The sequence below is a fragment of the Listeria farberi genome (assembly GCF_014229245.1).
GTDB classification, from domain to species: Bacteria; Bacillota; Bacilli; order Lactobacillales; family Listeriaceae; genus Listeria; species Listeria farberi.
The window spans coordinates 1-57,671 of the sequence record NZ_JAARZJ010000002.1; the positions used below are offsets into that span (position 1 = coordinate 1).

60 protein-coding genes and 1 riboswitch (1 of these 61 running past the window's edge) are annotated in these 57,671 nt (G+C 36.9%); of the genes, 18 read left to right on the forward strand and 42 right to left on the reverse strand.

What is annotated here, in order from left to right:
• Nucleotides 1-106: 106 nt before the first annotated feature.
• On the forward strand, nucleotides 107-520 hold the full coding sequence (locus tag HCB45_RS01785; RefSeq protein ID WP_185618478.1) for a VOC family protein: 414 nt from the start codon (nucleotides 107-109) through the stop codon (nucleotides 518-520).
• A 27-nt stretch (nucleotides 521-547) separates the two neighbouring features.
• Here the strand turns inward: HCB45_RS01785 and HCB45_RS01790 are convergent, their stop codons facing one another.
• The 16 genes from HCB45_RS01790 to HCB45_RS01865 form a co-directional block, all read right to left on the reverse strand.
• Nucleotides 548-1,054, reverse strand: coding sequence for a GNAT family N-acetyltransferase (locus HCB45_RS01790; protein WP_185318259.1), 507 nt, complete (start codon nucleotides 1,052-1,054; stop codon nucleotides 548-550).
• A 17-nt stretch (nucleotides 1,055-1,071) separates the two neighbouring features.
• Complete coding sequence (locus tag HCB45_RS01795; RefSeq protein ID WP_185318258.1) at nucleotides 1,072-1,524, reverse strand: MarR family winged helix-turn-helix transcriptional regulator; 453 nt, start codon at nucleotides 1,522-1,524, stop codon at nucleotides 1,072-1,074.
• A 233-nt stretch (nucleotides 1,525-1,757) separates the two neighbouring features.
• Nucleotides 1,758-2,687 (reverse strand): nitronate monooxygenase, encoded by a 930-nt coding sequence (locus HCB45_RS01800; protein WP_185618480.1) that lies wholly within the window; start codon nucleotides 2,685-2,687, stop codon nucleotides 1,758-1,760.
• 84 nt (nucleotides 2,688-2,771) lie between these two features.
• On the reverse strand, nucleotides 2,772-3,644 hold the full coding sequence (locus tag HCB45_RS01805) for an ROK family protein (RefSeq protein WP_185318256.1): 873 nt from the start codon (nucleotides 3,642-3,644) through the stop codon (nucleotides 2,772-2,774).
• Nucleotides 3,645-3,780: 136 nt separating this feature from the next.
• A complete protein-coding gene (locus HCB45_RS01810) occupies nucleotides 3,781-4,323 on the reverse strand; it encodes an HD domain-containing protein (RefSeq protein ID WP_185618482.1) in 543 nt (180 codons plus the stop codon).
• A 67-nt stretch (nucleotides 4,324-4,390) separates the two neighbouring features.
• A complete protein-coding gene (locus tag HCB45_RS01815) occupies nucleotides 4,391-5,092 on the reverse strand; it encodes a carbonic anhydrase (protein WP_185618484.1) in 702 nt (233 codons plus the stop codon).
• A gap of 219 nt (nucleotides 5,093-5,311) precedes the next feature.
• Nucleotides 5,312-5,662, reverse strand: coding sequence for an epimerase (locus HCB45_RS01820; RefSeq protein WP_221771056.1), 351 nt, complete (start codon nucleotides 5,660-5,662; stop codon nucleotides 5,312-5,314).
• Between the two features lie 240 nt (nucleotides 5,663-5,902).
• The gene (locus HCB45_RS01825) at nucleotides 5,903-6,976 is read right to left on the reverse strand and encodes an ABC transporter substrate-binding protein (RefSeq protein WP_185618487.1); all 1,074 of its coding nucleotides are present in this window, start codon (nucleotides 6,974-6,976) and stop codon (nucleotides 5,903-5,905) included.
• The gene (locus HCB45_RS01830) at nucleotides 6,973-7,779 is read right to left on the reverse strand and encodes an ABC transporter permease (protein ID WP_185618489.1); all 807 of its coding nucleotides are present in this window, start codon (nucleotides 7,777-7,779) and stop codon (nucleotides 6,973-6,975) included. Before HCB45_RS01830 ends, HCB45_RS01825 begins: the two co-directional genes overlap by 4 nt.
• Entirely contained in the window at nucleotides 7,776-8,585 is an 810-nt protein-coding gene (locus tag HCB45_RS01835; RefSeq protein WP_003721372.1) for an ABC transporter permease, read from the reverse strand. The genes HCB45_RS01830 and HCB45_RS01835 overlap by 4 nt, the downstream gene beginning before the upstream one ends.
• Nucleotides 8,585-9,679 (reverse strand): ABC transporter ATP-binding protein, encoded by a 1,095-nt coding sequence (locus HCB45_RS01840; RefSeq protein WP_185318253.1) that lies wholly within the window; start codon nucleotides 9,677-9,679, stop codon nucleotides 8,585-8,587. Before HCB45_RS01840 ends, HCB45_RS01835 begins: the two co-directional genes overlap by 1 nt.
• 15 nt (nucleotides 9,680-9,694) lie before the next feature.
• On the reverse strand, nucleotides 9,695-10,237 hold the full coding sequence (gene relB / locus HCB45_RS01845; protein ID WP_185607611.1) for a type II toxin-antitoxin system RelB family anti-toxin: 543 nt from the start codon (nucleotides 10,235-10,237) through the stop codon (nucleotides 9,695-9,697).
• Between the two features lie 241 nt (nucleotides 10,238-10,478).
• Nucleotides 10,479-10,859 carry a hypothetical protein gene (locus tag HCB45_RS01850; RefSeq protein WP_185318251.1) on the reverse strand — a complete coding sequence of 127 codons (381 nt, stop codon included), beginning with the start codon at nucleotides 10,857-10,859 and terminating at the stop codon, nucleotides 10,479-10,481.
• A gap of 181 nt (nucleotides 10,860-11,040) precedes the next feature.
• Nucleotides 11,041-13,089, reverse strand: a complete 2,049-nt coding sequence (locus tag HCB45_RS01855; RefSeq protein WP_185618491.1) for a Na+/H+ antiporter — start codon at nucleotides 13,087-13,089, stop codon at nucleotides 11,041-11,043.
• A gap of 126 nt (nucleotides 13,090-13,215) precedes the next feature.
• Nucleotides 13,216-13,854: a GTP pyrophosphokinase gene (locus HCB45_RS01860; RefSeq protein ID WP_185318249.1), complete on the reverse strand. Its 639-nt coding sequence runs from the start codon at nucleotides 13,852-13,854 to the stop codon at nucleotides 13,216-13,218.
• A gap of 150 nt (nucleotides 13,855-14,004) precedes the next feature.
• Nucleotides 14,005-14,355 (reverse strand): iron-sulfur cluster biosynthesis family protein, encoded by a 351-nt coding sequence (locus HCB45_RS01865; RefSeq protein ID WP_185318248.1) that lies wholly within the window; start codon nucleotides 14,353-14,355, stop codon nucleotides 14,005-14,007.
• A gap of 151 nt (nucleotides 14,356-14,506) precedes the next feature.
• On the opposite strand from HCB45_RS01865, the gene ytvA reads away from it, so the two are divergent.
• Nucleotides 14,507-15,268: a YtvA family blue-light photoreceptor gene (gene ytvA, locus HCB45_RS01870; protein WP_185318247.1), complete on the forward strand. Its 762-nt coding sequence runs from the start codon at nucleotides 14,507-14,509 to the stop codon at nucleotides 15,266-15,268.
• Between the two features lie 68 nt (nucleotides 15,269-15,336).
• Nucleotides 15,337-15,534: riboswitch (Lysine riboswitch) on the forward strand.
• Nucleotides 15,535-15,623: 89 nt separating this feature from the next.
• Entirely contained in the window at nucleotides 15,624-17,084 is a 1,461-nt protein-coding gene (locus HCB45_RS01875; RefSeq protein ID WP_185318246.1) for an amino acid permease, read from the forward strand.
• A 51-nt stretch (nucleotides 17,085-17,135) separates the two neighbouring features.
• On the opposite strand, the gene HCB45_RS01880 is transcribed toward HCB45_RS01875, so the two are convergent.
• A complete protein-coding gene (locus tag HCB45_RS01880; RefSeq protein WP_185318245.1) occupies nucleotides 17,136-17,597 on the reverse strand; it encodes a MarR family winged helix-turn-helix transcriptional regulator in 462 nt (153 codons plus the stop codon).
• A gap of 254 nt (nucleotides 17,598-17,851) precedes the next feature.
• On the opposite strand from HCB45_RS01880, the gene HCB45_RS01885 reads away from it, so the two are divergent.
• The 4 genes from HCB45_RS01885 to HCB45_RS01900 all read left to right on the forward strand — a co-directional run bounded on the left by HCB45_RS01885 (nucleotide 17,852) and on the right by HCB45_RS01900 (nucleotide 20,951).
• The gene (locus HCB45_RS01885) at nucleotides 17,852-18,382 is read left to right on the forward strand and encodes a YceI family protein (RefSeq protein WP_185311190.1); all 531 of its coding nucleotides are present in this window, start codon (nucleotides 17,852-17,854) and stop codon (nucleotides 18,380-18,382) included.
• Nucleotides 18,383-18,489: 107 nt separating this feature from the next.
• Complete coding sequence (gene rarD / locus HCB45_RS01890; protein ID WP_185318244.1) at nucleotides 18,490-19,410, forward strand: EamA family transporter RarD; 921 nt, start codon at nucleotides 18,490-18,492, stop codon at nucleotides 19,408-19,410.
• Between the two features lie 83 nt (nucleotides 19,411-19,493).
• The gene (locus tag HCB45_RS01895; RefSeq protein WP_185618493.1) at nucleotides 19,494-20,135 is read left to right on the forward strand and encodes an NAD(P)-dependent oxidoreductase; all 642 of its coding nucleotides are present in this window, start codon (nucleotides 19,494-19,496) and stop codon (nucleotides 20,133-20,135) included.
• Between the two features lie 114 nt (nucleotides 20,136-20,249).
• Nucleotides 20,250-20,951 carry a DUF554 domain-containing protein gene (locus HCB45_RS01900; RefSeq protein WP_185607608.1) on the forward strand — a complete coding sequence of 234 codons (702 nt, stop codon included), beginning with the start codon at nucleotides 20,250-20,252 and terminating at the stop codon, nucleotides 20,949-20,951.
• Here HCB45_RS01900 and HCB45_RS01905 read toward each other — a convergent pair.
• Nucleotides 20,948-21,838 (reverse strand): carbon-nitrogen hydrolase family protein, encoded by an 891-nt coding sequence (locus tag HCB45_RS01905; protein ID WP_185618495.1) that lies wholly within the window; start codon nucleotides 21,836-21,838, stop codon nucleotides 20,948-20,950. The two genes, HCB45_RS01900 and HCB45_RS01905, sit on opposite strands and share 4 nt — an antisense overlap.
• Nucleotides 21,839-21,937: 99 nt before the next feature.
• Nucleotides 21,938-22,594: a DUF5105 domain-containing protein gene (locus HCB45_RS01910; RefSeq protein WP_185318240.1), complete on the reverse strand. Its 657-nt coding sequence runs from the start codon at nucleotides 22,592-22,594 to the stop codon at nucleotides 21,938-21,940.
• A 123-nt stretch (nucleotides 22,595-22,717) separates the two neighbouring features.
• On the opposite strand from HCB45_RS01910, the gene ybaK reads away from it, so the two are divergent.
• Entirely contained in the window at nucleotides 22,718-23,194 is a 477-nt protein-coding gene (gene ybaK / locus HCB45_RS01915; RefSeq protein ID WP_185318239.1) for a Cys-tRNA(Pro) deacylase, read from the forward strand.
• A 36-nt stretch (nucleotides 23,195-23,230) separates the two neighbouring features.
• Nucleotides 23,231-24,079 (forward strand): PhzF family protein, encoded by an 849-nt coding sequence (locus tag HCB45_RS01920; RefSeq protein ID WP_185318238.1) that lies wholly within the window; start codon nucleotides 23,231-23,233, stop codon nucleotides 24,077-24,079.
• A gap of 34 nt (nucleotides 24,080-24,113) precedes the next feature.
• Here HCB45_RS01920 and HCB45_RS01925 read toward each other — a convergent pair whose 3' ends face one another.
• From HCB45_RS01925 to HCB45_RS01935, 3 genes are all read right to left on the reverse strand, one after another.
• The gene (locus HCB45_RS01925; protein ID WP_185618497.1) at nucleotides 24,114-28,541 is read right to left on the reverse strand and encodes a 2-hydroxyacyl-CoA dehydratase; all 4,428 of its coding nucleotides are present in this window, start codon (nucleotides 28,539-28,541) and stop codon (nucleotides 24,114-24,116) included.
• A gap of 262 nt (nucleotides 28,542-28,803) precedes the next feature.
• The gene (locus HCB45_RS01930) at nucleotides 28,804-30,180 is read right to left on the reverse strand and encodes an amino acid permease (protein ID WP_185318236.1); all 1,377 of its coding nucleotides are present in this window, start codon (nucleotides 30,178-30,180) and stop codon (nucleotides 28,804-28,806) included.
• A gap of 194 nt (nucleotides 30,181-30,374) precedes the next feature.
• The gene (locus tag HCB45_RS01935) at nucleotides 30,375-31,010 is read right to left on the reverse strand and encodes an FMN-dependent NADH-azoreductase (protein WP_185318235.1); all 636 of its coding nucleotides are present in this window, start codon (nucleotides 31,008-31,010) and stop codon (nucleotides 30,375-30,377) included.
• Nucleotides 31,011-31,203: 193 nt separating this feature from the next.
• Between HCB45_RS01935 and HCB45_RS01940 the strand changes: the two genes are divergently transcribed.
• The 5 genes from HCB45_RS01940 (at nucleotide 31,204) to HCB45_RS01960 (ending at nucleotide 37,099) form a co-directional block, all read left to right on the forward strand.
• Nucleotides 31,204-34,020, forward strand: coding sequence for a sigma-54-dependent transcriptional regulator (locus HCB45_RS01940; RefSeq protein ID WP_185318234.1), 2,817 nt, complete (start codon nucleotides 31,204-31,206; stop codon nucleotides 34,018-34,020).
• A 288-nt stretch (nucleotides 34,021-34,308) separates the two neighbouring features.
• Nucleotides 34,309-34,743, forward strand: a complete 435-nt coding sequence (locus tag HCB45_RS01945; protein WP_185618499.1) for a mannose/fructose/sorbose PTS transporter subunit IIA — start codon at nucleotides 34,309-34,311, stop codon at nucleotides 34,741-34,743.
• Nucleotides 34,743-35,228: a mannose/fructose/sorbose PTS transporter subunit IIB gene (locus tag HCB45_RS01950; RefSeq protein ID WP_185318232.1), complete on the forward strand. Its 486-nt coding sequence runs from the start codon at nucleotides 34,743-34,745 to the stop codon at nucleotides 35,226-35,228. The genes HCB45_RS01945 and HCB45_RS01950 overlap by 1 nt, the downstream gene beginning before the upstream one ends.
• 161 nt (nucleotides 35,229-35,389) lie before the next feature.
• The gene (locus HCB45_RS01955) at nucleotides 35,390-36,202 is read left to right on the forward strand and encodes a PTS mannose/fructose/sorbose transporter subunit IIC (protein ID WP_070753454.1); all 813 of its coding nucleotides are present in this window, start codon (nucleotides 35,390-35,392) and stop codon (nucleotides 36,200-36,202) included.
• Nucleotides 36,203-36,220: 18 nt separating this feature from the next.
• A complete protein-coding gene (locus tag HCB45_RS01960) occupies nucleotides 36,221-37,099 on the forward strand; it encodes a PTS mannose transporter subunit IID (protein ID WP_003761108.1) in 879 nt (292 codons plus the stop codon).
• Between the two features lie 175 nt (nucleotides 37,100-37,274).
• Here HCB45_RS01960 and HCB45_RS01965 read toward each other — a convergent pair whose 3' ends face one another.
• Together HCB45_RS01965 and HCB45_RS01970 are read right to left on the reverse strand one after the other, a co-directional pair.
• Nucleotides 37,275-37,622, reverse strand: a complete 348-nt coding sequence (locus tag HCB45_RS01965) for a hypothetical protein (RefSeq protein ID WP_185318231.1) — start codon at nucleotides 37,620-37,622, stop codon at nucleotides 37,275-37,277.
• The gene (locus HCB45_RS01970; protein WP_185618501.1) at nucleotides 37,619-37,891 is read right to left on the reverse strand and encodes a hypothetical protein; all 273 of its coding nucleotides are present in this window, start codon (nucleotides 37,889-37,891) and stop codon (nucleotides 37,619-37,621) included. The genes HCB45_RS01965 and HCB45_RS01970 overlap by 4 nt, the downstream gene beginning before the upstream one ends.
• A gap of 114 nt (nucleotides 37,892-38,005) precedes the next feature.
• Between HCB45_RS01970 and HCB45_RS01975 the strand changes: the two genes are divergently transcribed.
• Nucleotides 38,006-38,473, forward strand: coding sequence for an Lmo0779 family protein (locus tag HCB45_RS01975; RefSeq protein ID WP_185618503.1), 468 nt, complete (start codon nucleotides 38,006-38,008; stop codon nucleotides 38,471-38,473).
• 51 nt (nucleotides 38,474-38,524) lie between these two features.
• Here HCB45_RS01975 and HCB45_RS01980 read toward each other — a convergent pair whose 3' ends face one another.
• A complete protein-coding gene (locus HCB45_RS01980) occupies nucleotides 38,525-38,908 on the reverse strand; it encodes a hypothetical protein (protein ID WP_185318229.1) in 384 nt (127 codons plus the stop codon).
• Between the two features lie 156 nt (nucleotides 38,909-39,064).
• Here HCB45_RS01980 and HCB45_RS01985 point away from each other — a divergent pair, with 156 nt between their 5' ends.
• Nucleotides 39,065-39,931: an ROK family protein gene (locus tag HCB45_RS01985; RefSeq protein ID WP_185618504.1), complete on the forward strand. Its 867-nt coding sequence runs from the start codon at nucleotides 39,065-39,067 to the stop codon at nucleotides 39,929-39,931.
• Nucleotides 39,932-39,968: 37 nt separating this feature from the next.
• Here HCB45_RS01985 and HCB45_RS01990 read toward each other — a convergent pair whose 3' ends face one another.
• Both HCB45_RS01990 and HCB45_RS01995 read right to left on the reverse strand, forming a co-directional pair.
• A complete protein-coding gene (locus HCB45_RS01990; protein WP_185323125.1) occupies nucleotides 39,969-40,301 on the reverse strand; it encodes a hypothetical protein in 333 nt (110 codons plus the stop codon).
• A 24-nt stretch (nucleotides 40,302-40,325) separates the two neighbouring features.
• Nucleotides 40,326-41,255, reverse strand: a complete 930-nt coding sequence (locus HCB45_RS01995) for a diacylglycerol/lipid kinase family protein (RefSeq protein WP_185618506.1) — start codon at nucleotides 41,253-41,255, stop codon at nucleotides 40,326-40,328.
• Between the two features lie 177 nt (nucleotides 41,256-41,432).
• Here HCB45_RS01995 and HCB45_RS02000 point away from each other — a divergent pair, with 177 nt between their 5' ends.
• Nucleotides 41,433-42,422 (forward strand): NADPH:quinone oxidoreductase family protein, encoded by a 990-nt coding sequence (locus HCB45_RS02000; RefSeq protein WP_185618508.1) that lies wholly within the window; start codon nucleotides 41,433-41,435, stop codon nucleotides 42,420-42,422.
• Between the two features lie 33 nt (nucleotides 42,423-42,455).
• Here the strand turns inward: HCB45_RS02000 and HCB45_RS02005 are convergent, their stop codons facing one another.
• Together HCB45_RS02005 and HCB45_RS02010 are read right to left on the reverse strand one after the other, a co-directional pair.
• A complete protein-coding gene (locus tag HCB45_RS02005; protein WP_185618510.1) occupies nucleotides 42,456-43,106 on the reverse strand; it encodes a GntR family transcriptional regulator in 651 nt (216 codons plus the stop codon).
• A gap of 35 nt (nucleotides 43,107-43,141) precedes the next feature.
• On the reverse strand, nucleotides 43,142-43,894 hold the full coding sequence (locus tag HCB45_RS02010; protein ID WP_185318223.1) for a hypothetical protein: 753 nt from the start codon (nucleotides 43,892-43,894) through the stop codon (nucleotides 43,142-43,144).
• A gap of 159 nt (nucleotides 43,895-44,053) precedes the next feature.
• On the opposite strand from HCB45_RS02010, the gene HCB45_RS02015 reads away from it, so the two are divergent.
• Nucleotides 44,054-45,172: a GntR family transcriptional regulator gene (locus HCB45_RS02015; protein ID WP_185318222.1), complete on the forward strand. Its 1,119-nt coding sequence runs from the start codon at nucleotides 44,054-44,056 to the stop codon at nucleotides 45,170-45,172.
• A 12-nt stretch (nucleotides 45,173-45,184) separates the two neighbouring features.
• On the opposite strand, the gene HCB45_RS02020 is transcribed toward HCB45_RS02015, so the two are convergent.
• The 13 genes from HCB45_RS02020 to HCB45_RS02080 form a co-directional block, all read right to left on the reverse strand.
• Nucleotides 45,185-46,213 (reverse strand): glycoside hydrolase family 76 protein, encoded by a 1,029-nt coding sequence (locus tag HCB45_RS02020; RefSeq protein ID WP_185618513.1) that lies wholly within the window; start codon nucleotides 46,211-46,213, stop codon nucleotides 45,185-45,187.
• 3 nt (nucleotides 46,214-46,216) lie between these two features.
• Entirely contained in the window at nucleotides 46,217-47,470 is a 1,254-nt protein-coding gene (locus tag HCB45_RS02025; RefSeq protein ID WP_185618515.1) for an ABC transporter substrate-binding protein, read from the reverse strand.
• 20 nt (nucleotides 47,471-47,490) lie between these two features.
• Nucleotides 47,491-48,366, reverse strand: coding sequence for a carbohydrate ABC transporter permease (locus tag HCB45_RS02030; protein ID WP_185618516.1), 876 nt, complete (start codon nucleotides 48,364-48,366; stop codon nucleotides 47,491-47,493).
• Nucleotides 48,367-48,377: 11 nt separating this feature from the next.
• Nucleotides 48,378-49,268, reverse strand: a complete 891-nt coding sequence (locus HCB45_RS02035) for a carbohydrate ABC transporter permease (RefSeq protein ID WP_185318218.1) — start codon at nucleotides 49,266-49,268, stop codon at nucleotides 48,378-48,380.
• 16 nt (nucleotides 49,269-49,284) lie between these two features.
• Nucleotides 49,285-50,583 carry a glycoside hydrolase family 125 protein gene (locus HCB45_RS02040; protein ID WP_185618518.1) on the reverse strand — a complete coding sequence of 433 codons (1,299 nt, stop codon included), beginning with the start codon at nucleotides 50,581-50,583 and terminating at the stop codon, nucleotides 49,285-49,287.
• Between the two features lie 153 nt (nucleotides 50,584-50,736).
• On the reverse strand, nucleotides 50,737-51,726 hold the full coding sequence (gene lplA2 / locus HCB45_RS02045; protein ID WP_185618520.1) for a lipoate protein ligase LplA2: 990 nt from the start codon (nucleotides 51,724-51,726) through the stop codon (nucleotides 50,737-50,739).
• A 5-nt stretch (nucleotides 51,727-51,731) separates the two neighbouring features.
• A complete protein-coding gene (locus tag HCB45_RS02050) occupies nucleotides 51,732-52,604 on the reverse strand; it encodes a metallophosphoesterase (protein ID WP_185618522.1) in 873 nt (290 codons plus the stop codon).
• Nucleotides 52,605-52,669: 65 nt separating this feature from the next.
• Complete coding sequence (gene hflX, locus HCB45_RS02055) at nucleotides 52,670-53,926, reverse strand: GTPase HflX (protein WP_185618524.1); 1,257 nt, start codon at nucleotides 53,924-53,926, stop codon at nucleotides 52,670-52,672.
• A gap of 329 nt (nucleotides 53,927-54,255) precedes the next feature.
• The gene (locus HCB45_RS02060; protein ID WP_185618526.1) at nucleotides 54,256-54,876 is read right to left on the reverse strand and encodes a flavin reductase family protein; all 621 of its coding nucleotides are present in this window, start codon (nucleotides 54,874-54,876) and stop codon (nucleotides 54,256-54,258) included.
• Nucleotides 54,877-54,885: 9 nt separating this feature from the next.
• Nucleotides 54,886-55,494, reverse strand: coding sequence for an alpha/beta hydrolase (locus tag HCB45_RS02065; RefSeq protein ID WP_185618528.1), 609 nt, complete (start codon nucleotides 55,492-55,494; stop codon nucleotides 54,886-54,888).
• 6 nt (nucleotides 55,495-55,500) lie between these two features.
• The gene (locus HCB45_RS02070) at nucleotides 55,501-56,460 is read right to left on the reverse strand and encodes a ring-cleaving dioxygenase (protein WP_185618530.1); all 960 of its coding nucleotides are present in this window, start codon (nucleotides 56,458-56,460) and stop codon (nucleotides 55,501-55,503) included.
• Nucleotides 56,457-57,347 carry a VOC family protein gene (locus HCB45_RS02075; RefSeq protein ID WP_185618531.1) on the reverse strand — a complete coding sequence of 297 codons (891 nt, stop codon included), beginning with the start codon at nucleotides 57,345-57,347 and terminating at the stop codon, nucleotides 56,457-56,459. The genes HCB45_RS02070 and HCB45_RS02075 overlap by 4 nt, the downstream gene beginning before the upstream one ends.
• Nucleotides 57,348-57,473: 126 nt before the next feature.
• A protein-coding gene (locus HCB45_RS02080; RefSeq protein WP_185318209.1) for an ABC transporter permease crosses the window boundary here: on the reverse strand, nucleotides 57,474-57,671 show its 3' end. The gene runs 783 nt beyond the window's last position; 198 of the gene's 981 nt are visible here — the last part of the coding sequence; its start codon lies off the right edge, out of view — the gene reads right to left on this strand; it ends in the stop codon at nucleotides 57,474-57,476.

Consider the following 57,671-nt stretch of genomic DNA (forward strand, 5'->3'; position numbering starts at 1 on the left):
ATACTATATTACATTTATTTACAAGTAATTTTGTCTTATTAAAAAACATGACTTACTAGCAGATTAAGCTTATACTTAAACTATTAAACCCAAAGGAGATGATTTCATGCCTTTTGCAGTCCCGTACTTAGTTTTTAATGGCGAAGGTCAAGATGCACTAACGTTTTACGCCGAGGTATTTCAAGCTGAAATTACGAGCGTCCAACGTTTTAAAGAGATGAATAATTTTGATGGTGATGCGGTTTTTGGTGAAAGGTTAATGCACAGTCGCTTAATCAAAAATGGGGAAGAGTTTATTTACATTACGGATGCGCCTTATGATGTTTTTACAACCGGGAACCGTGTGACGATCCTTATTAATTTTACATCTGAGGAAGATATTAAATATGCCTATCAAGCTTTGCGTACAGATGGAAAAGTAGAGATGGAGTTGCAAGTGGCATTCTGGGGTTCGACTTATGCGCAAGTGACGGATAGGTTTGGGGTGTTTTGGCAGCTTAATTTTGACCAAAAAAATTGAGCCCAGTATAAGCTCAACTTTTTTGGTCTATAAATTTTTTATCATAATAATATCTGTTTGACAATCATCGCCCATATAAAAATCATGTTCTCCATTTGGAGTAAAGCCCATCTTTTCATAAAATTGAATAGCATTTTTATTCTTCTCCCAAACACCTAACCATATTTTTTCTGCATTAACTTCTCTCGCTATCTCTACCGCTTTGCTAAATAAATCATTACCTAGTCCCTTTTTTTGAAATGATTTTAATACATAAATACGCTCTATTTCGATTGTATTCCCCACTATTTCTTCTGTTTGAGCATCTCCTATATTTAGTTTTAAATATCCAGCAATGGCTTCTTGATGATAAATAAAATAAAAATAGGAATAGGGATTTTCTAATTCATTTCTTAATTTTTTTGCTGTAAAGTTTGTTTTTAAATATGCATCCATATTTTCCGGTTTATTTTGTGCTCTAAAGGTTTCATCAAATGTCTTATAACTTATTTCTAAGAGCGGTTGTAAATCACTTTTTATACATAATCTTATCATTACTTTTTCCTCCACAATTAATAACTTCTTTTATTGCCTTTTTTCACATATAGCCAGTCATCCGCAATATTTTCTTTGACCTTCTTGAGCGCCCCGGAGAGCATATTAATCTCAGCTTCAGTAAATCCTTTTAAAGCTACTTCATTAGAATATTCATTTTCGCGGATAATTAAAGGATATACTTGTTGGCCTTTGTCTGTTGGGAATAATAGTTTATTTTTTTTATTATTCTTATCCTGTTTCTTTATAATCAAACCATTTTTCTCTAAATTCTTAATAGCTCTCGAAGCAGTAGTACGATCGATTTTTAAAATATCTACTAATTTTTCTTGAATAATTCCTTGGTTTTCGCAAATTCTAACTAGATAAATAAATTGCCCCTTTGCTAGATTTAATTCTTTAAATTCGATATTACTTATTGAATCAAGTGCCCGAGCAATAACACCTATATCTCTTAATATATCTTTCATTACCAATCTCCTTTTATTGCATTTGCAATAATATATCTTTTCATAAGTATAGCACAGAGGACGTACTGAGGAAATAGAAATGGAATTTTTCTACTAACAAAAAAACCGTATCAGCACTTGGTTGCACTGAAACGGCTTTTTTTATGATTTACTAAAAATCCTATATTAATAAAATTTTACGACTTCATTGAAACTATTTTAGTGAACGCTTCAAAAGAAAGCAGTTTAAAACATTAATTTAATTCTAACCCAGCAATCACATTCTTAGCATCTATCATCATCTCTTCAATAACATCTTTACAAGGTTTAATTTCTGTAATTAATCCAGCGATTTGTCCAGCCATGACAGAGCCATTGTCTGTGTCGCCTTCTTGTACTGCTTTTCGTAAAGAGCCTAAAGTTAACTCTTCTAACGTATCACGATCGGCGTTTTCTTCTTCTAAACGGATGTATTCTTTGATCATTTTGTTTTTAATCGAGCGAACGGGAGCGCCGGCTTTTCGACCAGTAACCATCGTGTCGCGGTCAGAAGCTTTGATTACGGCTGCTTTGAAATCCGGGTGTACGGGGCATTCATCGGTTGCTAGGAAGCGTGTGCCGATTTGGACACCTTTTGCACCTAGAGCTAGAGCCGCAGCGATTCCACGACCGTCGGCAATTCCGCCTGCGCCAATGACTGGAATAGTTACAGCATCCACGATTTGAGGTAATAGCGCCATTGTTGTTGTTTCGCCAACGTGTCCTCCAGCTTCCGTTCCTTCTGCGATAACTGCGTCCGCGCCCATTTTTTCCATGCGTTTAGCAATCATTACGGATGGGACAACAGGAATCACGATAATTCCAGCTTTTTTCCAGATTGGCATAAATGTTTTTGGCGTTCCCGCTCCGGTTGTAACGATTCCCACTTTTTCTTCAATAATTACTTCGGTTAATTCCGCAATATTCGTCATCATTAGCATTAAGTTAACGCCAAATGGTTTATCTGTCAGTGCTTTTGTTTTTTGGATTTCTTCGCGTAGCATGTCGGCAGTCATTCCGCCAGAAGCGATAATTCCTAAACCGCCAGCATTAGACACAGCGGCTACAAGTGGAGCTTTGGCAATTTGGGCCATCGCACCTTGGATAATCGGATATTTAATATTTAATAAGTTCGTAATCGACATCTTTTTCCTCCTGCGTTCTTGTTTGTTTTATCACAATTTAGTATATCAAAAAACAGCCCTATAAACTAGAGCTGTTTTTCACCATTAATTAGACTCTTCTGCATCCACAGCGAGCAAGACACAGCCAGTAATTCCAGCGTCATCTTCTAACTTTGGAGGAACGATATATGCATCTAAATCTGGTAGCTGAACATAATTATTAACGAGCGCTTTTAATTTTTGACGGACAAGTGGGAAAAGTTGGCGTTGTTTCATGACTCCACCACCTAATACGATTCTTTCTGGGGATAGGATAAGTGTGTAATTCATTAGAGCTTGCGCGATGTAATGCGCCTCTAAATTCCAAACTTCTTCATTATCTGCAAGTTCTGCCGCTTTTTGACCCCAGCGTTTTTCAATTGCTCCACCAGCTGCAAGCCCCTCTAAACAGTCACTATGACTCGGACAACTTCCAGTGAAACGGTCGCGCTTATGACGGCGCACCATGATATGTCCCATTTCTGGATGAGAAAAACCTTCTAAGATTTTACCCGAAACAACTGCTCCACCACCGATTCCTGTTCCGATAGTTAAATAAATACAACTATCTAAACCAGCGGCCGCGCCTAAACTCACTTCTCCTAAAGCGGCTGCATTAACATCCGTCGTAAAACCAATAGGCACATTAAATTCTTTTTTCATTGCACCAACGATATCATAATTGCGCCATGCTAGTTTTGGTGTTTGCGTGATATAACCGTATGTAGCACTTGATTTTTGAATATCAATCGGTCCAAATGAACCAATTCCAATTGCTTTTAATTCATCTTGATATTGTTTGAAAAATTGAATGACTGCTTTCATTGTTTCTGCTGGCTCCGTTGTCGGGTAGCTCTCACGTTTAATAATTTTCCCTGACTTTTCTCCGATTGCTACAACAAATTTAGTTCCGCCTGCTTCAATTGCTCCATAAACCATTCAAAAAACTTCCCTTCTCGTAAGTTTTATAACGCTTTCATTTTACAATAGTTTTCTGGAAAAAGAAACTTATTTTCTAAAAACTTATCATTTTAATTCTAAATACCTAATTTAACAGATATTTAAACACAAAATTTTACTTCTTAAAAATCCACTTCACAAGTCGCGCATATTCATCAAAAAATGGAGGAATTTCAGATGGATTTAATCCGTATTCCATATTATTTTTGATGCCTTGGTTGTACCATTTTTGGAGTTCATAGCCACGTTTAAAATAACCCCAGACAGACTTTCCTTCCGAGCTTAAGGCATATTTGACAGAGGTTAAATTGTCTAGCTTATCCGCCACGATTAACGCTTTTTCTTCTAAATTTCCGGTGCGCACTTGTTCGATTGTGTGTGCTTTTCGCTCTTCCCAAGATAACGTTTTATTTTCTGTATGAGACGCGACTAAATCGGCTACTTCATCGCCAAATGTTGCGCGAATATCGGCATCAGTCATTTCCGTATCCTCAACGGCATCGTGCAGTAATCCCGCGACAACGACTTCTTCGCGAAAACCAGCGCGGCGCAATATTCTCGCTACGTTCAGAGGGTGCGAAAAATAAGGTTCGCCTGTAATTTTGCGAACTTGGCCACTATGCGCTTCGATCATCATCTGTCTCGCTTTTTCATACATAAAAAGAAGCCTCCACTCAGAATCTATGTCTATACTATACAAGATTCGAGCGAGGCTTTCTAGTTTTTTAATTGTAAAAAGTAATTTCACGACCATTTAAATCTTGTACTGGTCGACTTGTATTACCAATTGCTTTTTCAAATTCAGTGAAATCTTCTTGGCCAAGTGTCTTCGCATTTTTTAACACGATCCAAGTTACGCCTTCCACGGTTGGTGGTGTCGTCCGTGAACCTTGGTATGTATAGAAAACACGTTCTTCTGGCATAAATTCATTTACATCCAAAGTAATTTCCCGTTCTGTTTCAAAATCAGCGAACACTTCTGGGAAATACGTCGGTAAATCTTTGAATTCGACATTATTTGTATTATCAATTTCCATCCAAGCACTCATTACAAGCGTTGTTCCGTCTGGTTTTTCATGAACAAAATGCCATTCAATCGGATACATATAGCCGTCGAGTAAATGCTCTGCCGGAATATGTGCATGAAACGATACAAGTGGATAATACTCGCCATTAAAGCGTAATCCTTGTTCTTTATCATGAGGAAAAATATGCACCGATTGTTCAATTCTTCTAATCGTATAGTCTGTTTCTTTATAGTAAAATTTCATTGTTGATGGTTTTAATTTCACAACATCAGCTTGTTCAATATCTACTGGCGATTGAGCCTTTCCAGTATGTGCGATTTCAAAGTCAGAACAGATATGCCCCCACATTTCTGGTCCAGTCTTTTCATCGTAACCCCATAACACTTTTTCCTTTGTCATAACCATTTCTCCTTTTCGAAAAAAATTGCGTAACATTATTTTAGCGGATAGCTGATCTATTCCACAAGTAATTTGCTTAATGTTCGTGTTTTGACTTTGGTGTGAACTGGCGGGAAGATACTGGTGGCTTTGTTTTTAGTACAATATTTATTCTAAAATATCTTTGATTGCAGAAGCTTATAAAACCTAATACAAAACTGACCAAGATTTAGCACTATATTATTTAAACCGACTAAACTTTGATATCCACCCAGCATCAGTAAACAACTCACCCGCAAGTCCATCACTTGATTCGACAATATTTTCATGATTTGCTAAGAGCGTAAGGTTGTCTTCCGATTCCTCAAACATAGTTAAAAAGTTAAATAAAGTATTATCAACAATCATTGTCCCTAAAAGATGTAAAAATTCTTTTTCTTCTTCATTCATCATTGAAAGCTTATGTTGAATATCCTGTAAAGAAGGTGCTTTGATTTCTTGATTTAATAAAGATTCTAAATGTTGAATAGTTCTATCTCGAGTAGAAGTTATGAATTCCTTTCCAAACATTGTTAAATTCGACTCATCCATGAAAATCCTCCCTAAAGCAGTATTTTATTGCATTAATTATAGCAGATACGTTTAACTACAAAAAGAAAAAACTAGTGCTGAAACATTTTCCAAGCAATTTATATAGTATAAAAAGAGGTTTAGCATGAAAATACTAAACCTCTTAAATTATAGAAAAATGACTTCATACAATAAATCTAAAAAACAATAGTTAAAGGTTTCTAGGAGTTCTTCATATTGCCATATTTCAATGAAGGCATTTTATTTCCGGTACATCTTAAACTCCAAAAATAATTCATTATAATACGACAGCATTCGTTTACCGAGGTTATCATATACTTCTAAATTATTTAGTTCGTCCATATCCGGATAAAAACGTTCGTCACTCGAAATTTCTTTTGGTAACAACTTAACAGCTTTTTCATTTGGTGTTGCATAGCCGACATATTCAGCGTTAATTGCAGCATTTTCTGGTTTTAGCATGAAGTTAATAAATTTATGCGCGCCATCGACATTTTTTGCCGTTTTTGGAATGACCATGTTGTCGAACCATAAATTGGAGCCGTCTTTTGGAATAACATATTCTAAATCTTCATTTTCACTTAGCATTTCCGCTGCTTCTCCGGAGAAAGTAACCGCGACACCCGCTTCATTGTCCGCCATGAGAAGTTTAATCTCATCGCCAACAATTGCTTTTACATTCGGCGTCATTGTTTCTAACTTATCTCTGGCAGCTTGTAGGTGGGCTTTATTCGTATCGTTTAGTGAGTAACCGAGACTATTCAGCCCAAGCCCCATCACTTCACGCGCCCCATCAATTAGCAAGATTTGGTTTTTCAATTCGGGATCAAATAACGCATTCCACGTATCGAAATTTTTATCCGGGAACATTTTTTTATTATAAATAATACCAAGCGTTCCCCAGAAATACGGCATCGAATATTTATTATCATCATCAAACGACAAGTCCATAAAACGCGGATCAAGATATTTTTCATTTGGCAGTTTGGAATGATCAAGCGGAATCAGCAAATTTTCTTCTTTCATTTTACTAATCGCGTAATCACTTGGCACTGCAATATCAAAGGTCGTTCCACCTTGCTCAATTTTCGTCATCATCGCTTCGTTAGAATCAAATGTTTGGTAAATGACCTTGATGCCAGTTTCTTTTTCAAATTTAGTAATGAGCGATGGATCAATGTAATCGCCCCAATTATAAATCGTCAGCGTATTACTCCCAGCGTAGCCCTCAGAGCGGTTCATCGTTGTTGCAAGTAGCATCATTAGGAGTGCGACGACAATTACAGGTACAAAAATTTTCAGCAGTTGCTTCATTCTTTCGTCGCCCCCGTCCGAATATTTTTACTTGTATTACGTTGGTTGATAAAGTAATAACCGATCACTAAAATAATGGTAAATAGGAAAATAAGTGTCGATAAAGCATTGATAGAAAGCGAAATCCCTTGTCTTGCTCGAGAATAAATTTCTACCGCTAAAGTTGAGAAACCATTTCCTGTTACAAAGAAAGTTACGGCAAAATCGTCTAGCGAGTACGTTAAGGCCATGAAAAATCCAGCTAAAACACCTGGCATAATATAGGGCAAAATAACTTTCGAAAGAACTTGCCACTGGCTTGCTCCTAAATCACGCGCAGCATCCATTAACGTCGGACTCATTTCTTGCAACTTCGGCAAAATCATCAATACGACAATTGGTATACTAAAGGCAATATGTGACACTAAAACAGAGATAAAGCCTAATTTTACACCTAAAATCGTAAAGAAAATCAAGAAACTAGCACCGATAATAACGTCCGGGCTAACAATCAACACATTATTCAAACTTAAAAGCGAGTTTTTCGCAAAAGGTTTTGGCATAAATTTAATCGCCAGCGCCCCGCAAACCCCAATAATAGTTGCAATCACTGAAGAAAGTAGCGCAATCACAAACGTATTTAAAACAATAATTAGTAAGCGCGTATCTTGGAAAACTTCCTTGTAATAACCAAGCGTAAAACCGCTGAAACCATGCATCGTTCCACCTTTATTAAACGAATAAAAAATCAAATAGAAAATCGGCGCATATAAAATCACAAAAACAAGCACTAAATAAATCGTACCCCATTTACTTTTCTTCATTTACGCGCACCTCTTTTCTTTTTCGAACCTGTTAAAAACATAATTAAAATCATCGCAATAATTAAAAATACGCCAATCGTTGAACCCATACCCCAGTCTTGCGTGACAAGGAAATGTTCTTCAATCGCTGTTCCGAGCGTAATCACACGGTTTCCTGCAATTAATCGCGTAATCATAAAGAGTGATAGCGCTGGAATAAAAACAGCCTGACACCCCGATTTCACGCCGTCAGCAGTGAGCGGGAATATCACTCTTCTAAATGTAGTTAAACTAGAAGCCCCTAAATCACGCGATGCCTGAATTAACGTAGGATTAATTTCCTCAATTGCATTAAAAATCGGTAAAATCATAAACGGAATAAAAATATAAGTCGATACAAATAAGAAACTAAAATCCGTAAATAAAATCTGTTTCGAGCCAATTCCAAGTATTTCTAAAAACTGATTCGCTGCCCCGTATGTCCCGAAAATCCCAATAAAGGCATACGCTTTAAGCAGTAAATTAATCCAAGTCGGTAAAATTATGAGTAATAACCACAATTGTTTATGCTTTAATTTCGTTAACAAATAAGCCGTTGGATAAGAAATTAGCAAAGTAAAAACTGTAATTAAAAACGCGTACCAGAAGGAACTAGCCGTCATTTTCAAATATACAGGGGTAAAAAAGTGAATATAATTATCTACCGTAAAATTGCCATCTACATCAAAAAAAGAATAATAAACAATTAATAAAATCGGTGCAACAACAAAAAGTAAAATCCAAAGAACATAAGGAACGAGATAAACTGTACGGGTACGTCTATTCATTACTGCACCTCATCGTAGCTATCAAGCCGCTTATCGAATTCTTCCTCCGTTTCGCCAAGACGCATAACATGAATTGCCTCTGGTTCAAACGCTAAGCCAATCTTATCACCCACACGAACTTTTCTCGTTGTGTGAACAAGCCATTCATTTCCATCAGTATCGATACAGCCTACTTCATAGTGCACACCACGGAAAAGCATCCAATCAACGGTTACTTGAAGTTTTCCTTTTTCAGCCGAAGTAATCTCTAAATCTTCCGGACGGATAACTACTTCGACAATTTCATTTGGACGGAACCCTTGGTCGACACATTCAAAACGTCTTTCCACAAATTCCACTTCGAAATCTTGAATCATTTTGCCATTAACAATGTTGGATTCGCCGATAAAATCAGCAACAAATTTATTAATTGGCTCATCGTAAATATCAATTGGCGTACCGCTTTGTTGAATTTCGCCTTTGTTTAATACAAAAATTTCATCGCTCATCGCAAGTGCTTCTTCTTGGTCATGTGTCACAAAAATAAACGTAATCCCAAGACGTTTTTGTAAATCACGCAACTCATATTGCATTTCGGTACGTAGTTTTAAATCAAGCGCTGACAGTGGTTCATCAAGTAAAATAACTTCTGGTTCATTAACGATTGCCCGCGCGATTGCGACACGTTGTCTTTGTCCGCCAGACATTTCGCTAATTTCTCTTTTTTCGTAGCCTTTTAAGTTAACAAAGCGCAGCGCTTCTTGTACTTTTTTATCGATTGCATCTTTTTTTAGCTTTTTAATACGCAGTCCAAAAGCCACATTTTCATACACGTTTAAATGTGGAAATAACGCATAATCTTGGAAAACAGTATTTACCGGCCGTTTATTGGCTGGAATTTGGTTAATTACTTTATCTCCTAAGTAAATTTGTCCTTCTGAAGCTTCTAAAAATCCAGCAATTAAGCGCAAAATGGTTGTTTTCCCGCAACCAGATGGGCCAAGCAAAGTATAAAACTTTCCTTTTTCTATTTCAAAACTGACATTGTCAAGCACTGGCGGGTCATTATCAAATTGCTTTGTTACGTTTTCAAAACGAATAATTGTTTCTGTCACAATCATTTACCTCCCTTATAAATATGACTCTGTCGCTACTAAGATGAGTGTCGCTTGTTCCGTTGCTCGATTAATAATTTGATGTTCATCTGCGGCGTGGAAATAAATAGCTTCTCCTTTTTTAGCTGCATACTCATTTCGACCAAGTAGCACGGTCACTTCCCCTTTTAACACATAAGCAAAAGTTTCTGACAGTGATGGTTCGAAGCTTTTAAAACAGCTATTTGCCTCTATTTCAAGTAGCACTGGTTCCATTTCTTTTTCATTCGATTCTGGAACAAGCCACTTTATTCTGTAACCTTTTTCTTCATCTTCAAAGAAAGTATGCTCTAACTCTCCGTAAATTACTTTTTGATTATGTTCTTCTTCATCAAAGAAATCTTTCGGAGTGGAACCTAACACTTCCAAAATAGCAAATAACGTTTCAATCGAAGGAGAGCTCAAATCTCGTTCTAGCTGAGAAATATATCCCTTCGTCAAATCCGTTCGTTCGCCTAATTCTTCTTGTGTCAAGTTCTTGCTGAGTCTAAGATTTTTTATGCGTTTGCCAATTTCCATGTCAATGTCCTTTCTTTCAAGTTTAGTGATAGTAAACCTCAAGTCATAGAAGTTTACTAATATCAAACAAAAAGTTTACTTACAGCAAGGTACATTATACAATAAAGTGTAGGCAGGAACAATAGTTTTTTTAAACTCCTATTACTTTGTTCTTTCTCTTTTACAAACTCATAAAAAAAGATAAGTTACATTAACAAAATGCGACTTATCTTTATTTCATATCTTCAACTATAGTTAAAAATTAGTTTATATGTGTTTGTACATCCTTAGCGACAGCTGTTAAGAATAGCCATAAGGTTGTTATTTGTGTCTCTCCCACACTTTTTGCTGAAACGTATAAACGATCTTGCTTTTTCATTTCATCTATAAATGTATCACCACATATATAAATATCTGGATCCGCTAAACTTAATTCTGATTTTCTTACAACAAATTCTATCGAGCCATGAATTTCCTCAGCAATTTTTATATATTCTTCACATTCATCTTGTCCACGCCCTCTATAAAACTCATGTAATTCAAACGGAGCCATAATATCGAATGGAAAATCTTCTAAAGCATATTCATTTTCATCAATTAAAGAACCTATTGTTTCATAATATTGAATTAAAATATCAGGCAACGTACCTCACTTTTGAATTGCTGTTTCAATCGTCTCTTTCTTATAAGGACATAATTCTATTCCTATTTCTTGATAAAAATTTTTCAAATCTTCAATTGTATTCATTTGTATCCTCCTTGTTAGTAAATCGTTAGTCAACAATTGCTTATCTTCATTTGATATAAAGAGCTAATTAAACGTTTCACTCTAAAAAATCAGCATCTAAATACGTTTCAATCATATTTAAATTCTGACGCAAGTCTCTAGCTAGATCTCTTGAAATCCCGCCTGTTTCAAACATGTTTTGAATAATGTCTCGTTCTAATTGGAATGCTACTACTTGTACTTCCTTTTTTTTCTGTTCGAATTTTGCATGTTTTCCTTTTGGACCATGCTCTTTTCTAATACGTTCAAGAAAAATAGTATGTTCTGTTATCAGCGTTCCAATAATATCAGCATTTTCTTTTGTTAATTGTTCTTTAAGCTTTTGAATAACGAGTATTTCATTTTCTTCTCTTAATTTGCGAATTGCTTGAAAACGTTCGCTATCTGTAGAAATACCTTTTTTCATTTTATGAGTTACTGTGCCCCATTTTTTCGGATGAATAACAAGCATAACTAAACGATAAAAAAACATCCACGCAGTTTTGACTTTTGTCCGAAAGCGCTGTTTAATAGCCTGCTCCCTCATATTAAGGTAATGTTGATAACGATAGCTATCTGTTGCCACAATGCGACCTTCATCCGTCATTTTTTGGGTGTTATCCCGTTCCCATTGAATAATTTCTAAACGTTTTTCGCGTTCTCTTTCGTCCATCCCACGACTAGAATTACTATTTTGCTGTAAATCATAAATTCGTCTTCGATAGTCCTCAATGACTTCATCTGTTGCAGCTTTTGTTTCTGGTCGCGTTTGATCTTTCAATTCTCTAATAACATTTCTAAGAATCCGAATGCGTGTTGCAATTTCTGCTCGTTCATCCACAGTTGTCACTTCTTCACTTTTTGCTAAAAGTGGCAAGATGAATGTTGCAATAACTAGCGTACAAAGAATAACTCCTGATGCAATAAAAATAATCAATGATCGCTGTGGAAACAGCGTCCCATCATCAAGAAAAAATGGAATCGCAAGCGCACTGGCAAGTGTAACTGCCCCGCGCACACCAGAAAGCGACGTTAAGATAACAGGTCTAAGTTGCGGTAATTGTGTTTTTTTATTTCGCTTTTGGTGTTGTTTCGCACCAATACTCCACGATATGTAAACCCACAAAAACCGCAGTAAAATAAGGGCTACCGTAATGGATAATATATAAGCAACCACCTGTAAATTACTACTACCAGAATCATTCCAAACCACTTCTATAATAGAAGGTAATTGAGTTCCTAATAGTAAAAAGACTAGTCCATTTAAAACAAAAATAATGACTGACCAAGTACTTTGTGAAACAACATTTAATTTAACTAATTGTGGATCAATTTTCTTCTGTTCCATTGAATGCATAATCCCAGCTGCAACCACCGCTAAAATTCCTGAAACGTGTAATTCCTCTGCCGCTAAATAAATAATAAATGGCGTTAAAATTTGGATAAGCATGTGAAACGTAACATCTTCCATCCCAAGACCGCGAACCCATTTTAACAATCGGAATTTTAACCAACTTAAAACGAGTCCTACTAAAATACCACCAATCGCGATAATTAAAAAGCTAATACTCGCATCCATTAAACTAAATACGCCTGTCACCATCGCAGCAATCGCAAATTGGAACGCAACTAGTCCTGAAGCGTCATTAATAAGCGCTTCTCCTTCTAGCAAATTCATTATCCGTTTTGGTAAATTAATCCGCCCAGAAAGTGAACTAACGGCTACAGCATCAGTTGGCGCAAGAGCTGCTGCAAGAGCAAAAGCTGCTGCAAGTGGAACGGTTGGAATCATCCAGTGGACAAAATACCCAATTACAACTACAGTCGCAAATACAAGCCCAAGAGCAAGTACTAAAATCGGCATTCGCATTCCCCAAAGTGCAGCCTTATCTGTTCGCTTTCCATCATTAAATAAAAGTGGTGCAATGAACATTACTAGAAAAAGTTCTGGATTTAATTTTAAGTCGAATGTAATTGGCATAATGGCAATGATTACACCAAGTCCAATCTGAATTAGCGGCACCGAAACAAAGGGAACAAACCGATTTAGTAAATTAGAAATAAAAATTGCTACAAGTAATGCTAAAACATATAAAAATATCTCCAATATGTATCGTCCCCTTTCGTTTTTCTCCTATATTATTATGAAGCAAAATAAATTATCACGCAAATATAAAACAGCTTCATTTCTTTGTACCACTCGGTTCAGAAAGAAATAAAGCCATTTATGAGATTAATTTTCTTTTTCTTTTTTATATTGATCAATTTGGTCATTCAAGTTTTTCATTTTTTCATCCAAATGAGTAATAATTCGCGCGGCATCTTGTAATTCTTTTACAAGTTCTTCTGGTGCTTCTTGTTGATATTTATAGTAAATTTTATGTTCTAAGCTTGCCCAAAAATCCATTGCAACTGTCCGAATTTGAATTTCAACCGTCATTTTTTCCGAACGGTTCGTTAAAAACACAGGTACCTCGCAAAGTAAATGTAAACTCCGGTAGCCATTAGGTTTAGGATTAGTTACATAGTCTTTCACACGCTTAATCGTTATATCACTTTGGCCGGCAAGCATTTCATGAATACGAAAAATATCAGATACAAAAGAACAGGTGATTCGAATTCCCGCAATATCATGTACATATTTAAGTGCATTTTCTGGTGTAATATCCACATTTTTCTTTTCCAGTTTTGCCCCTATACTTTCGAGAGATTTGACCCGTGATTTCAAGTGTTCCATTGGATTATAGTCATGTATAAATTGAAATTCTTCATTCAATATTTTAAGTTTCGTGTTCACTTCTTCTAATGCAAAACGGTGAAGTAGCATAACATTTCGCCAATGCTTTAGTTCGTCTACTGATGGTTGTTCCATGATGACACTCCTTCCATATGTATAAACTTCCTATTCCATGTTACTACAAAACAGAAGCTAGCGTAACTATATGACGAAAGTTTCACCACATTCTAATGAATTTTTCATAAAAAAGCCTAGAATAAAAATTATTCTAGGCTAATTCTCTATTTAACTAATGGGACAACTAATTACTTTATCCTTATCTGTCACAAGCAATAAATTACGATTATAATACTGTCCATCACTTTTTAATATTAGCGTTTTTTCGGTGTCATTATAATCAATCGTTAACGCTTCTTCTAAAAATATTTCCGTCCAGCGCTTAATTAATACAGGACCGATATTTGAATCTATTTCATCATCTTCAGGAGTTTTCTTTGCTACTAATCGAAGGGTAAATATGCCGCTGTTTTCACAGGAACACCCTTCTGTATCATAGTATAGATGCAACTGACCTGAAAGATTTGAACGAAGCGCGTTTAGCCGATTTATGGCGCTATCTGTAAATGTAATATACATAACCAATCACCTCTAACTCTATTATACACCTGAGTTACCAAGATTTCGCTCGTGCTGCTTACATTCGATTTATTTCACAAATTAGACATTGGGTTTTCGTTCCTTAGCATGGTATGATAGGTATGTATTTACAAAGGGGGAAAACACGCAGATGAGCGCTTATCCAAAATTCGATGTTATTTTAAAAGCATTAAATTTGTCTAGTGTAGGAGTAATTATTACAGATCCTGAGCAACAAAACAATCCGATTATTTTTGTGAACACAGGTTTTGAAAATATTACTGGTTATACCAAAGAAGATGCTATTGGCTCCAATTGTCATTTTTTGCAAGGAAATGATACTGACAAAGAAGAAATTGCGAAAATCCGTGATGCCATTAATCAAAAATCAACTGCGAATGTTTTACTGAAAAATTACCGAAAAGATGGTACTTCTTTTATGAACGAACTGACAATTGAACCGATTTATGATGATAATGATCATTTATATTTTGTTGGTATTCAAAAAGATGTGACGACCGAGCATAATTATCAACTGGAACTTGAAAAATCCTTATGGGAAATCGAAAAACTATCCACGCCAATTGTACCCATTAAGGAAAATATTTGTGTGCTGCCGCTGATTGGTTCCTTGACCCACGACAGGTTTCAACACATGTCCGAATATGTGAGCGAATATATGGATAATGGGAAAGAAGATTACTTAATTATGGATCTTTCTGGTCTTGCTGATTTTAATGAAGATGCTGTCATGAACCTTGTGAAGTTCCATGGTTTTATGAAGCTAACAGGTGTGGAACTAATTATTACTGGAATTTCACCTAAATTTGCGATGACTTTAATGCGCTACCAAGAAAATCTATCTAGTTTAACTACTTATAGCACAATCAAAGAAGCTTTACAATTTTACTAAAACGTATTGCAAAACAACCCATTTTCCGTTATTATGGGTAAATAATCAAATATAAACCCTCATCCAAATGGTGAGGTAGAGGTTGCGAGATGCACTAGTAATTTTTTAGAGGCGAAACAAAGACGCCGACGACAAAAAACGAACAGGTTGATCGCCGAAGTGACTAATTTTTCTTTGTGTAGAAATAGTTGCTGGGACAGTTTCCTAAAGGGGCTGGACTGCTATAAGAATTTGTCGAAATTTCTTATAGGTGTGCTATCTGACAAAATGATGTTGGTAAAATACGTAACAGCCAATTTCTTGCAGATTGGCTGTTTTTGCGCACTTCCTCTGATAATAGAAAGGGAGATTTATAGTGAAAAAAGAAACACATGGCGAAATTCGTCGTGACTTAAAGACAAGGCATCTGTCTATGATTGCCATTGGTGGTTCCATCGGTACAGGTTTATTTTTAGCAAGTGGAAATGCGATTCATACTGCAGGGCCTGGTGGAGCACTAGTTGCTTATATTGCGATTGGTATCATGGTGTACTTTTTAATGACAAGCTTAGGTGAAATGGCTACATACATGCCTGTTTCCGGCTCATTTAGTACGTATGCTAGTCGATTTGTCGATCCGGCTTTCGGTTTTGCGCTTGGTTGGAATTATTGGTTTAACTGGGCAATCACGCTTGCGGTCGATATTTCAACAGCGGCGATTATTGTTCAATTTTGGTTGCCGAATACGCCTGCTTGGCTCTGGAGTGCGATTTTCTTACTCTTGATTTTCGGTTTAAATGCCCTATCGGTAAAAGCTTACGGGGAGTCAGAGTACTGGTTCTCGATTATTAAAGTAGCAACCGTTATTATTTTTCTCATCGTTGGTGTGCTGACAATTGTTGGTATTCTTGGCGGCGAAGTGATTGGCTTTTCTAACTTTACAGCAGGAGATGCACCATTTAAAGGTGGTTTTTTCGCGATATTAGGTACGTTCTTGATTGCTGGATTTTCTTTTCAAGGTACTGAAATGGTTGGGATTGCAGCTGGTGAAAGTGCTACTCCAGAAAAAAGTGTTCCTAAGGCGATTAAGCAAGTTTTCTGGCGGATTTTGTTATTTTATATTTTTGCGATTTTTATTATCGGGATGATTATTCCTTATACTAATCCAAATTTGCTTAGTGCCGAGGCAACAGATGTGGCAATTAGCCCATTTACACTCGTATTTGAAAAAGCTGGGCTTGCATTTGCGGCTTCTGTGATGAATGCGGTTATTCTGACGTCTGTTCTATCCGCCGGTAATTCAGGTCTTTACGCTTCTACAAGAATGCTTTGGGCAATGGCTCGTGATAAAAAAGCACCTAAATTCTTAGGCAAAGTAAACCGTCGTGGTATTCCAATGGCTGCACTTATTGTGACAACTATTGTTGGTGCGATGACATTCATTACTACACTAACTGAAAATGGTACGGTGATTTATACGTGGCTCCTTTCAGCATCTGGGTTAACCGGATTTATCGCTTGGGTTGGCATCGCTATTAGCCATTACCGTTTCCGAAAAGCATTTATAAAACAAGGACACGATTTAAGTGAGCTGAAATATAAAGCAAAATTTTTCCCTTTTGGTCCGATTTTAGCTTTGATTTTATGTATTTTAGTCATTGTTGGTCAAGATTACGCGGCATTTTTAAAACCAGAATTTACGAATCCTGCTTGGTGGCAAAAAATCGGTATTTCTTATATCGGCCTCCCTATTTTCCTTATTTTCTGGTTATCATTTAAATTTACAAATAAAACAAAAGTCATTCCACTGGAAGACTGCAAATTTGATCAAAAATAAAAAAACATCTCTTGTTCATTCATTTTTACTTGAATGATACAGGAGATATTTTTATTTACTCTTTTTTAGTAAGGTTTCTACTTTTTTATTTAAACGGATTAATTCTTCTATTTCTGTTTCGGTAAGGTTTTCGAACACTTTCATCATCGCTTTGTACATAAAAGCGTTTGCAGTGGAACGCTTAGATAAGTCTTCTCCTTTTTTTGAAAGTTTTAATGTTAAATCCATATTATCCGTTGGAATCGTTTTGTTTAATTTTACAACAAGACCTAAGCTAATTAACCCGTCCACATTAGCCGCGGCAGAACTTCCAGTAATTATTAATCGTTTCGTTAAATCCGCCACTGAAATACCAGGGGTGCTATAAATCACATTTATCATGGCAAGTTGCTGAATGGTTAGTCCTAAGCTTGCCGCATTTTGATCGGCGTATCCCGCTGAAATCCGCTGTATGGACCAATAAGTTTTTAATAATTCACTAATATTTTCTGTATCTGTATTAATTTTTGCCATCATTCAACCTCCTCTTTCCATCTATTCTACGCACTTTGTCAGAAAAACTCAATCATATTTACGAAAAAAACATATTTCAATACGTTTTTATAGTTGCTTATTAAAAGTAAGTGTGATATAGTTTACTTATAAACAGTGAAGCTATTGCTTTTCTAACGTGTAAAAGTATTTTTTCTAAGGTTTAATATGAAACAATTTAGGCTAGATTATAAGAGAATGCTTTTATAAAAAAACATATTTGGAGGAATGAAAAAATGACAGTAGAAAAATGGAACGTAGACCCAGCGCATAGTTCAATCGAATTTCAAGTAAAACACATGATGGTATCAAAAGTAAAAGGTGCATTTAGCGATTTCACAGCGGATATCGAAATGGATCCAGAAGATTTAACTTCTGCAAAATTAAACTTCTCTGTATCAGCAGCTTCTGTAGATACTCGCCAAGCACAACGCGATGGTCATCTAAAAAGTGAAGATTTCTTTAATGTAGAAAAATATCCAAACGTTACTTTTACCGCAACAAAAATCACTGCTGATGGCGATGATGAATACGAAGTGACTGGTGATTTAACGATTCGCGACGTAACAAAACCTCTTACACTAGAAGTAAGCTATGAAGGTACTGGAAAAGATCCCAACACTGGTAATATGGTAGCTGGTTTTGAAGCAAAAGGTAAATTCAACCGTAAAGACTTTGGTCTAAATTACAATGCTGCGTTAGAAACTGGCGGCGTACTTATTGGTGACGAAGTAAAATTAAACATTCAAATCGAAGCAAGCAAATAATGGTTGAAACTACGAATAGCTAGCCTATTCGTAGTTTTTTTGTAGCTTTATCCGCCCTTTTAAGCTAAAATAGTTCTATTGTTTAAAAAAAGGGGGCTAACATCGCTATGGAAAATAAACAAAATGGACAGCTGGGCGGGATTATCGCTGGCGCTCTCGCTTATGTGTGTTGGGGCGTTCTTCCAATCTACTGGAAGCTAGTTACTCATGTTCCACCAATGGAGATTTTGGCCTATAGAATTATATGGTCTTTTATTTTTATGTTATTTTTAATCGTTTGTTTACGAAAAGCTTCGATGGTTTTTCAAGAAACGAAAGATGTTTTACTTAAACCGAAAACGCTTATCGCTATTATCGCCGCGGCTTTTTTAGTTACAGCAAACTGGTATTTATTCATTTATACGGTGAATAGTGGGCATGTGACAGAGGCAAGTCTTGGTTACTACATCAATCCACTTGTCAACGTACTTCTTGCAACTGTTATTTTAAAGGAACGATTAAGTCGTGGAGAAATTATTGCAGTTATCTCTGCTACAATTGGTGTTTTAATACTTACATGGCATCTTGGCTCTGTTCCTTTTGCAGCGATTGGGATGGCTGTTACCTTCTCTCTTTACGGTCTGATTAAAAAAGTTGTTTCCGTTTCAGTCTGGACTGGCTTAACGCTTGAGACAATGATTATCACACCATTCGCACTTATTTATGTTATATTTTTCGCAACCAATGGATTAATGCAGTATCCTGCAGAAACCAATATTATTTTAGTTGGTGCTGGTGTCGTTACCGCTATACCGCTGCTTTTATTTGCCACTGCTGCGAAGAAAATCAGCTATACAATGGTTGGATTCTTGCAGTACATCGGTCCAACGTTAATGCTTGCACTTGGTGTCTTACTATTCAAAGAAAGCTTTGACCACATTCAATTATTTGCGTTCATGTTCATTTGGTTAGCATTGATTATTTTCACGATTTCTCACATTTATTCCGCAGCCAAAATCAAACAACTAGCAAACGCCACAAAAAAATAAATGTTTCCCAGTCCCCTCTTTCGGGAATAATTCTTCTATCAAACGAGAATCTATTCCATAAAAATGAATAGGGGGCTTTTTTCATGAAAATTGGTATCATTGGTGCTACGGGCCGAGCTGGTTCAAGGATTCTAGAAGAAGCAAAAAACCGTGGCCACGAAGTAACAGCTATTGTTAGAAACGCTGGGAAAATAACGCAAACGCATAAAGATATTAATATTTTACAAAAAGATATTTTTGATTTAACGCTTTCCGATTTATCTGATCAAAATGTCGTAGTTGATGCTTACGGGGTCAGCCCAGAGGAAGCAGAAAAACATGTCACTTCACTTGATCACTTAATTTCTGTTTTAAATGGAACGGTTTCTCCGCGCTTACTTGTCGTTGGCGGCGCAGCTAGTCTTCAAATTGATGAAGATGGAAATACCCTTTTAGAATCTAAAGGGCTTCGGGAAGCACCCTACTATCCAACTGCTCATGCGCAAGCGAAACAATTAGAGCATTTAAAAGCGCATAAAGCAGAGCTCAGTTGGACGTACATTAGCCCTTCTGCCATGTTTGAGCCTGGTGAACGTACTGGAGATTATCAAATAGGGCGAGATCATCTTTTATTTGGTAGCGATGGCAATAGTTTTATCAGTATGGAAGATTACGCTATCGCTGTACTAGATGAGATTGAGCGACCAAATCACTTGAATGAACGGTTTACAGTGGCTGGAAAATAATACGAAAGTCGAAGGAGCAAAACGCCTCCTTCGATTTTTTTATCCGAAATAATACTCCCCATTGGTAGGAACTTCCTGTATACTAGTGCTATATGCAAAAAAGGGAGGAAGAAAATGGTTTTACTTGGTGCGCTAGTTAATGGGCTAGGGATTTTAATTGGTTCAATAATTGGCATGAAATTACATAATATCCCTGAACGTATGAAAGACACGGTCATGAAAGGGATGGGGTTATCCGTTATCGTCCTTGGCATTCAAATGGCATTTAAAACGAGCAATTCGCTGATTGTTATTTTAAGTATTTGTTTTGGAGCTGTTATTGGTGAATGGCTTAATATAGATTACCATCTTAACCAACTTGGGCACTGGATTGAACGGAAAGTCGGTGCAAAAGGTAAAAGCAATGTTTCAAAAGGCTTTGTGACTGCTACACTTATTTTTGTGATTGGCGCGATGGGAATTATAGGTGCGCTTGATAGTGGGATTCGCGGTAATCATGATGTGCTTTATACGAAATCAGTAATGGATGGGTTTATCGCCCTTCTTCTTAGTACAACACTTGGTTGGGGCGTTATGTTATCGGCTATTCCGGTGTTTTTATTTGAAGGCCTTATCGCGCTTTTTGCAACACAAATTAATCAATTTATTCCAGCAGACCTGATGGCCCTAATTATTAAAGAACTAACGGCTACTGGCGGAATTATGATTTTGGCTATTGGTCTCAACTTGCTCGGTTTAACGAAAATCCGGGTCGCGAATCTGGTTCCGGGGATTTTGGTTGTTGCGCTAATTGTTGCTGGAATCTATTATTTTTAATTTCGTTTAAATGGTGGTTTTACATCTAAATTTATTAAATCAGTATATGTTTGCGGTTTTCTGTAGGCATTTCCCCAAGTTTCATTTTCCCGGTAATTTCGAATAGCATCTAAATTAAATTCAGCAATAAAAACGCCCTCTGAAACGTCATCTGTTTCTATAATTGTATTATCTTGGTAATCCCCGTTTTTATTAAAAACAATCGGGGAAAAAGCAGTAGATCTCCCCCATTTTTCTCTAGGATAGTTTGCCATTGCGACGCCAACCATATTTTCAAATGCACGAGAGTTTAGTTGGTTAAGCCTAGCTGGATTCATTTCACAAGCATTTGGAACAAGGATAATTTCTGCTCCTTTTAGCATTAATACTCTGGCGCTTTCTGGAAATTCTCTGTCATAACAAATCATCACACCAAGTTTTATCTCATCAAACTCAGAAACATTAAATTCATCCCCGCTTTGTAGTAAAGTTTCTAAAGAAAAATCACATGTATGAACTTTAGCGTAATCTAAAATTATTTCTCCATTTCGGTCAATTATAATAGCTGTATTTTGCGGTTTTTGCTTTGTTTTAGATAAATAAGTAGCACAAACACCAATGTTTAGTTCTTTTGCGAGTTTTTTTAAAGTAGTAACATATGTGCTATCTCCTGCTACTGCATCTGCCAACCACCGCGTACGCTCTTCTTCAAAACTGGCATCCATTGGCTCATCAAAGGCTGTGTCAAAAGGTGGTGCGTAGCCGTTTGACCACATTTCAGGAAAAAGAACTAAATCTGCCTCTTTTTTATGAGCTTCTTGTATATACTTCACAGATAAATTTAAATTTGCCTCTTTGTTATTTGGTACTGCTTCATGTTGTACTAAAGCGCTTTTAAGATTAACCATGTGCCCCCTCCTATCCAACTAATTAACGCAATTATAACATCTATTGTTAAAAACAAAAAAACACCAACAGCCCGAAAGTTGTTGGTGTCTATATAAATCTTAGTTCATACCACCCATGAAGAAGGCTGTTGTTAATTCTTGCATGAACGCCATATCGTTTTGCATTTTCCATAATGCATCATCATCTGGATCAGCTTTTAGTTTAAGTGTAACTGTTTTAGCTTCAGATACTGCATCTGCATTTTGAACAGCTTTCGTATAGATTTCCATTGTTTTTTCAGCCATTTTTTGATCATCTGTAGCAATTGATGGATCAGCTGTTGCTGCTTTTGTTAGTTCTTCTACTAATTCTGTTTGAACACCCTTCATGTCTAGCCCTTTAACAGCGAACTGAATTTCTGGACTTTCTTTGTCGTCATTTGTTACTTTAGTAGTATACGATGTTTTTTCGTTTACTTGTTTACGAAGTGCATTATAGAAATCATCCACTTGTTTGTCTAAGTTCACGTCACTAGAAAAACTTGCAGTGAATGTACTAATGAAGCTTTCTTTAAAACTAGTTTCAAATTCTTTTTCAAATTTAGAACCATCTTCACCGTATACGTCTTTTACTTTATCTGTATCTTTATTGTAAACTACTGCGTTAACTGTGATTTCTCCTGCTTTTTTTGGTTCTACTCTTGACGCTCCACCACATGCACTTAAAACTAATACCATAGCAAGTACAAAAACCATACTAAATAACCCTTTTTTCATTAAAATATCTCCCTTTCTTATTTGAATTCCATTTAATTGTACAGAAAGCAAGGATAAAAGCCAACTATTTAACTAATAATGTCATAATTTGTACATATTTCCAAATTAAATGAGGTGAAACACTTGAATAAAAAAACAAATGCATGTCGAATTTTAGATAAACAAAAGATTAGTTATCAATTACGTGAGTATAACTGGAGTGAAGACACGCTCGATGCACTTCATGTTGCGGAAGAAACTGGCAATAATCCTGCACAGATTTTTAAAACACTTGTACTGACCGGTGACAAAACAGGGAATATCGTGGCATGCATTCCTGCCAATAAGTCCTTACATTTGAAGCATTTGGCAAAGATTAGTGGCAATAAAAAATGTGAATTGATTGCGGTGGACACGTTAGAGAAGCTGACAGGTTATATTCGCGGTGGATGTTCTCCAATTGGTATGAAAAAACTATTTCCAACTTTTATTGATAATAGTGCAGAACTGCTTGATACAATCTTAATTTCGGCTGGAAAAAGGGGACTACAAATCGAATTAGTACCAGCTGACTTAAAAAAAGTAGTACGTGCGGAGTTTGCGATGATTACGGAAGAATGAAGAAGAATTCGATTTTAACAAGGGAGTTTCGTTTTTATGAATATATCTGTTTATGTTGCAAGTGCATTTAGTAAGAATAATAAAGGTGGAAATAAGGCTGGTGTAGTATTGAACGAACCAACATTAACCACCCTTCAAAAAATCACCATTGCAAAACAATTAGGCTATGCTGAAACAGCCTTCCTGACTGATTCTAACTTCGCCGATTATAAATTAGAATATTTCACACCAAAAGAAGAAGTTGATTTATGTGGCCATGCGACAATCGGAACTTTCACGATTTTAATGCATTTACATAAACTGCTTAAAAATCAGTATACGATTGAAACTAATAGTGGCATTCTTACTATTACGATAAAAAATGGCACGATTTTCATGGAACAAAATCAACCAATTTTTTATGATGTCATTCCGCCCAATAAATTAATTAGTTGTTTTGACTTAAACTTTCTAAATACTAACTATCCTATTCAAATTGTGTCCACTGGTTTAAAAGATATATTAATTCCAATCAAGAGTGAAGCAGTTTTACATGCCCTAAAGCCAAATTTTGAAAAGATTAAAGAAATCAGTAAAGAGTATGATGTGATTGGAATGCATCTATATACTTGTAGTAGTGACCGAATTATCTGTCGGAATTTCGCTCCATTATATGACATCAATGAAGAAGCAGCAACCGGGACCTCTAATGGGGCTTTAGCTTGTTATCTTTATAAAAATCACTACTTGAGAAAAGAAAATTATGTATTTGAACAGGGCTATTCTTTACGCTCTCCTTCCAAAATTTCAGTTAATTTAGATGTCAATGATAATAAGGAAATAGCAAAAGTATATGTGGGTGGTAAAGGATATTTCTGTGAAAAGAAGGATTTAACTATTGAATAGAAAAAAGCCGCCCCTTATAGGGGCGGCTTTTTGATTAATCATTATCAGTCTGGACATGTTCATTGCTAGAAGCTACGTGTTTTACTTTCTGGGCAATAGCGCCAACTGGATCTGCATCACGCGCTTGTTTTACTTTGTTTCCGATCATTTCGACTGGAGCACTTTCTCTTACTTGTTTTGCTTTACCAAGGATTTTTTCTCTTGGATTGAATCTTGTATTGGTTTCTTTTTCTGTGATAACTTCTGTCGTTTCTAGTTGTTTCCTAGCGATGGAGAGCATTAGTTTAATTCGATTTAGTTGATTCACAGAGCTTGAGCCGGCATCGTAGTCAATCGACATGATGTTAGCTTCTGGATACATTTTTTTGAGTCCTTTAATCATCCCTCGACCTGTAATATGGTTTGGTAAACACGCGAATGGTTGTAAGCAAGCGATATTTGGTACGTTGCTATCGAGTAATTCAAACATTTCCCCTGTTAAGAACCACCCCTCACCCATTTTATTTCCGAGTGATAGCAATTGACTTGCTTTTTCAGCGATAGATTCGATACTCGCTGGTGCTTCAAAACGTTCACTTTTCTTCAGCGCATCTGTCACTGGTTTGCGGAATTGATTAATGAGCGGAATGGCAACACTTTGTTTCGCGAATGATTTAACTTTGGAACGACCAAATGTATTAGCTGCAAAGTGATCATCATAACAGCAATACAAAATGAAATCAGTTAAATCTGGAACAACCGCTTCCCCGCCCTCGTCTTCAATGACATCCACAATATTGTTATTAGCACCCGGATGGAATTTCACGAGAATTTCTCCAACCACACCAACTCTAGGTTTCACTTCATTTGTAATTGGTAGGTTGTCAAAAGCACGAACCATTTCGTTCGCTAATCTTTTATATGCTATAAAGGAATAGTTTTCCATTAGAGCACGTCCTGCATCGAGATATTTTCGGAATAGTTTGTTCGCACTTCCTGGTTCCACTTCATATGGTCTGGTCCGGTAAAGCATCCGGTCAAGCGCATCTCCTAAGCTAATTCCGGCTAGGAAACGAACAAGAACTTTTGGCGTCATTTTAAATCCTGGTTGTTTTTCTAAACCATTGGCATTAAGAGAAATAACTGGGATATGATCAAGTCCAGCTTCTCCAAGGGCTTTTTTCAACATTGAGATATAGTTGGTAGCCCGACATCCGCCGCCTGTTTGCGTCATCAATACAGCTAAATTATTTACATCATAATCGCCGTGTTTCAGTGCATCCATCATTTGTCCAATCGTTAAAATTGCTGGATAACAAGCATCATTATTAACATAACGTAAGCCCTCATCCACCGCGCGAGGTGTAACTGCTGGTAATACTTCTAAATTATAACCGCCCACTTTACAAGCTGCCTCTAACATTTCAAAATGAGTTGGAGCTAGCTGTGGCGCTAAGATAGTATAGGTTTTCTTCATTTCTTTGGTAAATAATGGACGCTCTTTTGGTTTTGCCATAATTCCTGGTTTCACGTTATTTTTCTCACGCTCTTCCATGGCTGCTTTTAAGGAACGAACACGGATACGAGCAGCACCAAGGTTATTGATTTCATCTATTTTTAGTAGTGTGTATACTTTGTTGTGTCCTTCAATAATTTCTTGGCACATATCTGTTGTAATCGCATCAAGTCCGCAACCGAATGAAGTCAATTGCACAAATTCCAAATCTTCACTTTTAGCAGTAAAGCTGGCTGCGCGATATAGTCTTGCATGGTATTTCCACTGGTTTTCGACGCGAAGTTTATGGTCGATTTCTCCAAGATGAGAAATCGAATCTTCCGTAAGAACCGCCATGCCATTCATCGTAATGAGTTCCGGAATTCCGTGGTTTACTTCTGGATCAATATGATATGGATGCCCTGCAAGCACAATCCCTTTGATTTTGTTTTTCTTAATGTAAGTAAGTGCCGCTTCCCCTTCCGCTTGAATGTCTTTACGGCAAAGTTCTGCTTCCTCTAACCCTGCTTGAACTGCTTTTTCCATATCTGCAGCTGGGATTTCTGGGAAAGCGAGACTCATTTGTTCGATTAGTGCTTTTTCATTATCTAATGTTAAAAACGGACTAATCATTGGAATGTTCTTTTCTTCCAAAGCATCCACATTGACACGAATAACTTCTGGATAACCCGCCACGACTGGACAGTTAAAGTTATTCGTTGCTTCACCGAATTCCGGTTTTTCATAAACGACAGATGGATAGAAAATGCGGTCCGCTTTTTTCTTAATTAAATCCATAATATGACCATGTGTTAATTTGGCTGGGAAACAAACTGCTTCGGAGGCAATCGTTTCAATACCTTTATCATATAAGTTTTTGGATGATTTAGAGGATAAAACCACTCGGAAACCTAAGTTTGTTAAAATCGTATGCCAAAGTGGATAGTTTTCAAAAACGTTCAGTGCGCGTGGAATACCAATGGTTCCTCTAGTAGCTTCTGATTTTTTTAGTGATTTGTAATCGAAGGTCCGTTTTAATTTATACGCATATAAGTTAGGCAGTAAATTACGCTTCGTTTCGACACGTTCTCCGCGTTCACACCGGTTTCCACTAACAAACATCCTGTCATCGCCAAATCTTGTCACTGTTAGCTGACACGTATTACTGCAAAGGTTACAGCGCGACTGGGATGTTTCCGCGCTAAATTCACGCAATTTTTCTAGTACGAGCATTTCCGTTACTTCGCCAGTTTCATAATGTTCACGGGCAATCAGAGCAGCACCATAAGCTCCCATCATTCCGGCGATATCTGGTCGCACCACTTCCCGCCCTGTTAAAAGCTCAAAAGCACGCAAGACCGATTCATTATAAAAAGTTCCACCTTGAACGATTACTTTTTCGCCAATGTCTTTCGGGCTACGCAGTTTGATTACTTTTTGCAATGCATTTTTTACGACTGAATAAGCAAGACCAGCGGATAAGTCTTCCATACTCACGCCTTCTTTTTGCACTTGTTTCACTTTGGAATTCATGAAAACGGTACAGCGCGAGCCTAGGTCTACAGGGGCTTTTGCTTCCAGTGCCCGGGCCGCAAATTCTTCAATGGATAAATTAAGTGTTTGCGCAAAAGTTTCAAGGAACGAACCACATCCGGCCGAACAAGCCTCATTAAGCATTAAACTATCGAGCGCACCTTTTTTAATTTTCATGCATTTCATATCTTGTCCGCCAATGTCTAAAATAAAATCCACATCTGGCAAGAATTCGCGAGCAGCACGGTAATGCGCCACTGTTTCAATTTCACCAACATCAATTTTAAGTGCGGCTTTAATAAGCGACTCGCCATAGCCTGTAATTCCAGACTGTGCAACTCGAACTTTTTCCGGTAAAATTTCGTATAAATCACTCGTTGCATCAATAACAGATTGAAGTGGATTCCCATTGTTGCTAGAATAAAACGAGTACAAAATTTCATTGGTTTGACTCATTAAGATTAATTTGGTCGTAGTTGATCCAGCGTCAATGCCTAAATAAGCATCTCCTTCATAATCTTCTAGTTTCGCCCGTTTTGCTTTCATTTGATTATGACGTGCGCGGAAGGCTTCTAAATCTTCTTCCTTTTCAAAAAGCGCAGGCAAAATCACCGTGTCGGTCGCCATTGTTGTCATATCCATATTGGAAAGTCGGTGAATCATATCATCTACTTTTAAAGGAATATCATTAAGCCCTGTGAAGGCAGTTCCCAGTGCAATAAAATATTCTGCATTTTGCGGCGCAATAATATCGCTATCTTTCATTTTAAGTGTCTCTGTAAAACGATAGCGCAACTGATCAAGGAAAGTAAGTGGTCCTCCAAGAAACGCCACTTTTCCGCGAATTGGTCGTCCACAAGCAAGTCCACTAATTGTTTGCGTCACCACACTTTGAAAAATCGAAGCAGCGATATCTTCTTTTCTAGCACCTTCATTAAGTAGTGGTTGCACATCTGTTTTGGCGAACACACCACATCTAGAAGCGATTGGGTAAATTGTATTCGCATTTTGCGCCAGTTCGTTTAAACCTGTTGGATCTGTTTGAAGCAGGGTAGCGATTTGGTCAATAAAAGCGCCAGTTCCGCCTGCACAAGCATTATTCATTCGTTGCTCAATCCCACCACTGAAATAAATAATCTTCGCATCTTCCCCGCCTAGCTCAATGACTACATCTGTCTCTGGAATTACCTGCTCCACTGCTTCCGTACAAGCAATTACTTCCTGCACAAATGGCACATTTAAAAATTTAGAAATGGCTAGTCCTGAAGATCCCGTAATTTTGAATGTCATTTCCGTCATACCACATTTTTTTTGCATATCTTGCATGATTTCTAAAGTTACTTTTTTAATGTCTGAATAATGTCTTCTGTAGGTTTGAAATAAAATATCCCCTTGATCATTAAGTGCTACGGCCTTTGCTGTTGTTGATCCTACATCTAATCCTGCATGAATCATCTTCTCATCCCTTTCGTTACGCGCTACTTAATATGTATAAAATTTCACATATTATCCGTTGATTGTACTTAAATTCACATGAACAGTTGTCATAAAAATGAGTGAGTACTCACTCGAAATGCATGAATGCGACAAATCGCTCTAAACACCTCTCATTCTACACGATTTTTTTTATTTGTAAAGAATTTCGCGGTGCTTTTTTATGCCAAAAAAAACAAGCATTCACTAAAATAGCTTTGTTTAGCGAATGCTTGCTTGATTGTTAATTATGTCGAATTTTTGTCTTTCGATTGGAGGCTTTTAAAATTTGATAGGCGATACCTAAGATTAAGAACCAAACAGGTGTAACAAAGAGAGCGATTCTTGTATCAGCTGCAAAACCAAGGATAACTAATAACCCTCCGAAGAAAATTAAGCTAACCCAGTTCATTAAAGGAGATAATGGCATTTTAAATTTACTTTTTTCTGCGATTTCAGGATGCTTATGACGAAAACGTAAATGTGCCACTAGAATAACGCCCCAAACCCAGATAAAGCAAATCGTCGCGATACTCGTTACTAATATAAATACTTGTTCTGGTAGGACATAATTTAAAAACACACCGATAAGTAAACATGCTGTAGATGTAATTAACGCTGTTGCTGGAACCCCATTAGAGCTCAAATGATGCATTTTTTTTGGTGCTTTTCCTTCTGCTGAAAGAGTATAAAGCATCCGGCTAGTACTGAAAATTCCACTATTACATGAAGACATAGCAGCAGTTAACACGACAAAGTTAATAATTCCGGCAGCTGCTGGAATCCCAATCATTGTAAAGACACTTACGAATGGGCTTGTGTTCGGATCAATATTGCTCCATGGATAAATCGACATTAATACGAGGAGCGCACCAATATAAAAGATTAAAATCCGAATGGGAATATTATTAATTGCTTTTGGAAGTGTCCGCTCTGGGTCATCCGCTTCTCCTGCAGTAACTCCAACAAGCTCAATTCCTACAAAAGAAAATGTCGCCATTTGAAATGCTAATAAGAACCCGGCAATTCCATTTGGGAAAAAGCCACCATAATCTACTAAATTAGAAAATGATGCGGTACTTGTGCCATGTTTGTATCCAATAAATACAAGTACAAATCCAATAACAATCAAGGCAATAATGACAACCACTTTAATAATTGCAAACCAAAATTCAATTTCACCAAAAGCTTTAACAGTTGCTAGGTTAAATAATAGAAGTATTAAAACACAGGCAAGTGCTGGAATCCATTGTGGTAAGTCGGGCACCCAAAATTTCACGTACATTCCGACCGCTGTAATTTCTGCAATACCAGTTACAATCCAGCAGAACCAATATGTCCAGCCTGTAATAAAGCCCGCCCATGGTCCAATAAATTGCTCTGCAAATTCTGTAAAAGATCCTGTTGTTGGGTTATGTATCAACAATTCACCTAAAGCTCTCATAACAAAGAATAAAATAGCCCCAATAATTAAGTAAACTAACATGATAGATGGACCTGCCAAATGAATTGACTTCCCTGCCCCTAGAAAAAGCCCTGTACCAATTGCTCCGCCAATCGCGATTAACTGAATGTGTCTATTTTTCAGCCCTCTTTGCAATTCTTCTTTTTGCTCTTCCATCTCTATTCATCCCTTTCGAGTAACTAAACAGAATAAAGTGCCGAATTGATTCAGCACTTTATTCATCAATCTACTTCTCTACTTTACCAATTTATAAAGGGATTAGCAATCTTTTTATATGATTTTATTGGTCTAGACAGTTGATAATACTATCTTAATATTTAATAGTAAAAATTATTTTTCACAAACTTTTTCTAGAACTCAGCAGCACTTTCATACGCTACCGCTTTAGCAGCTGCCACTATTTCTGCTTCTTTGCTTGGATTGTGGTCAATACCTTCAACAAAAATCGATGGTACCACATCAATGCCGATAAATTGTAAAATTGTGCGCAAATAAGGTTCTCCGTGAGTAAATGAACTTGTTGGTCCAGCAGAATAAATACCACCGCTACCATGAATTAAAATCGCTTTTTTATCTTTTAGAAGTGCTTCGGGACCATGTTCTGTATAGCGGAATGATTTACCAGCAATAACAAAAGTGTCTACATAAGCTTTTAAAAGTGGTGGGATTCCAAGATTCCAAAGTGGGAAAACGAATACATATTTGTCTGCTGCTAAGAATTGTTCTGTAAGCGAATTGTAGGCATTTAATCTTTTTTGTACCTCTGGCGCTAAGTCAGTAAATGATTTACCAGCTTGTAATTCCCGACCAGCTGTCATTAATTCTAAATCTAATAACGGAACTTCTGTATTATATAAAACTAATTCTTCTACTGTATCAGACGGATTTTTTGCTTTGTATTCGTTGATGAAAGTAGCTGCTACTTGGGAACTTCTCGATACTTCATTTGGAAGTGGTGACGCTTTAATAAATAGTACTTTTGACATTATGAACACCTCATTGATTTTATTTGTTCCTTCTATATAATAGTACTATCCGTGCGGGGAGTCAATTTGATTTTAAGCAAATAATCATTGACATTTTCACTAGGAGTGCTAAGATAAATACAGAATTCTAGAGTGTATTAGCATCATTTAATACACACTCCGTTTTTCAATACACTAATTGGAGGTATTATAATTGAAGCGTATTGACCGCATTTATGAATTTATTTTAGAAACCCCTTCAACTAAGTCGATTCGTGAGCAACTAGAAAATAATGAAGGTTTTACTGCAACTACTATTTCAGAAACATTAGATATTTTAAGAAATAACGTCAGCATGGAATTAAATGAACTCCATAGACAAGGAAAAATTATTAAAATCGTTGGGCGACCAGTGCTTTATTTTCCGAAAAGATCTGTGGAAGAAGAAATTGGCCGTGTGCTTTCAGATAATGAACTAGAATTTGAAAGTTGCGAAGCGCTTTTGAAAATTTTGAAGCCAAGTATCGTTGAAAGAAGCCCTTTCGATGATTTAATTGGCGTAAATGATAGTCTTAAAACCCCTGTCGAACAAGCCAAAGCAGCAGTACTTTATCCACCAAACGGCTTACATACAATGATTCTTGGACAAACTGGTGTGGGTAAAACATTGTTTGCTAACTTAATGTATCGTTTCTCGCAACATGCCAAACGATTGCCGGCTGATGCCCCATTTATTATTTTCAACTGTGCCGATTATTATAATAACCCGCAACTCTTGATGTCTCACATTTTTGGTCATGTGAAAGGTGCCTTTACCGGAGCTGAAAATGATAAAGGCGGACTCGTTGAAAAAGCAGAAGGTGGTATTTTATTCCTTGATGAAATTCATCGTCTCCCTCCTGAAGGCCAAGAAATGATTTTTTATCTAATGGACTCTGGCACTTACAACAAACTCGGTGAAACTGACCGAACACGAAAATCCAATGTTTTAATTATTGGAGCAACGACAGAAAATCCGGAATCTTCCTTATTAAAAACATTTATGCGCCGTATTCCGATTATTATTACTTTGCCAAGCTTAGAAGAAAGAACTGCTTTTGAACGGGTGGAACTACTTAAATACTTACTTTCTAGCGAAGCACACCGTGTAAATAAACCGATTCGGATTGAAGATGAGGCTGCCAAGGCGCTGATTGGTAATACTACTTATGGTAATATTGGCCAGTTGAAATCTAACATTCAACTCGTTTGTGCGCAAGGTTTTTTAAACAGTTTTGATAAAGACGATGAAATTTTAATCGATTTTAAAACTTTACCGATAAATATTAAAGATGGCTTTTTCCACTTTAGTAATCGACGCAAAGAACTTCAAGCCATCGCAGAATATCTAGAGCCTTACACGACTATTTTCCCTGAGCTAAACAACACGTTAATCACATCTGACGAATATGAGCCAAACTTCAATCTTTACAAAATTATTGAAGATAAAGCTTCTATTTTAATGGATCAAGGTGTTGAAGATGACGATATTAAGAAATTTATCAAGATGGATATTGATATCCACCTTAACAGTTTCTATAACAAATTCAAAAACACCATCCATAATCGCGAAAATATTTTAAAAATCGTGAATGAAGAAATCCTTAATTTTGCAGAAGGTATTGAACAAAGAATCGAGCATCAGCTAGGCAAAAAGTTAAATGAGCGTTTCTTACTCGCTTTTAGTCTGCACTTAACTTCCTTTATTAAACGTATTGAAAGTAACAAACCGTTAAAATACACGAATATCGAAAATGTGGTTAATGATCAACCTGAAGCGTACGAATTATCTCGTGAAATTAAAGATGATATTGAGGCTACCTTCCACATTCGCGTTCCAAATATGGAAGTAATGTATCTAACCCTTCTCATTAGCTCGCTACTCAAAGAACAAGAAAATGCGCGAGTTGCTGTACTTGTTGCTACTCATGGAAATAATACCGCTAGCAGTATGGTTAGCGTTGCAAAAAAATTACTCGGCGAAGGATTAGTCGAAGGAATTGATATGCCCCTTGATCAAAGTCCGAAAATCGTTCTAGATAAGCTGACTGAACGAGCGAAGGAAATGGATATGGGACGCGGTCTACTTCTACTTGTTGATATGGGATCGCTCACAAGTTTTGCTCCAGTTATTTCAGAACGGACTGGTATTCCGGTTCGCTCAATTGATATGGTTTCAACTGCGACAGTTATCGAAGCTGTTCGTAAATCAAACATTCTTGATATGGAACTAGATAGCATTTACGATTCCCTGAAAGATTTCCGCGGCTACGGAGGCTATAATTCTGATGATGATACACTCGATTCTAATCAAAAGCCACACGCTATCGTTACTATTTGTGCGACTGGCGAAGGAACAGCTGAAAAACTTCAACTATTTATCGAAAATATTTTAGATACCATCACAACCGACGCCATTAAAGTCATCCCAATCGGCTTACATGAAATGGACACAAGATTAGAACAGCTACAAGAAGAAAACGATATTCTAATGGCTGTCGGAATTCAAGATCCCAAAATTCAAATCCCCTTCATACCACTTGAACGACTTTTTGGCATTGATGGTGAAGAACAACTAGTTAGCCTTGTGAAGCAACGCAATATTATAGTTAAAAAGGGCGAAACGGGTCGAATCGCAAAAGAAATTATTGAAGAAAGCCTTAATGAATTTCTAACCTATCTTAATCCAAAGAAAACCATCGAAATTCTGAGCTCTTTTGCAAGTGTTTTAGAAAAAAAACTAGGCTACAAACTAGATAATACTTTTAAAATCAATTTACTCATCCATGTTGGTTGTGCCTTAGAACGAATGGTTCTAAATGATGGTTTAACCTACCGTGAACCAAAAAATATGCTAGAAACAGATATTTTCACTGCCTTAGAACAAACAAATAAAGAAGTCATCTATAAAATGAACTTAAAACTTACAAATGATGAACTATGCTATTTATATGATATTTTGAACGAAATTCAACCAGAAGTACTTTCATAAACATCAGAAAGCCAACAAAATTCTTACGTTGGCTTTTTTTATTTTCAACTATTGCGTTTTCTGCTACATTTTTTAGGGTAATGTTGTATGTATGTCTAAGATAAGTATTTAGTGTATTAATGTAGTTATTTAGCGTATTAAGCTCCTATTCACCTTTTAGTACACGCTTACAGAAGCCTTGAACCACTTCTATTAATAAAGGGGGGCGTTTGATACAGAAAAGTTGGCACAGTTTTTGCGTTAGTATTAATGGATGCTTTATATCCACGCTTTAAGGAGGAGATACTTATGCCAGTTGCAATTATTATTGGCACACATGGTGAAGCGGCGCGTGAATTGCTCAAATCAACTGAAATGATTATTGGCAAACAGGATAATGTTGAATTTATTACATTTGTACCTGGAGAAAACACGGATACGCTTATTACCAAGTATAAAGAAAAACTAGATAAATTAGATACTTCAGAAGGTGTTATTTTTATGGTCGACTTATTTGGTGGTAGTCCTTATAATGCATCTAGCCAAATTGCCCTTCCAGAAGAAAATATGGATGTTGTAACGGGCGTTAATATTCCAATGTTACTTGAAACACTTTCCATGCGTGCAGCAAGTAATCAAAAAGATCTAGTAGAGACAGCTTTAACAGCAGGAAGTGATGGCGTTAAGTCACTGAAAGAATCATTACCAAAAAAAGAAACAGAAGTCGGGGAGGACGATTTATAATGGAAATTCGCTTAGCACGTATTGATGATCGCTTAATTCACGGTCAAGTGGCAACAGTTTGGACAAAAGAAACACAGGTAGAACGTATTATTGTTATTAGTGATGATGTAGCAAAAGATGAAGTACGTAAAACCCTTCTTACACAAGTAGCACCTCCAGGAGTTAAAGCAAGTGTTGTCGATGTACAAAAAGGAATTCGTGTATATAACAATCCTAAATACGCTACAACACCAGTAATGCTTTTATTCACTAACCCAACAGATGTATTAACTTTAGTAGAAGCTGGAGTTAATATCACTACAGTAAATATTGGTGGTATGGCATTCCGCGAAGGTAAACATATGATTACTAATGCAGTATCTGTTGACGAAGCTGACGAAGCAGCATTCCGCAAACTAGATGAAAAAGGAATCGAACTTGAAATCCGTAAAGTCGCTTCTGATAATAAAGTAAAACTTATCCCGCTACTCGATAAAGAAAAATAAGCTTTCATTTTTAACATAGAAAGATATATAAATGTTTAAAGGAAGACCTTTAAAGGGGTGATTCATGAATAATAGCTCATGTAACAGACGCTTTCATTATTCAGTCATCATATTGAAATTATCTTTTTTATCATTTTAAAGAAAAATTGGGAGGGAAATATATGTCAGCAATACAATTAATCCTTGTATTCCTCGTATCATGTATTAGTGGTATGGGTAGTATTTTGGATGAGTGGCAAACGCACCGTCCATTAATTGCCTGTACGTTAATCGGTCTTGTTTTAGGGGATATTACAACCGGTATCATTATTGGGGGAACACTTGAAATGATCGCGCTTGGCTGGATGAACATCGGAGCTGCTGTTGCACCTGATGCTGCACTTGCATCTATTATTTCTACTATCTTAGTTATTACAGGGGGACAAGATATCAGTGTAGGTATTTCGCTAGCGATTCCTTTAGCTGCTCTTGGTCAAGTACTTACAATTCTAGTTCGTACAATTACAGTTGCTTTCCAACACATGGCTGATAAAGCTGGTAAGGAAGGTAATCTGCGAAGTCTCGACTGGATACATGTTACTGCACTACTACTTCAAGCAATGCGTATCGCAATTCCAGCCGTTATCGTTGCGGTAACAGTTGGTACTAGCGCCGTAGAAAATTTACTCAATGCCATTCCTGATGTTATTGTTAATGGTCTTAACGTAGCTGGTGGATTTATCGTTGTTGTTGGTTACGCAATGGTTATTAACATGATGTCAGCTAAATATTTAATGCCTTTCTTCTTCTTAGGCTTTGTTGTAGCAGCATTTACTGCCTTCAACTTAGTAGCACTAGGTGTTCTAGGGCTAGTTGCAGCAATCGTATATATCCAACTAAATCCTAAATATCAATTGAAAGAAGCTATCCAACAATACGGCGGGGGCGGCGGCGGACGATCAGCAGATGATCTCGACGACGATCTTGACGACTAAGGAAGGGGGAGAAAAAATATGAGTGAACAAATTACAGTTAATGAAAAGAAAATAACGAAAAGTGATTTAATGGGCGTTTTCATTCGTTCCAACCTCTTCCAAGGGTCGTGGAACTTTGAACGTATGCAATCTTTAGGTTTCTGTTTCTCAGTAATTCCAGTAATCAAACGTCTTTATCCAGAAAAAGGACCAGATAGAGAACAAGCTATCAAACGTCACCTTGAGTTCTTTAATACCCATCCATATATGGCCGCACCTATCTTAGGTGTAACGACCGCAATGGAAGAACAAAAAGCCAATGGCGCTGATATTGATGATGGTGCTATCAATGGTATAAAAGTTGGTCTAATGGGACCACTTGCCGGTGTTGGGGATCCTATTTTTTGGGGAACTGTTCGTCCGGTACTTGCCGCTTTAGGTGCAGGTTTTGCCACTGATGGTAGTATCATCGGGCCAATTTTATTCTTCGTATTATTTAATGCAATTCGCCTAGGTTTCCGTTATTGGGGCGTATTCTACGGATATACAAAAGGTACAGATGTTGTATCTGATATGTCTGGCGGTCTGCTCCAAAAACTAACTGAAGGAGCTTCCATTCTCGGACTATTCGTTATGGGTGCCCTCGTTAATAAGTGGACAACAATTTATGTTCCACTTGTAGCTTATACAACTGAAGACTCTAAAACTGGTAAAGACGTTCCAACTACTGTCCAAAGTATCTTGGACCAACTAATGCCAGGTCTTCTTGCCCTTCTTCTAACATTCGCTTGTATGTGGATTCTGAAGAAAAAAGTCAATGCTTTATGGCTAATTTTGGGACTATTCGTTGTTGGTATTCTTGGTTACTGGTCAGGTATCTTAGGACTTCCACCAGCTGGGTATTCACCGCTTGGGTAATGGGTGGTTATAATAATTTGGAAAGAACCGGGATTAATCCCGGTTCTTTTTTGTGTCTTATCTACATTTTTTCTCATTTCTTTATCCAGTCCAGCAAATACTTACTTCGCTTTGCCATTTCCATCAACGCTTTTTTATTACTTATTCGTTTCTTCTACGCCTCCTATACTGGCTATTATCCAAGAGTTTTTAATATTTCTTTTCCTTGTTCCCTACATTCAGCCCACTCAATACTTGTTTCTAATGCTTCATTACTCCACAAATCTTTGTTGTTTGACAAACCTTCTAATTTTTTATCTACAACAAGAAACATATTCAGCTGTTCTTTTGTTAACCAATCGTGCTCAAATAATATTTTTGCATATTGTAATGCAATATCGGAAAAGTCTGATGCCAATTCATCAGTAACTGCAAAACCTTTTAATTTTTCCATTTGTTGTTTGGCAGACATAGAAAATTCTTCTAAATTTTCAATAATTCTTTTATGCAATAGCATGAGTTCTTCTACATCTTTTTCTGTCATTCTAGCAATCCTCCTTCTATATTAATTCGTATCGTTCCATTTTTAGGAGATGATACTTTATAGTATGCTCCCTGCCCATGATGACCGCCACCAGGACGATACTGGATGTATAGAGAACTTCCAGAAGGTGCATTCTCACTGTAGCCTCCACCCTCCGAAAAAAGCAGCCCGCTTTTACTTCCCTTCTTTAATGGTTGAACTATCCAGCCTTCTCTTATAGCAATTTCAACAATATCTTCAGGATTTGTACCACTTAATAAACTTGGCATATCTATGGCTGCATTAGAGGAAATCAATCTTGAAGCCAGTTCTCCCTTTTCCTCGCTTAATTATGTTACAATATGACTAAACTATACCAATGATAGATTGTGAGTGATAACTAAATGGTTTGGGATGCTACTAATATCTTTTTATTCATTGCCAACATATTGACGTTACTGTATATCTTGTATAATGATGCAGTAATTCCTCTTTCAAAAGGCAAAACAGTCTTAAGTGTCAAATTGCGTTCTCGCGGACGTTGGGATGGCTATATTTTCGTTGGAATCATTGTTCTTTTATTTGTTTCCAATACATTCTTTCGTGAAGGTCCGTTCTCTACTTCGGTATTACTTGCAGTTATGGGTGTATTATTCATCTATATTTGTTTCTTCCGTAGTTCAAAAGCCGTTTTTAAAGAAACAGGACTTTATTATGCCCTTCTATTCTTCCCATACGCTAAAATCGAACGGATGAATTTATCGGAAGACGGTGTGTTAGTCATTGAAACTAATCGCCAACGTTTGATGCTCTTTGCAAGTTCTGAAAAAGATTTAGAAAAAATGCTCGCTGTATTTACTACATATAGCTAAAAAACGCCGCGCTCACCTTCCCTTTTTAAGAGAATGGAGCATGGCGTTTTTTTATATACCAACATTACTTAATTCTATTTCTGGAATAACAAATTCAACAAATCTTCCATGGAGCATTTCGATTTCTTCGCTGAATTTTGTATCAAAACAAATAATACTTTCTTCTAGACGGAGTACCGCAAAGCCATCTTCCTCGTAGTCCTCTAACTTCCCAACTACATGAACTAAGCCATCTTCATCTATTTCTAATACACAATGTTTTTCTTCACTTTCATGCAAAAGTTCCGCGGTAATCATATCAGGTATCGTAATTTCTACCGTGTAAACCCTACTTGGTTCTGGGTCTTCATCGGCCCATATACCAACGCATTCACCATATTCACTACTAAAAGCGATTCTGCCGTCAGTCAATTTTTTTTGAACCTTTATCTCCACTAACCATTTCCTCCTGCGCTTCAAATTCTTGCTTTATTATAGCACAAAACTCGAAAGTGACGGTAATTTTTAGCAAAGTAATTTCACTTTTTATTTGTCATTTGTCTTATTTAAAAGTATGATAAGTATATACTTTTTATAAAAGGAGACTGGGTTATGACGATACTAGCATTTGATATGGGTGGTACCGCAGTGAAGTATGGCGTTTTAACAACAGAAGGTGCAATACTAGAAAAAGGTAAATTTACAACTCCGGATAATTTGGATGAAATGATACAATTATTGGTGGATGTGAAATCTAATTATGACTATTCTTTCCAAGGTGCCGCTTTTAGTTGTCCTGGTGCAGTAAATAATGAAACCGGCATCATTGGCGGAGCGAGCGCAATTCCTTACATACATAACTTTCCTTTCAAACAATTACTAGAAGAAAAACTCGGGCTTCCAGTTACAATGGAAAATGACGCCAACTGTGCGGCTTTAGCAGAAGTTTGGATTGGAGCAGCTAAAGAAAAACAAGATATTATTTTTATGATACTTGGAAGTGGTGTAGGTGGCGCGGTTATTCGTGGTGGTAAAGTACATCATGGCGCGAATTTACATGGCGGCGAATTTGGTTACATGTTGATGGACCGTGACGGACACACACTTAGCGAGCTTGGTACTGTCGTAAATGCTGCTAATCGGATTTCAGAACGTCTTGAACTCCCTGCTGATGAAGTGGATGGCCATCTTGTCTTTAAGCTTCGATCAGAAGGAAATGAGGTCGCCAAAGAAGAACTTGAGACAATGTTTTATTATTTAGCTCGTAGTATTTTTAATTTGCAGTATGCGCTTGATCCTGAGATGGTTGTGATTGGTGGCGGTGTGAGTGAACGTCCTGATTTTATAACTGAATTAAATAACTATGTGGATCAAGTAAAGGCGAGTGTTCCAATTGCTACAATCCGCCCAAATGTAGTTAGTTGTCAGTTTGGAAATGATGCCAACTTAATCGGGGCAACTGCCTTTCATTTAACATAAAAAAGGAAGCTGGACACTTTGTTGCGCCAGCTTCTTTTTATGCTAATTTTTCTGGTTCGCCGCGGCTTTCTAATACTTTCGCGACTGCTTCAAGCCATTTCTTTTGTTTATTTACAACAAATTGATACTTCACACCTGAAATCATATCTACTTCTAAAATGTTGGATAATAGTTCTTTTCCAAGAATTTTTGTTCGGACTCCGCGAATTTTAGAGACCCGATTCAATGGAATATTAATTTCTTCGTCAAAGTAATCATTCGGCTTGTGTACGATATAAGTTTTGGTTAAATAAAGCTTCCCTGGGACCGCTTTAAAACCATTTTTCGCATTGGCAAGACCTTTATGAATGACTTCTAATTCTTCTTCCATAAAGCTTCTCATCTCCTTATTCTTTTACTTTTTCAGTATGAATGGACCGAAACGTTTCTTGCCACTTTGTTTAGGTGCGAGGATGTTTAAATGGCTCCCTAAGACTTCGATTTCAGCAGGGACACCTGGACCCGGATCGCCGTCTACATTGATACTTAAGTCATCTCCGCTTGCATCGATCTTTAATTTCTTTGTTTTAATATAAACGACACCATCACTATTTTTTAAATTCCCCCGTATTAATTGCGGAATCATATTAGCTGCATCAAGTAGTCCTAATTTAGTTAAAACGATGACATGAAGATGACCATCATCAATTTTGGCATCGGGAGCCCATGATTCCATCCCGCCGACAGATTTTGTTAAACCAGCTACAACAAGTGCCGCTTCACCTTCCCATACTTCGTCATCATATTCTAGTTTAAAATGGAGTAGTTCATTCCTGTTAAATGCTTTTAGTCCTTCTAAAAAGTATGCTACCGAACCAAATTTTGTTTTTTGTTCTACGCTCACTTGGTCAACAGCTTGCGCAATCATTCCAATGGCTAATACGTTCATAAAATATTGATCACCAATTCGTCCAATGTCCATTGGAACTGCTTTTGCTTTTTCCAGTGCTTGAATCGCTTTTTCTGGTTTTAACGGTATGCCCACTGAACGTGCCAAATCATTGACAGTCCCAAGTGGAATAAAGCCAAAGTCAGGTCGTTTTTCATGGATTGCTAAACCATTTATAGTTTCATTTAACGTTCCATCGCCGCCCATTGCGATAACTGCATCGAACCCTTGTTCAGATGCCCAAGAAGCAAACTCAGTCGCATCACCTGCTTTTTCCGTTAAACGTACTTCTACTTCCTCATATCGCTTTTTTAATACTTCTTCTGTTTTTCCTTGATACGTTTTTCCTTTTTCTTTACCTGATGATGGATTCACAATCAATAGTGCCTTACCCATCGCACTCACCCTCTCTTACAAAAAATTTCTATTTATATTTTCACACATAATATAGGCATCTTCACTACTATAGTTTACCTTGAAATAGGGATTTGTACCAGTCACAGCCTTGAAAAATGCCGAAAAAAGTCGTAAAGTGAAGATGAACACAAAATAGAGTTGTGGAGGAATTTATAAATGAAATCATTTCAAGCACTTTTCATTGAAAAAGAAGCAGATAATACTTCCCTTCATTTTAAAGAAACTACTTTAGATACCTTGCCAGAAAATGAAGTAACGATTGAAGTACATTATTCTGGTATTAATTACAAAGATGGACTGGCTGTACTTCCTGATGGAAAAATTGTGAATGAATATCCTTTTATTCCAGGAATTGATGCAAGTGGTGTCGTTGTTGAATCAAAATCAGACCATTTTAGGGCCGGGGATGAAGTTATCGTAACAAGCTATGATTTTGGTGTTAGCTATTTTGGCGGTTATAGCGAAATTATCCGAGTTCCCGCGGAATGGGTGGTCGCTTTACCAAAAGGCTTAACACTCAAAGAAGCTATGATACTTGGAACAGCAGGCTTCACAGCAGCTCTCTCTGTCGACGCGCTGGAATTTAGTGGCGTCACACCAGATACCGGAAAAATTGCTGTGAGTGGAGCTACTGGCGGAGTTGGTAGTCTTAGCACAGCCATCTTAGCTAAAAGAGGATATTCAGTCGTAGCTTCTTCAGGAAAAAAAGATGCAGAAACATTCTTACATAAACTAGGCGCCAGAGAAGTCGTTTCCCGAGAAGCATTCCAACCAGAAAAAATCCGTGCTCTAGATACACAACTATACGCAGGAGCGATTGATTGTGTTGGTGGAAAACCACTTTCGTACTTACTAACTGCTGTAAAGTACGGCGGGGCAGTAACAACATGTGGTATGTCAGCAGGAGGAAAATTAGATACAACTGTTTTCCCCTTCATCTTACGTGGAATTCGACTTTTTGGTATTGATTCTGTTCTCTGCCCAATGCCAAAACGAGAACGCATTTGGAATCGGCTTGCAACAGATTTTAAATTAACTAATTTAAATGAATTAGTCACCGAAATTGCTTTTTCAGATTTACCAGATGCTCTTCATCAAATCATGCATGGTGGAATAACCGGAAGATATTTAGTAAAAATAAAATAAAAGCATTGTCCCTTTTTAGTGGGACAATGCTTTTTACCGATAAGCGACTAATACATGAGCATCAATGACCTGATCAATGATAGCCATACATTCATCATAATTTTGTTCTTCCAGTGCATCAATAAAATGCTGAATATTAGCGATTGTTTTAACACAAGCGTTTTGAGCGATTTTAATTACTTCCTCATCACCAAACTCTTGAATATTATTAAAAAAGTCATTACTGATTTTTAAGTAGTAATTATTTTTCATATAGGTTAATAAATCATTAACAAACCATTTCTCATATTCAAAATACACTGTTGGATCACTTGGTTCTACTTCACGTTCAATTTCTACTAACTTAGCGACCACACGTATCTTATTGAAACTAATTTTTTTTGTACGAATTTTTTGAATGGCTTGTTTTAAAAATAAACCAATAATCTCTGTCATTTCAAAATAGCGTTCTTTATTAATAATGCTATCCCTAACAAAAGCACCGCGAAAATCATTGTATTCCACATATCCATCTGCTGCAAGCATCCCGATAGCTTTACGAATGGGTGTCCGGCTAATTCCCAACTGCTCAGATAATGTGTTTTCTATTAAGCGATCGCCTGGCTTTAGCTCCCCGTTTCTAATCTTTTGTTTAATTTCCCGATAACAAACACTTTCTCTCGTCTCTTTGCGTTTGATTGTCATGACTTTGCCTCCTAAGTGTGCCTAAAAAAATTATGTTATAAAAAGGACCGTGATGTAATAATCTCTTTCAAAAAATCGTTTTCATTCACTTTTTTCTCCATCGCTAAAAAAGGATGGTAGCTTGTATTTTCTGTGACAAGCATAGCTGTTTGAATAGCAATTATTTCTTTTGTTAGTTCGTGCTCTTTTTTTGCATTTATTTCTGATTTAGAACGAATAACTGACATGATCGTAATCCCGAAAAAATACAATACTATTGCCATGACGATAATTATCACTGCCGCAATGAGTCGTTCAGCTACGTCATTCATTAAAAATAGAAAAGACCCGCCTAATATAGCTAGAAATGCAGCGATAAAAACACCTATCATCGTACTAAGTGGTTTATAGTTCTTTTTCTCTTCCGCCATTTCAGAGTGAATAAACCGAAGTAGTTTTTCTAAGTCATCTCTTGAACTGAAACCACTTTTTTCTAAATAAGCAAATAATAAATAGCGACGCATAACTGCTAACTCTTTAAAATTACGCAACTGATAGCGGGTTTTAATAAATTTTTTCGCCCGATTATAAATCAACAGATAATAAAAAAGTGGAATACAGAGTAAACTAATTAAAATTATTGGAATAAAAAAACGATTATCCAATAAATTCATGACTATAATGTTACCAATAATTAAAAGTAGCACTAATAAAAATAACGCTCTCCAAAAACCTTTCAAAAAGCTATGTATTAAATTCCAGCTACTAAGTTTTTTAAAATAAAAATCATTTAATTTTTTTATAGCCATTTCTACACCTTTTCCTTTTTTCCTAAATTTAAGTTTAACATGAGTTATCCATTTATTAAAGTTTGTAAAGAGAATTTCACTTTTTTATTGTAATTAGTTTACATTGCAGCTAAAATTAAATATAATTAATACTATAAAATATATTTAATGGGTGAGTAAATGAAAACACTACTATATCAAAAAGTTTATAATCAGCTTAAATTATCCATTCAAGAAGGCAAGATTCCTGTTGGCAACAAAATGCCGACTGAAAATGAATTAATGGCTCAATTTGATGTGAGCAGTATAACGTTAAAAAAAGCGCTGGAATTATTAAAAAAAGACGGGTATATTTCAAGACGCCCTCGTGTTGGTACTTTTGTTATAAATGCCTCCCCTAATAATGAACAAACAGAAACCAGGAAGTTCGATAAGCCGCTTTTTGGTTGTATTATGACAAACTTCGACGATACTTTTGGAACCATTTTATTATCTGGTATGTTAGAATATAGTGATTCTAAAGCTCATATTATCGTAAAAAAATCACTCGGAGATACTGAGCGAGAAGAAGAAATCCTGCAAGAGTTTATAGAAATGAATGTTGCAGGGATACTAATTTTACCTGCTAGCTCTAAGTTTGTTTCACCAACTTTACTGGAGCTTGCTTCTCAAAAGTTCCCTTTAGTTGTGATAGATCGTACGTTAGAAGGTTTACCGATATCTTCTATTAGCTCCGACAATACAGAAGCTGGTCGAATTATTACGGAGAAATTATTTGAACTGGGCCATAAGCACATTGGAATGATAACATCTACTAGTCCCGTGTCTACGCTTGATAGTCGAGTGAATGGATTTATTCGTGGACATGCATCTTTTCACACAGCTTTTCATTCTGATTATGTTTTTCGTGAAATTGAATCAGTGATGCCAAATTCAACTGTTTCCATCCAAACAGATATTGATAAAATTGCTCATTTTTTAAAAACACATCCGGAAATTACTGCCCTAGTAGCAACTGAATATAATATCGCACTTTTGATAAAACAAGCTTGTAGTAAGTTAGGCAAATCCATTCCTGCTGATTTATCAGTTGTTTGTTTTGATCATCCAGATAATTTTTTTGATACCTCAGCCTTTCAGTTTACCCATATTAAACAAGCCCAATACGAAATAGGCGTTAAAGCAGTTGATATGCTTTTAAATCAAGTACTAAAACCAGATACGATAAATAAAGAAACTTTACCTCCACTGCTTGTAGAAGGAGATTCAGTCGAGCCGCTAAAAAGCACCTCCAAGTAGGAGGTGCTTTTTTTACTGTTCTAATTTTGCAGCCATTTCAAGTGCGATCATTCCACTTAATTCTGCTGAATAAGGAATTTTTCCAGAAGGTTTTTCTTTCCAGTTCATTCCCATTAACAAATATCCATCTACTTTTGCATTTTCAACGAGTATTTGACAACTATTTAGTACAAAATCCCGGTAAGTTTTATCTGCTGTTTCTTCTATTAAATCGGTAAAATATCTGTAAAAGATTCCTTTGAAAAGCCCTTCGTCTCCGCCATTTCCTTCATCTTTAAATATACCATCTTCTGTTAATTCTTTTAATGATATACTCGCCGTTTTATTCGCTGTGTCTAAATATTTTGCTTCTTTAGTAATACGATATAATTCTAAATTAGCTCCGATATAAACACCTTGATTATAAGTAAATTTCCATTCATAATCAATAGCTCCGTCTTCTAAACGATTAATTCCATCTTCCACAAAGCCATCTTCGCGTACAAGGACTTTAGTTTGCCATTCGTAGGTCTTCATTGCCCACTCTAAATATTTCGTTTCATTAAGTTCATTATATAACCAACAAGAAAGAATAATGAACGGTGCATTCACGGGCGTATTTTTATAATACATTTGTGGTCGACGCCATGCAAAGCCACCTCCCATGATGTCAATCCAACCAGTATCCACTAAATCCTGCCAAACCAACTGTGCATCTTCTAAATAAATTGGTTTTCCAGTCGCTTTATATAGACGATAAGCCGCAAGTGAGTTCCAAAGCATATCATCATAAAAATCATGAATAAGCGTTTCACCATTTCTGTTTTTATTATGCTGATATGTTTTTTCGGCTATCGCCAAATCCGCTTGTTTTTTTGTGCGTAAGTAAGCATCTAATCGTACTTCAACCAAGTGAGCTAGCCACCAATAATTAAAAACTTTATTATCTTCTTCGGGGTTTTCTGTCGGATAAAAGTTATTTAAAAATTGTTCTTTTGTATCGGCAAGATAAAATTTTTCTAAACTTTGTTGAGCTAAATTTGCATATTCGGACCATTTCATCGTTTATTTATCTCTCTCTTCTTTTAAAATTTGGTTTCCTTCTTTTTCAGCTTGTGATAAAGCTTTTTCAGCTGAAATATTACCATTCATGAATTTCTCAAATTGAGGTTTCATTGCTAAACCTTCTACATCTGCATAACCTGCCACAGTTGGACGAATTTTAGCATATTTCATTGTATTTACAAAAACAGAATAATTGGGGTCTTTCGTAAAGTATTCATCTTCAGCAGCAATTTTGTTTGCTGGTAACCAACCACTAATTTTGGCAAATTCTACGCCATTTTCTGGTTTCGTTGTCCACCACTTCATAAAGTCCCATGCGCCATCTTTATGTTCGGCTTGTTTAGGCATTACTAATCCAAACCCGCCCATGATAGCGCCTTTATCACCATTTGGTCCTTTAGGCGGTTCTACTACACCATAATCAAGGTCTTCTACTTTATTATAATCTGCTAAAGCCCACGGACCGTTGTATGTCATTGCTTCTTTTCCAGCTGCAAAAGCATCGGAACCATCATCAAAACCGCGTTGGTACACTTTTAAATCATTTTGCATTTTATCCCAATAATTAAGTACTTCTAAACCTTGTTCTGAATTGAATGCTGTTTTTTTATTATCAGAAGTTATTAGCTCCCCGCCTGCCTGCATTAAATACAAGTTAAACAAACCAACATCTTGAAGTGACATCCCTGCTTGCGTCATTTTACTTCCATTCCATTTCGTTGTTTTTTGCGCAGCAGTTGCTAATTCATCCCACGTAGTTGGTGGTTTTACGCCAGCTTCTTGTAATAATTTTTTATTATAAAATAGAATTCGGTTATCATTTAATAGTGGTAAACCATATAATTTATCACTATAGGTCATTTCTTTCACCGATTCTTCATAAAAATCATCCATCTTTACTTTGTCCTCTTTGACAAGTTTATCCAGAGGTTCAAGCACCCCTTTTGGTGCATAAAGAGCTGTTTGATAGCGATCCCACATTATAATATCAGGGAGTTCGCCACCCGCAATTCCTGTTAATAATTTTTCTTCCACATTTTCTTGCATCACATATTTTACTTTATATTTATCTTGTGACTTATTATAACTATCGATTTGTTTCTCTAACTGTTTAATTTGATCCCCTGACCAAGAGCCCCACATAACAATTTCTTCTTTCCCGCCTTTATCTTTACTACTGTCTGAACCTCCACCACAAGCTGCTAAACTGAGCAACAATACCATACTAAGAATCGCTAACAATACTTTTTTCATCCTATACACTCCTTTTTAGTTTATTTACCACCGTTATGCGCAATACCTTCTACAAAATATTTTTGTGCAAAAATAAAAACAAACAATACAGGAATGGTGGAAACAATTGTCCCAGCCATTAAAGCCCCATAATTGGCACTTTCATTATATTGAAAAGAGGCGAGTCCTACTTGAACGGTCATCATTTTTTGTGAATTAAGAACAATTAAAGGCCACATAAACTGATTCCAACCTGCCTGGAATGTCATTATTCCAAGAGTAGCTAGTGCAGTTTTAGCAAGCGGCATATAGATTTTCCAAAAGATTTTAAACTCCGAACAACCGTCTATTCTTGCAGCTTCAGAAAGTTCATCTGGCAATGTTTCAAAAAACTGTTTCATGAAAAAAATCGAGAATGCACCAGCGGCTCCTGGAATCAAAATTGCCCAATAAGTATTAATAAAACCCATTCCCCCATGACCAGTAATATCATTACCACCCATCAATGGAAAATTCTTTAATACTAAAAAAGAGGGAATCATTGTTACTACTGCTGGAATCATCATGCTTCCTAAAAATGTCATAAAGAGTCCTTTTTTTCCTTTAAAAGGAAGTTTAGCAAAAGCATAACCTGCTAATGATCCGAAGAATAAATTAGTAAGGACTCCACCAAGTGCAAGTATTAGCGAGTTTACTAGATAGCGGGCAAATGGCGTTGTACTAAAAACATCTTTGTAATTATCCCAAGTAAACATTTTAGGAATTAAGTTCATACCATTGCTTAAAATTTCACTCGTTGGTTTAAAAGAAGTAGATACTGTCCAAATAAGTGGAAAAACAGTCACTAAACTAATTAGAAGTACTGCAATATACCAAATGAACGACTTGCTCATTTTTTTAAATTTCATGGTATTCATATCAAACCTCCTTAAGCTGTTCTATCTTCTTTATTTACACGCATGTTGATAATTGAAAATACTAGTATGATTAAAAATAACACAAAAGAAATTGCGGAAGCATAACCCATTTTTAATCCGCCAAAGCCTTCATTATAAATATAGTAGACAAGTGTGATAGTTGAGTTTCCTGGACCGCCTTTTGTTAATACATATGCTTGGTCAAACACCTGAAAAGCATTGATAATTAGCATTGTTGTTACGAGAAAAGTAGTCCGAGAAAGAGATGGCCAAGTGACATAACGGAATGTCTTCCATCTTGAAGCTCCTTCTATTTTAGAAGCTTCATATAAGTTGGCTGGGATGCCTTGAAGACCAGCAAGAAAAATCATCATATTTGTGCCAAATGTCATCCAAACACTCATCAAAACAATTGCAAACATCGCCCAGTTCGAATCATAAAGCCATGCTGGACCATTAATTCCAAACCATCCTAAAACACGATTAATCAAACCATACTGCGGATTAAGCAACCAATACCAGATAGTCGCTGTTGCTACCGTAGAACATAATACCGGCACATAAAAGAATGTCCGAAACAAACCTGCTCCTTTTTTATTCATATTAATCAAGATGGCAGCCCCAAGCGATGCTACAAGGCCAAGTGGTACAAACAGAGCTGTGTAGATAATCGTATTTTTTAATGAAATGAGAAAATAAGGATCTCTAAACATTTTTATGTAATTGTCAAAGCCGATCCAATTGGGAGAATTAACAATATCATAATCTGTAAAACTGACAAATAGAGCCATTCCAATTGGAAGAATCATAAAAATCGCTAGTAATAAAACAGGAAGCGCAATAAAAAGGTAAGCCATTCGTTGTTGATGTATTTGAACAGATTTATTTCTAATCGTTGCCATCATTAAGCCTCCTTCGTTAGTTCTTTAAAACACTTGCCATCCGAAATCCGGCTACATCAAGAATTAATTCGCAAAACATCATATTCGCCCAAGAAAACCATTCACGCGTAAAGTCTTCCGGATGGTCTGGATGAAACGATTCATGCATCAATCCAGTTCCTGCATCCGTTCTTAACAACATTTGTAAAATTTCTAGTTTTTCTGATTCATCACTTGCAGTCAACCCTTGAATCGCCAGTCCAATTGGCCAAATATATCCTGCTGGTGTATGCGGACTACCAATTCCTTTTGCAAGCTCACCTTCAAAATAATACGGGTTTGACTTACTTAAAATAAACTTCCTCGTATTTTGATAAATTGGCGACTCTTTCTCAAGATATTGGATGATTGGCATAGAGAGTAGACTTGGAACATTTGCATCATCCATCAACAATTGATTTCCAAGACCATCTACTTCAAAAGCAAATATTTCACCGAAAGTCGGATGATTATATGTACCAAATTTTTCTATCCCTAATTGAATATCATTTTGTAAGGTAGTAGCTTGTTTAATCGTTTCTATTTCGTTTGGATAAAAAGTTTCGATAATTTCTTTAGCATAGCCTAAAACTACTACTGCAAACATATTTGAAGGAATGAGATACCCATATTCACAAGCATCATCACTTGGTCTAAATCCTGACCAAAGCATACCTGTGTAAGCAGTTTCTGTTCCTAATCCGTTTCTTTTTAAAGTATCAGAAGGAACACAGTCCAGCCGTTCAAAACGATAAGGCGATTTTGTTTCATGATGTTGTTCTACTTCCCATAAAGCAAAAATCGTTTGTAACATCTTGAAGAATGCAGCGTCAAATTGTTCTGTTCTTCCAGTAATTTTCCAAATAAAGTATGCTAATTGAATCGGATAGCATAACGAATCAATCTCATATTTTCGTTCCCATACTTGTGGATGCATTTCCGTTTTATCATCTTGATGCCCAGCTCCATTTGGCGTTTCATTGAAAGCGTTAGCATAAGGATCAATTCCAACTAAACGGACTTGTTCTTTGCTAAGACCAATCAACATCGACTCAATTTCTTCATTTTCTTTAGCGAAAAGAAGGAACGGTCGTACTTGGCATACAGAATCACGTAACCACATTGCTGGAATGTCACCTGTTAAAATAAATGTAAGACCACTTTCCCGAATTTTAATGGTAGTATCTAATGTATTTTCCATACACCTTTCATACATTTCAACTAATTTTTGATTATTTAATTCTTTTTTTATTTTTTCCGTACTTATTTGTATAAAATCTCGATTTGCAATAACCAAATGTTTCACTCCTTTTTAATTAATTATATTTAATTATCATTTATCATATTTAAATAATACTATATATATTTAATCTCTGTCAACATAAAATTGAAATCGCTTTCTTTAGGCATTAAAAAAACTCTGAGATATAGATTCTCAGAGTTTTAAACCTTATTCAAACAGCATATCTAAAATAGCTTCTTTTTCAATTCCACCAAAATAGTCTTTCGCATTTATTTCTTGCCAAGCCTTTTGAATAGATTTTCGTTCAAAACGACAACCGATTATTTTTTCGGCGAATTCAGTAACATCCTCTGTACCGAAAAAGTCCCCATAAATTGTTGCTTCTTTGACTTGACCTTTTTCTAGTGAAATTTGGAATTCAATGGTTCCAGCAAGAAATCTTTTTTTTCGTTTTATAGTAGCTTTTGGTAACTTCCCGTACGTCCAGTCCCAGTTCCGGTAACGCTCTGTACGCAATTTTTCGATACCCTGTTTATCTGCTTCCGTAAAAGTATAACGCGGGATATCTTTCGTTTCAAAAATAGTTTCAAGTAGAATTTGCTTAAAAGTCAGAATATCGATATCTTCTGCTAAATGTTCGCGAATTGTTGTTACACGACTGCGTACGGATTTAACACCTTTAGACAAGTATTTCTCAGGATCTACTTGTAATGCTTTTTCGAGCATGGATAAATCGACATCGAAAAGTAAAGTCCCATGGCTATAAAGTCTACCCTTGGTTGCAAATTGTGCATTGCCACTTATCTTTTTGCCATTTACTTCAATATCATTTCGACCACTCAGTTCAGCATTTACACCAAGATTGCGAAGCGCTCGAATAACTGGTTCTGTGAACTTCGCGAAATTTTGAAAACTATTTCCGTCATCTTTTGTGATCATGCTAAAGCTAATATTGCCTTCATCGTTATAGACAGCTCCTCCACCAGATAAACGGCGAAGAACATCAATATGATTTTTTTTGACAAAAGCATGGTTAATTTCTTCTAGTGTGTTTTGATTTTTACCAACAATAATCGTTGGTTTCATCCGATAAAACATAAAATACGTTTCATTTTCGTCTAAAGAACGAAGCGCATATTCTTCCATAGCGAAGTTGTACGCTTGATCGAGCACATCTTCATTGTCTAAATAAATCACTTTTCTTAAGCATCCCCTTTTGCTCTAAGTGTCATTCGAATGATTTCTGGGTCATTAAATAAGCGCGGTAGTTTCGTGACATTTCCTAAGCCGCGGCTCACAATAAGCGCTTTACCGCCAGCCCGGTGAATCCCAGCTGTCCATTTTGGCATGAAACCTTGTCCCGGCGCAAAAAGACCTTCTGTTAGCGGAAGCCTAAATTGGCCGCCGTGCGCATGTCCAGATAATACTAAATCAATTGGATAGGCTTGGTATAGTGGCCAAAACTCCGGACGATGCGCCAGTAATATCGTAAAGTAATCCGGTGATAAATTAGCTGTCGCATCGTCTAAAGCTTCCTTTAATGCCGCTTCTTCCCAAACTTCTTTTGGTAGTTCTTTTTCTGCCCAGTCATCTCTTACAAAACGAGGATCTCGGACGCCTACTACCATGATTGCGGCGCCATCTTTTTTTAGAAAATAGCGTTCATTTTCAAGGACAGTAACGTGATGTTTCTCCATGTCTGCTTTAAAATCTTCATAAAATGCGCTTCGACCCTCATGATTTCCGCTCACATAAAAAACCGGGAATTCTTTAGCTAATTTGCGTACAACTGCCATCGCTACATATGGCGCCTCATCTCCATCAATCATATCTCCCGTTAAAAAAACGGCATCCAGAGCTAGCTCATTCACCATACTAAGCAAAGGATTATTATATAAACCAAAACTTGCACTATGCAGATCAGACAACTGAACAAAAGTTGCGCCGTCCCATTCTGCTGGAATTTTATCTGATACTATTTCATAATCTGTTACAGTTAAATGTTTGGTTGACCAGTATGCATATCCTGTAAAAGCAGCAACTGCACTAAGTAAACCCCATCCAGTTTTTTTCATAGTTAGAAATCTCCTCACTTAATTTGCTGTAGGTTTCATTATAGCAAATTAAGTGGGAACTCGCTTTACTCAACTACTTGGTATTCTGCTAGTTTTTGTAAATCAGCTGGACTCACTTCTGCCACAATCTGTGTGCCATTTTCCAAGTACTCGGTCTCTAACACATTAGCATGCTCATTTAAATAAGCGACAACTTGCCCCGCTTCAAACGGAATTAAGAAGGTTGCTTTTTCATAACTGGCGAACAATTCTTGACGAATCACTTCAGTTAGAAATTCTAAACTTTCTTTTTCACGTGCTGAAAAGACAATCGTATTTTCTGTTTGTTTAGGGTATATCTCGTCTTCTAAAAGATCCGCTTTATTGTACGCATAAATAACTGGAACATCTTCCACACCAACTGCTTTCAACGTTTCTTCAGTCGTCTTCATCATTATTTTATAATTGGGATCCGAATAATCTACCACATGAATGAGTAAATCAGCGTCACGCGCCTCTTCTAGCGTGGAGCGGAATGCTTTCACTAATTGATGCGGAAGTTTGCTAACAAAACCAACTGTATCTGTGAGCAAAAATTGCTTGTTATCCGGTAAAACAATTTCGCGTACACTCGTTTCTAGTGTAGCAAAGAGCATATCTTTCTCAAAAACTTGTTTGTCTGCAGTTTCGCTATATGCACGCACTAAACCGTTCATTGTTGTTGATTTTCCAGCGTTTGTATAACCGACGAGTGATACCACCGGAATTTCATTTTTCTTTCGTTTGCGACGACGTACTTCACGGTCATCCACGAGCATGTCTAACTCTTTTTGTAAATGGCGAATTTGATGTTTGATGGTACGGCGATCGGTTTCGATTTTCTTTTCACCTGAGCCACGGTTGCTGAGCCCGCCTTTCCCACTTTGTTGGTCCATATCTTCACCTTGTCCAAAGATACGCGGAAGCTCATATTGTAATTTGGCAATTTGGACTTGAAGTTGTGCTTCTTTTGTTTTTGCTCGGTTCGCAAAAATAGCCAGAATCAACCCCGTTCTATCCATTACGTCCAGTTCTAACGCTTCTTCTAGGTTTCTAATTTGCGATGGCGAAAGTTCATCGTTAAAAATAATCAAGCGGGCATCCTGCATTTCTGCTAAGCCTTTGATCTCATCCACTTTTCCCTTTCCAACATAAGTAGCACGATTTTCACGGTCGATATTTTGCCGTACTTCGCCCACTACTTCCATATTATTTGCAGCCGCTAAATTGGCTAATTCTTCCATTGAATAATCAAAATCTTTTTGTTTCTGGCTTATACCAACGATTAATACTTTTTTCTCCATAAAAAAGGACCTCCTGAAAATAGATTCAGCGCGGTCAGGGTTTTTGAGTAGATGAAAACACAAAAATAGCATCTCAAAGATACTAGCTTGCTTTCAAATGAAGCGTATTCCTCCTTCATTCTACCCATATTTATTTTGGGTGCCATACATGCACGCAAGACCAATCCCGTTACCCATACTAAATAAGCATGGATATTCCCGCACTATTAAATTAGTTGCATAGATTTTTTGGGAAACGTAGTCTAATATAACGCATGATGGGCAACCCTCCGTTCATTTTAGATGCCCTTAGTTTAACATGGGCGCTTTTGTTTCGCAACTATTTCTCGTTAATTTGGTCGTTCTATCTCGAAAATATCCCCCAGTTTCACATAGTCATTTCCTGCAAGCCTGGCAACTGGTGCAAGCTTTTCTGGCAAAATATAGTGATGCTCAGAATCAAACACTTCGTCGGCGAAATCATATGTCAAAATACGTGCCAGAATTAAATCGGAAACAACCTCACCAGCATCATTCTTAATCGGAATGATTTGTTCTAGTTTAGCTGTAAGCATGATATTGGCCTCGGAAATCTTCGGAGTTTTCATTCCAGGAACTTGCTCTAAATGCAAGTTTGTTTTATCGATTTCGCTCACATCAGATGCAAGTCGCGCGGCAGTTTTATTCATTTCTTCTACAAAAGATTCGCTAACGATATGAATATTTAGTTCTTTCGTAAAAGCCGCATTTCTAGCTGTATCTTTTTGCTTACCATCCGCGCGTTGAACAGCTATCGAAACTATCGCTGGATCGCTTGAAACAACATTAAAAAAACTAAACGGGGCGGCGTTGACCGTCACCCCATCATCAGCAAGCGTTGTTACAAAAGCGATTGGCCTGGGAATAATACTTCCAGTTAAAAATTTGTAGTTTTCTTTTTGAGATAAATCAGCACTTTTAAAAATAGTCATCTACTTTCCTCATTTCTGGTTGTTTTGATACCATTTTTTCGCTTCTTCTAGTTCTTCCATAGTTAGTGAATGCCCAGCTGCTGTCCAAACTGTTTCAACGTTTGCACCACGCGATTCAAGGATTTTAACCAATTCTTCGGAAGCTTTCGCTGTAATAAGCGGATCATTTAAACCAGCAGACAGAAATACACTACGATGGCTAATCGAAAATTCGGGTTGTTTGTTTCCAGCTGGCATTGCATGAAATAAAATCGCTTTATGAAAACTATCCTCTGCTTGAAGAAGTGCATTGGCGGCAATGTTTGCGCCGTTAGAATAACCTACCGCAATGATTCGCTCAAAATCCAGTTGATATTTTTTAGCCAGTTCGCGTGTTGTAGTGATTAATTCCGAGGTTTTGCTTTCCAAGTCTTCTAAATCCAAACTGCCATCATGAAATCTTTTGAAAAATCGATTTGCTCCGCCTTCTTTAATGTCACCACGTAAAGATAAAACAGCTGCATCACCCGAGATAAACTCCGCTACTTCGACAAGCGACTTTTCATCGCCACCTGTCCCATGAAGTAGTAATAGTGGAGCTAATTCTTTATTTTTTCCTGGAATATAAATGTGTTCCATCGTTTATCAGCTCCGTTTCGTATTAATTGGTCGTACCATTTTTTCAATTTCTGCGCGTTTTGGTTCTAAAAATGGTGGCAGGGCTAATTTTTCACCGAGTGTTTCGTATGGTTCATCACTTGCGAAGCCCGGGCCATCTGTTGCAAATTCAAATAAAATACGTTCGGAAACTGGTACATATAAAGATTCAAAGTAGAAGCGGTTTACATAACCAGAATTAGGTGCTTCGATTGTATTCATGCGGTCAATCCACTTTTGTAACTCCTCGTGGTCCTCTACTCGGAAAGCTACATGGTGAACACCGCCGTAGCCTTGCATTGCAGCTGGGATATCGGTACGTTCTTCGACAATCACTTGCGCCCCGTTACCACCTTCGCCTACTTCATATAAATGAAGTCCATCTTCTTCCACCACTTTTTTAAAGCCAAAAATTGTTTGCAAAATCGCATCCATATTTTTCAAAGAAACAACGGTTAAAAATACTGGTCCTAAACCATAAATCGCATATTTTTCTGGAACTGGCCCTTTTTTCCAAGGAGTCCCCGCTGCTACGCCTTCGTTATTTTCATCAGAAATTAGTTGTAATTGTTGGTCATCAAAATCTTGGAAGGTGAGATATTTTTTGCCAAATAGAGTTTTAATATCGCTATGCGGAACTTTTAATTGTTCAAAGCGGTCAAGCCAGTATTCCAGCGCCGCGTCACTTGGTACTCGGAAAGCTACGCGAGAAATACTATCTGTTCCGTGGCGTCCTTTTGGTAAATTAGGGAAGTCAAAAAATGTCATATCCGTACCCGCTGAACCTTTGTCATCTGCGAAAAACAAATGATACGTATGAATATCGTCTTGGTTAACAGTTTTTTTCACTAAACGCATCCCTAAAACTTCTGTAAAAAACGCATAATTTTTCTCGGCACTACTTGTCATTGCTGTTACGTGGTGAATTCCTTTTAAATCTTTAATCATGATAAATCTCCTCCAAAATAAGTTTCAATTTCTGTTCTTTTTTCTTCTAAAAAGCTTGGTAAGGCTAGTCTATCTCCCAATGTTTCGAGTGGTTCATCAATTGTAAAGCCGGGGCCAGCGCTTGCGAATTCAATTCTTAAGCCACCTGGTTCGCGAATATATAAACTTTTAAAATACTCGCGGTCAACGAATTCTTCAATTTTCAAGTCGTTTTTCATTGCTAAATCGTGAAGTTCATCAACAGCTTCTTTCGTTTCTAAAGTATATGCAATATGATCAATCGTTCCGCGTCCTGTGCGGGATTTTTTGTCTGAACTCGTGACATGTAATTTCGTAAAACTCATCTTGTCCTTATCTACTAATACCCCATTATGACTTTCTAAGCCAAAAAGATTCGTGAAAAATTGGCTCGTCGCGTTCGGGTCCGGCACGTGATAGTCTGCGCCGATAATCCGAACAATTTGTTTTTCAGGCGGGATATCGGTGTGGATGGTTGGGTTAGAAATGGTTTCTGGTATTTCCGTTAGGATAATGCCCATTGTATCGGGATCTTGAATACTTAAAGTCCGTTCTTCTTTTTGGAAAGAAACGGCAAAATCGTTTAGCCTTTTTTCCCAGTAAGAGCTTGTGCTGTTTGGTATTCCTAGGGTGATATTTCCGAAAAAGGCGCGCTCGTTGTAGCTTGAGCCGATGCGAGGTACTTCGAAAAATGTTAACAAGGTGCCCGGACTTCCTGTATAGTCCCCGTAAAATAGGTGACGCATGTGAATATTGTCTTGATTTACTGTATTTTTTACGAGCCGTAGCCCTAATATGTCTGAATAAAAACGATGATTTTCGCTGAATGATTTCGTTAGCGCGGATACGTGATGGATTCCTTTAATCATTTGTTTGTACCTCCTTCTTAATTACTAATTATAGTTTATAACTAAACTATCAAAAAGAAAAGTTTTATGCTCACAAAAAGTAAGTAACTTTTAATAGTCGCAAAAAAGAGCGCCACTAAGCGCTCTTTAATACACATCTCTTTTGGTGAAAATAAAATAGGATAAAACGAATGCGATTAGCATCCACGCACTTAACACAATCATCGAGAAACTCAATGTCATGCCTTCAACTGGTGGGCTGGAGCCGTTCAAGTAATTCGTTAGTTGTAAATTAACCATAAATAAATATTTCGCGCTCGGCCAAGAGCTGACGAGGTTGGTTAA

Coding starts and splice junctions, on each gene's coding strand:
- HCB45_RS02065 (WP_185618528.1), bottom strand. CDS start 55,494: ATGGAACACATTTATATTCCAGGAAAAAATAAAGAATTAGCTCCACTA.
- HCB45_RS01795 (WP_185318258.1), bottom strand. CDS start 1,524: ATGAAAGATATATTAAGAGATATAGGTGTTATTGCTCGGGCACTTGAT.
- HCB45_RS01910 (WP_185318240.1), bottom strand. CDS start 22,594: ATGAAAAAAGGGTTATTTAGTATGGTTTTTGTACTTGCTATGGTATTA.
- HCB45_RS01945 (WP_185618499.1), top strand. CDS start 34,309: ATGCCAGTTGCAATTATTATTGGCACACATGGTGAAGCGGCGCGTGAA.
- HCB45_RS01905 (WP_185618495.1), bottom strand. CDS start 21,838: ATGGTTAATCTTAAAAGCGCTTTAGTACAACATGAAGCAGTACCAAAT.
- HCB45_RS01800 (WP_185618480.1), bottom strand. CDS start 2,687: ATGTCGATTACGAACTTATTAAATATTAAATATCCGATTATCCAAGGT.
- HCB45_RS01965 (WP_185318231.1), bottom strand. CDS start 37,622: ATGACAGAAAAAGATGTAGAAGAACTCATGCTATTGCATAAAAGAATT.
- HCB45_RS01970 (WP_185618501.1), bottom strand. CDS start 37,891: ATGCCAAGTTTATTAAGTGGTACAAATCCTGAAGATATTGTTGAAATT.
- HCB45_RS01880 (WP_185318245.1), bottom strand. CDS start 17,597: ATGGCAAAAATTAATACAGATACAGAAAATATTAGTGAATTATTAAAA.
- HCB45_RS01950 (WP_185318232.1), top strand. CDS start 34,743: ATGGAAATTCGCTTAGCACGTATTGATGATCGCTTAATTCACGGTCAA.
- HCB45_RS01935 (WP_185318235.1), bottom strand. CDS start 31,010: ATGTCAAAAGTACTATTTATTAAAGCGTCACCACTTCCAAATGAAGTA.
- HCB45_RS02060 (WP_185618526.1), bottom strand. CDS start 54,876: ATGACTATTTTTAAAAGTGCTGATTTATCTCAAAAAGAAAACTACAAA.
- HCB45_RS01920 (WP_185318238.1), top strand. CDS start 23,231: ATGAATATATCTGTTTATGTTGCAAGTGCATTTAGTAAGAATAATAAA.
- HCB45_RS01985 (WP_185618504.1), top strand. CDS start 39,065: ATGACGATACTAGCATTTGATATGGGTGGTACCGCAGTGAAGTATGGC.
- HCB45_RS02035 (WP_185318218.1), bottom strand. CDS start 49,268: ATGGCAACGATTAGAAATAAATCTGTTCAAATACATCAACAACGAATG.
- HCB45_RS02070 (WP_185618530.1), bottom strand. CDS start 56,460: ATGATTAAAGATTTAAAAGGAATTCACCACGTAACAGCAATGACAAGT.
- HCB45_RS02075 (WP_185618531.1), bottom strand. CDS start 57,347: ATGATTAAAGGAATCCATCACGTATCCGCGCTAACGAAATCATTCAGC.
- HCB45_RS02010 (WP_185318223.1), bottom strand. CDS start 43,894: ATGGCTATAAAAAAATTAAATGATTTTTATTTTAAAAAACTTAGTAGC.
- HCB45_RS01785 (WP_185618478.1), top strand. CDS start 107: ATGCCTTTTGCAGTCCCGTACTTAGTTTTTAATGGCGAAGGTCAAGAT.
- HCB45_RS01955 (WP_070753454.1), top strand. CDS start 35,390: ATGTCAGCAATACAATTAATCCTTGTATTCCTCGTATCATGTATTAGT.
- HCB45_RS01820 (WP_221771056.1), bottom strand. CDS start 5,662: ATGGATGAGTCGAATTTAACAATGTTTGGAAAGGAATTCATAACTTCT.
- HCB45_RS01865 (WP_185318248.1), bottom strand. CDS start 14,355: ATGTATATTACATTTACAGATAGCGCCATAAATCGGCTAAACGCGCTT.
- HCB45_RS01835 (WP_003721372.1), bottom strand. CDS start 8,585: ATGAATAGACGTACCCGTACAGTTTATCTCGTTCCTTATGTTCTTTGG.
- hflX (WP_185618524.1), bottom strand. CDS start 53,926: ATGGAGAAAAAAGTATTAATCGTTGGTATAAGCCAGAAACAAAAAGAT.
- HCB45_RS01960 (WP_003761108.1), top strand. CDS start 36,221: ATGAGTGAACAAATTACAGTTAATGAAAAGAAAATAACGAAAAGTGAT.
- HCB45_RS01925 (WP_185618497.1), bottom strand. CDS start 28,541: ATGATTCATGCAGGATTAGATGTAGGATCAACAACAGCAAAGGCCGTA.
- HCB45_RS01815 (WP_185618484.1), bottom strand. CDS start 5,092: ATGACAAAGGAAAAAGTGTTATGGGGTTACGATGAAAAGACTGGACCA.
- HCB45_RS02005 (WP_185618510.1), bottom strand. CDS start 43,106: ATGACAATCAAACGCAAAGAGACGAGAGAAAGTGTTTGTTATCGGGAA.
- rarD (WP_185318244.1), top strand. CDS start 18,490: ATGGAAAATAAACAAAATGGACAGCTGGGCGGGATTATCGCTGGCGCT.
- HCB45_RS02020 (WP_185618513.1), bottom strand. CDS start 46,213: ATGAAATGGTCCGAATATGCAAATTTAGCTCAACAAAGTTTAGAAAAA.
- HCB45_RS01930 (WP_185318236.1), bottom strand. CDS start 30,180: ATGGAAGAGCAAAAAGAAGAATTGCAAAGAGGGCTGAAAAATAGACAC.
- HCB45_RS01860 (WP_185318249.1), bottom strand. CDS start 13,854: ATGGAACAACCATCAGTAGACGAACTAAAGCATTGGCGAAATGTTATG.
- HCB45_RS01825 (WP_185618487.1), bottom strand. CDS start 6,976: ATGAAGCAACTGCTGAAAATTTTTGTACCTGTAATTGTCGTCGCACTC.
- HCB45_RS01895 (WP_185618493.1), top strand. CDS start 19,494: ATGAAAATTGGTATCATTGGTGCTACGGGCCGAGCTGGTTCAAGGATT.
- HCB45_RS01990 (WP_185323125.1), bottom strand. CDS start 40,301: ATGGAAGAAGAATTAGAAGTCATTCATAAAGGTCTTGCCAATGCGAAA.
- HCB45_RS02015 (WP_185318222.1), top strand. CDS start 44,054: ATGAAAACACTACTATATCAAAAAGTTTATAATCAGCTTAAATTATCC.
- HCB45_RS01805 (WP_185318256.1), bottom strand. CDS start 3,644: ATGGTTTATGGAGCAATTGAAGCAGGCGGAACTAAATTTGTTGTAGCA.
- HCB45_RS02030 (WP_185618516.1), bottom strand. CDS start 48,366: ATGAATACCATGAAATTTAAAAAAATGAGCAAGTCGTTCATTTGGTAT.
- HCB45_RS02050 (WP_185618522.1), bottom strand. CDS start 52,604: ATGAAAAAAACTGGATGGGGTTTACTTAGTGCAGTTGCTGCTTTTACA.
- HCB45_RS01790 (WP_185318259.1), bottom strand. CDS start 1,054: ATGATAAGATTATGTATAAAAAGTGATTTACAACCGCTCTTAGAAATA.
- HCB45_RS01885 (WP_185311190.1), top strand. CDS start 17,852: ATGACAGTAGAAAAATGGAACGTAGACCCAGCGCATAGTTCAATCGAA.
- HCB45_RS01995 (WP_185618506.1), bottom strand. CDS start 41,255: ATGGGTAAGGCACTATTGATTGTGAATCCATCATCAGGTAAAGAAAAA.
- ytvA (WP_185318247.1), top strand. CDS start 14,507: ATGAGCGCTTATCCAAAATTCGATGTTATTTTAAAAGCATTAAATTTG.
- HCB45_RS02000 (WP_185618508.1), top strand. CDS start 41,433: ATGAAATCATTTCAAGCACTTTTCATTGAAAAAGAAGCAGATAATACT.
- relB (WP_185607611.1), bottom strand. CDS start 10,237: ATGGAAATTGGCAAACGCATAAAAAATCTTAGACTCAGCAAGAACTTG.
- HCB45_RS01975 (WP_185618503.1), top strand. CDS start 38,006: ATGGTTTGGGATGCTACTAATATCTTTTTATTCATTGCCAACATATTG.
- HCB45_RS01810 (WP_185618482.1), bottom strand. CDS start 4,323: ATGTATGAAAAAGCGAGACAGATGATGATCGAAGCGCATAGTGGCCAA.
- HCB45_RS01830 (WP_185618489.1), bottom strand. CDS start 7,779: ATGAAGAAAAGTAAATGGGGTACGATTTATTTAGTGCTTGTTTTTGTG.
- HCB45_RS02025 (WP_185618515.1), bottom strand. CDS start 47,470: ATGAAAAAAGTATTGTTAGCGATTCTTAGTATGGTATTGTTGCTCAGT.
- HCB45_RS01900 (WP_185607608.1), top strand. CDS start 20,250: ATGGTTTTACTTGGTGCGCTAGTTAATGGGCTAGGGATTTTAATTGGT.